This is a genomic window from Pseudomonas sp. GM79 (genome assembly GCF_000282495.1).
Taxonomy (GTDB): Bacteria; Pseudomonadota; Gammaproteobacteria; order Pseudomonadales; family Pseudomonadaceae; genus Aquipseudomonas.
The window spans coordinates 1-51938 of the sequence record NZ_AKJE01000116.1; the positions used below are offsets into that span (position 1 = coordinate 1).

The window sequence follows — 51938 nt, forward strand, 5'->3', positions numbered from 1 at the left end:
GTTCCTGCGACGAGAAAGAAAAGGATTTCGGCGGCTGCCGCTGTCAGGCATACATGCTCACGGGTGACGCGAGTAACGCCGACCCGGTGTGCAGCAAGTCGGAACATCACGGCGTGATTCTCAAGGCCCGCGAAGAAGCCGAACACGCGACCCAGACCATTGAACAACTGGCCTTTCGCAATGAACGAAACTCACGCCTCATCGCCAAAAGCTGAACCCTTGAGCGCCGCCAGGGCTGTCGCGGCGGGCATCGACTTCGCCGAGTTACAGGTGGGGCAACATGGCCTGTTCTGGAACGAATACCGCCCCGAGGACGCCGCCTGCCGGATCTGGCAGTGGCGCGACGGCCAGGCTCGTTGCCTGACGCCGCCCACCTTCAGTGTGCGCAGCCGGGTGTACGAATATGGCGGCGGCGCGTTTTGTCTGACCGATGACGGGCTGGTTTTCGTCAACGAGGCCGATCAGCAGCTGTATCGGCAATCGCTGACCGGTGAGACACCTGAGGCCCTGACTTCAAATGAATGTCGCTACGGCGATCTGCAATTCGCCGACGGGCAGGTGCTGGCGGTGGAAGAGAACCGTGATCGACATCGCCTGGTGGCGATCGATCTGGTTGACGGCCAACGTCATCTGCTGGCCGAAGGTGCCGATTTCTACTCGGCACCGACCTTGAGTCCTGACGGTCAGCGTCTGGCCTGGATCGAGTGGAATCGCCCGGATCAACCCTGGACCGTTACCCGCCTGATGGTTGCCGAACGCCAGAGCGATCGCAGTTTTGCGCAACCTCGATGTGTGGCCGGCGATAGTGACCAGGAGTCACTGCAACAACCTCGATTCGATGACAGCGGTCGTCTGTTTTGTCTGACGGATCGCGGCGGTTTCTGGCAGCCGTGGGTGGAGTCGGGCAACGGCCTGAGTCCACTTCCAAGCGCTGCCGCCGACCATGGACCCGCGCCTTGGCAACTGGGTGGTTGCACCTGGTTACCGTTGGGCGAAGACACTTATCTGGCGAGTTGGACCGAAGGTGGTTTTGGTCGACTGGGGCTTTGTCATGGCGATGGTTCCTGTGACGATTTCACTGGCGACTACAGCCGCTTCCGCCATCTCGCACAGGATGAGCAGTTCATCTACTGCATCGCCGCTTCACCGGTCAGTTCATCGGCAATCATTGCCATCGACCGTGAAACACACCATGTCAACGTTCTGGCCGGCGGTATTGCACCGCTGCCCGCCGAACAGATCAGCCGCCCGCAAACCCTGCGCTATCCCAGCGGTTCGGGCGAGGCCCACGGTTTCTTCTACCCGGCGATGACCGGCGACACGAAACCGCCGTTGGTGGTGTTCATTCACGGCGGCCCGACTTCAGCCTGCTACCCGATGTTCGACCCGCGGATCCAGTATTGGGCGCAACGCGGCTTCGCCGTGGCCGACCTCAATTACCGAGGCAGCAGCGGCTATGGCCGGGCTTATCGCCAGGCGTTGCATTTGAGTTGGGGCGATGTGGATGTGGAAGATGCCTGTGCAGTGGTGGCCTATCTCGCCGAACGCGGACTGATCGACGGCGACAGGGCGTTTATCCGCGGCGGCAGCGCCGGCGGGTACACCACGTTGTGCGCACTGGCCTTTCACAAGGTCTTTCGTGCGGGCGCCAGTCTTTATGGCGTCAGCGATCCTGTTGAGCTAGGCCGTGCTACGCACAAGTTCGAAGGTGATTATCTGGATTGGTTGATCGGCGACCCTGAACAAGACGCCGAACGCTACGCCGCACGCACGCCATTGCTGCACGCGAATGACATCAGCGTTCCGGTGATTTTCTTTCAGGGCGAACTGGACGCCGTGGTGGTGCCGCAACAGACCCGCGACATGGTCACTGCGCTACAGGACAACGGCCTTCTGGTCGAAGCGCATTACTACGCCGACGAGCGCCATGGCTTTCGCAAGGCCGGCAATCAGGCCCATGCGCTGGAGCAGGAGTGGTTGTTTTATCAAAGGGTGATGGAGTTCGCGGGCTGAAGTCTTCGCTCAGTGCAGGTATTTGCGGTGCCCCCCATTCGCGAGCAAGCCCGCTCCCACACTGGACCTTCTGTGAACACATTATGTGTGAACACCAGAGATCAAATGTGGGAGCGGGCTTGCTCGCGAATGCGATCTAATCGGCGCGGCCAAACTCAGCGCTTGGCGATGATATACACCGCATGCACGATCCCCGGAATGTAACCGCACAACGTCAGCAGAATGTTCAGCCAGAATGCCCCGGCGAAACCGACTTGCAGAAACACACCCAGTGGCGGCAACAGAATGGCGATGATGATGCGAATAAAATCCATGGGGAAGCTCCTGATTGATGTTGGCTCTATGGGCCATACAGTTTATCGACACTGCGGTGTTCTTCAGGGTTCAGTGTGGATTCGGATTACAGCCCTTAGTGCGGACTTTGCAGGAGGAAATAGAAGTCTGGAGGAATACCCGGGCAGGCCGGGGATACTGGACGGGGTGAGCTGAGCACTTTTTTCCAGGCAAAAGAAAACCCCGCCGAAGCGGGGCTTTGCAGACTGTTTCCCTGACATCCATTTCACTCCGCCGTCCTGGCAGAATCCTACGTGTCCGTGTTGTTGCTTTGCGCTTCCTGCGCGACGTCCATGTGAAGTAGATTAGCTCTGGATCCAATCTTCGCCTATGGGAAAACAGCAGCACGTTATGTAAGAGAATGCTTACATAACGTTAAAGGGTCAGAATTGTCCTGCGTCCAGCAGAAACAGCGATTCGCTGCCCGCCTTTACCGACGCGCTCAACGAGTGAATACGCGGCAGCAGACGTGCGAAATAGAACCGCGCCGTACCGAGTTTGCTCGCGTAGAAATCGTCCTGCGCTTCCTTACCGAAAGCTGCCTTGGCCATCAGTGCCCACATGTAGGCGTAGGCCATGTAGCCGAATGCCTGCAGATACTCGACGGACGCCGCGCCGATCTCGTTCGGGTTGTTTTTCGCCCGGTCCAGCAACCACGCGGTCAGTTCGTCGAGGGTGTCCACTGCATCATTCAGCGGCTGGGTGAACTCCGCCAGGTCAGCATTGGCTGTCGCGGTGAAATGACGAATCTCGTCGGCGAACAGTGTGTAGAACGCCCCACCGCTGCCAACGATCTTGCGTCCTACAAGGTCCAGCGCCTGAATGCCGTTGGTGCCTTCGTAGATCTGAGTGATGCGTACATCACGAACCAGTTGCTCCTGGCCCCACTCACGAATGTAGCCGTGACCGCCAAAAACCTGCTGGCCGTGAACCGTGGTTTCCAGACCCAGGTCGGTCAGGAATGCCTTGGCCACCGGCGTCAGCAATGCAACCAGGTCTTCTGCGCGCTTGCGGGTGGTGGCGTCTTCACTGAACTTGGCGGTGTCCAGCTGCATCGCCACGTAAGTGGAGAAGGCACGGCCGCCTTCGTTCGAGGCTTTCATGGTCAGCAGCATGCGACGCACGTCCGGGTGGACGATGATCGGGTCAGCGACCTTGTCTTTGTTTTGCGCGCCGGTCGGCGAGCGGCTTTGCAGACGGTCGCGAGCATACTCGATAGCGTTCTGGTACGAACGCTCGCCAGTGGCCAGGCCCTGGATGCCGACGCCCAGACGCTCGTAGTTCATCATGGTGAACATCGCCGCCAGGCCTTTGTTCGGCTCGCCGACCAGGTAACCCACGGCTTCGTCGAAGTTCATCACGCAGGTCGCGGACGCCTGGATGCCCATCTTGTGTTCGATCGAACCACAATTCGCCGGGTTGCGCGCGCCCAGGCTGCCATCGGCATTGACCATGAACTTCGGCACCAGGAACAGCGAAATGCCTTTCGGCCCCGCCGGTGCGTCCGGCAGTTTGGCCAGTACCAGATGGATGATGTTCTCGGTCAGGTCGTGTTCGCCGCCGGTGATGAAGATTTTGGTGCCGCTGACTTTGTAGGAACCGTCGGCCTGAGGCTCGGCCTTGGTACGGATGATACCCAGGTCAGTACCGGCGTGCGGCTCGGTCAGGCACATGGAACCGGCCCATACACCGGCGTACATGTTCGGCAGGTACGCCGCTTTCAGCTCTTCGCTGGCGTGGGCGTTGATCGACAGGCAAGCGCCGGCGGTCAGCATCGGGTACAGACCGAACGACAGGCTCGCAGAGTTGACCATTTCTTCAACCTGCGCCGAAACCGCCTTGGGCATGCCCATGCCGCCGTAGGTCGGATCACCACCGACACCAACCCAACCGCCTTCAGCGTAAGTCTGATAAGCCTGTGGAAAACCGGCCGGGGTGGTGACGGCACCGTCCGCCCAATGGCAACCTTCTTCGTCAGCCGCACGGCTCAGGGGCGCGATGCTTTTGCTGGTGACCTTGCCGGCTTCTTCGAGAATGGCTTCGACCGTTTCCGCATCGACGGTCTCGGCCAGCGCAGGCAGTTCGGCCCAGAGTTTGGCGACCTCGAAAACTTCATTGAGGACGAAGCGCATATCGCGCAGGGGCGCTTTGTAGTCAGCCATGGCAAACCTCGCAAGATCTAAACAGGTGGTTCGTAGAATAGTGATTTCGTTGTGTCCGAGTGTACCTCAACAACTTTTACGACACATAGGGTCGACTAGTGACTGTTTTGTTATTTTTAGTCACCAGCATTTCAGCTGAGATCGTTCTCGCCTGTCAGAACACATTCGCGGGCAAGCCTCGCTCCTACAGGTCGTGTCGCACGCATTTCACATGGACGACATAAAACCGTAGGAGCGAGGCTTGCCCGCGAAGCTTTTCAAGCCTGATCGTCAGAGCGCAAACAACTCCGCCGGCAGCTTCATCAGGCAATCACTGCCCGCCTCGATGGCTGCCCGATGTGCGGCGGTACGTGGCAGCAAACGCTTGAAGTAAAACTCGCTGGTCGCCAGTTTGCCTTTGCAGTAATCGGCATCGCCGCCGCTCGCATCCAACTGCGCCTGAGCCACCAACGCCATGCGTAGCCACAGGTAGCCGAGGATGATGTAGCCGCTGTACATCAGGTAATCCACCGAGGCAGCGCCGACTTCATCCGGATTTTTCATCGCCGCCATGCCGACCTTGGTGGTCAACTCGCCCCACTGCTGATTCAGACCATTGAGCTGCGCCACATAGCTGCCGAGTTGCGGATGCTCAGCGTTTGCTGCACAGAACTTGTGGACGATTTTAGTGAAGCCGCGCAGCAGTTTTCCCTGACTGCCAAGGACTTTGCGCCCAAGCAAGTCCAGCGCCTGAATGCCGTTGGTGCCTTCGTAGATCGGCGCGATCCGGCAGTCGCGAACCAGCTGCTCCATGCCCCACTCACGAATGAAACCGTGGCCGCCAAACACCTGCATGCCGAGGTTGGTCACCTCCAGCCCGGTGTCGGTCATGAAGGCTTTGCAGATCGGCGTCAGGAATGCCAACAGGTCTTCGGCGTCCTGACGCGCCGTTTCATCCGGGCTCAGATGTGCAGTATCCAACAACTGTGCGGTGAAGTAAGTCAGCGCCCGGTTGCCTTCATTGAAGGCCTTCATGGTCAGCAACATCCTGCGCACATCGGGATGAACGATGATCGGGTCGGCGACTTTTTCCGGTGCTTTCGGGCCGGTCAGCGAGCGCATTTGCAGGCGGTCGTTGGCGTATTTGATCGCGCCCTGGAAGCTCGCCTCACCCAGACACAGACCTTGCATGCCGGTGCCGAGCCGCGCGTGGTTCATCATGGTGAACATGCAGTTCAGGCCCTTGTTCGGCTCACCGATCAAGAATCCCTTCGCGTCGTCGAAATTCAGCACACAGGTGGCCGAGGCCTTGATGCCCATTTTGTGTTCGATCGAGCCGCAGGAAACACCATTGCGCTCACCCGCCTCGCCCTCGGCATCGGGTAGGTATTTAGGAACGATAAACAGCGAAATGCCCTTGGTACCGGCAGGAGCGTCCGGCAGTTTGGCCAGCACCAGGTGAATGATGTTGTCACTCATGTCGTGCTCGCCAGCGGAAATGAAAATCTTGCTGCCGGAGATCGCGTAACTGCCATCGGCCTGAGGCACGGCGCGGGTCTTGATGATGCCCAGATCGGTGCCGCAATGGGCTTCGGTCAGGCACATGGTGCCGGTCCATTGGCCTGCGGTGAGCTTGCTCAGATAGGTTTGTTTCTGTTCTTCGGTGCCATGGGCGTGAATCGCCGACATCGCACCGTGAGTCAGGCCGGGGTACATGCCCCAGGAGGTATTGCTGGAACCGACCATTTCACTGATGACCAGCCCCAAAGAACTGGGTAAACCCTGGCCGCCGTAAGCCGGATCCGCCGCCAGACCATGCCAGCCGCCTTCCACGTACTGCGCGAAAGCCTGCTTGAAACCTGTAGGCGTTGTGACCACGCCGTTGTCGAAATGGCAGCCTTCCTCGTCGCCGCTTCGGTTCAGCGGTGCGAGAACGTTCTCACAGAATTTCGCGCTTTCTTCAAGGATCGCATTGATCATGTCCGGGCTGGCATCGGTGGCGCCCAGCGCGGCGTAGTTGCTGTGAAAATCGAAGACGTGGTCGATCAGAAAGCGCATATCGCGCAGGGGAGCTTTGTACTCGGGCATGGTCATTTCTCCGGCAGCAGATTGCTCAAACCTACTGCCGCGCACCACGCCTCACAATCACAGTCCAGACGCTGAATGCGCCATCATCACTCAACCCGCAGCGGCGTCCATGCGCACCGCGCCACGGCGGTTCTGACCGAAAGCCATCACACAGTTTCGCCCCGCGCCTTTGGCGCTGTAGAGCGCCTGGTCAGCGGATTTGAGCACTTCTTCCGGCGTGCGCTGCTCCAACCGCTCGGCGACACCAATGCTGACGGTGACCGATACACTCGAGGCGCCTGAACCGGCGCGGCGCTGGCGGCCCTGCTGGTCATCCTGGGGACGGTTGTCCTGATTGCGCAGCTGGATGTTGTAGGTGGCGATGGATTCGCGGATGACTTCCAGGTGCGGCATGCACTCTTCGAGGGTTTTGCCTGCGAACACCAGAGCAAATTCTTCACCGCCGTAGCGATATGCCCTACCGCCCCCGCTGATTTTCGACAGCTTGCTGGCGACCAGGCGCAACACTTGGTCGCCGACATCGTGACCGTGGGTGTCGTTAAATTTCTTGAAGTGGTCGACGTCGCCCATGGCCAGCACGTAATTGCGCCCCAGCCGTTGCATGCGTTCGTTCAGGGCGCGGCGACCCGGCAGGCCGGTGAGCTCATCGCGGAACGCCATCTGATAGGCTTCATGGGCAACTGCAGCGGCAATCATCAACATCACCTGGCTGCACATGATGTTCAGGGTAAACGGCAGGATGAAGGTCTTCGGCAACATCCAGAACAACCCCAACAGACCCACCAATTGCGCAGCATGCAAGGGCCTTGGGTTGCGCCAGTATTGCCAGGCCAGTAACAGGAACGAGGCGATGAATACCGGGTAGGACAACTGGATCAGGCTCATCCAGGCGCCATGCAGGGCTGGCCAGCGGATCTCCGAGAGCCACATCAACAACGCCTGGGGGTAACTCTGTTCCAGCCCCAGCGCCACGCTGCCGAACGCCAGCAACACAGCGAAACGCGCCACCATGTCCTGAAACAGATGGGTGCGTTCCTGCCAGGCGGCGAACAAGCCGAAGAGTAATGGCAGCAACAGACAGCACAGATGGAAGACCACGGCGGCATCGTCGCGGACTTTACCGTTGTCGCGGTAGTAGTCGGTCTGGGTGTCGAGCAGGAAGTAGGCGATGTACACCGTGACCATCAGAAACAGTTCACGCTGACGTCGGTAAACCGCGCAATACGCCCCGCCGAGCAACAGCACCAATGTAGGCAGCACGTTAAACAGCGAAGTGAAGAAGACGTTGAGATCCTTGACGTAGGCAGCCGCAAGCCCCGCAAGCAACAACAGCAGTGATGGCAAAAAATGACTGAAACGTAAAGCAGAAGAACGCGGCAAGGGTAAAACTCCGACCCGGCAAACAAAGATGGCGTTGTGCCTGCAACTTGAGCAGCTAAGCACATGCAATGTGACATATGTCACATCGCCATCCTCTTTAACGGCAGCAACGGCGTTCTTCTTAGCGTTTTAGTCAGGAATTTTTACAGGCGCAGCCCGTTTGCCTCAGGCATAAAAAAACCGCTGCTCCCGAGGAAGCAGCGGCTTTGTGAAGAGACTGCGTAGGGCTTAGTAACCCAGCGCGAAGTCTTCTTCTTTCATCTCCATCAGGTTGTTGGCGCCCGACAGCATGGTGACAACATGAGTGCGAGTACGCGGCAGGATGCGCTGGAAGTAGAAGCGCGCAGTCTGCAGCTTGGCGGTGTAGAACGCCTCTTCGGTGGTGCCGGCAGCCAGTTTCTCGGCAGCCAGACGCGCCATGTCAGCCCAGAAGTAGGCAAGGCAGGCGTAACCGGAGTACATCAGGTAGTCCACCGACGCGGCGCCAACTTCTTCGCGGTCTTTCATGGCAGCCATACCGACCTTCATGGTCAGCTCGCCCCACTCTTTGTTCAGCGCAGCCAATGGCTCGACGAACTCTTTGACCGCGTCGTTGCCTTCGTTGGTCTGGCAAAACTTGTGGACGATCTTGGTGAAGCCTTTGAGCGCTTCGCCTTGAGTCATCAGCACTTTACGGCCCAGCAGGTCGAGTGCCTGGATACCGGTGGTGCCTTCGTACAGCATCGAAATGCGGCTGTCGCGAACGTTCTGCTCCATGCCCCACTCGGCGATGAAGCCGTGGCCGCCGTAGATTTGTACGCCGTGGTTAGCGGATTCAAAACCGACTTCAGTCATGAAGGCTTTGGCGATCGGAGTCATGAAGGCCAGCAGTGCGTCGGCTTTCTTCTTCTCTTCTTCATCGACGCCGTACTTGACGATGTCGACTTGCTTGGCGGTGAAGTAAACCATCGCACGGTTGCCTTCGGCGAACGCCTTCATGGTCAACAGCATACGACGTACGTCAGGATGAACGATGATCGGGTCAGCGGCTTTGTCCGGTGCTTTCGGGCCGGTCAGGGAGCGCATTTGCAGACGATCGCGAGCGTATTTCAGGCCGCCCTGGAAACCGATTTCGGCGTGAGCCAGACCTTGCAGCGCGGTACCCAGACGTGCGGTGTTCATGAAGGTGAACATGCAGTTCAGGCCTTTGTTCGCCGGGCCGATCAGGTAACCGGTGGCCGCGTCGAAGTTCATCACGCAAGTGGCGTTACCGTGGATGCCCATCTTGTGTTCCAGGGAACCGCAGGTCACAGCGTTGCGTGCGCCAATCGAGCCGTCTGCGTTCGGCAGGAATTTCGGAACGATGAACAGGGAAATGCCTTTGGTACCGGCCGGTGCATCTGGCAGACGTGCCAGAACGATGTGGACGATGTTGTCGGCCATGTCGTGTTCACCGGCCGAGATGAAGATCTTGGTGCCGGAGACTTTGTAGGAACCGTCAGCCTGAGGCTCGGCCTTGGTGCGCAGCATGCCCAGGTCGGTGCCGCAGTGCGGTTCGGTCAGGCACATGGTGCCGGTCCATTCGCCGGAAACCAATTTGGTCAGGTAAGCCTCTTGTTGCTCAGGCGTGCCGTGCTCGGAAATGGTGTTCATCGCGCCATGGGACAGGCCCGGGTACATGCCCCACGACCAGTTGGCTTCGCCAACCATTTCGCTGACGGCCAGACCCAGAGACTCCGGCAGGCCTTGGCCGCCATGCTCTACGTCGTGAGCCAGGCTTGGCCAGCCACCTTCGACGAATTGCTTGTAGGCTTCTTTGAAACCGGTCGGGGTTTTAACGCCGGACTCGCTCCAGGTGCAGCCTTCGGTGTCACCCACGCGGTTCAGCGGAGCCAGCACCTGCTCACAAAACTTGGCGCCTTCTTCGAGAATGGCGTCAACCATGTCCGGAGTTGCGTCTGCACAAGCCGGAAGGCTCTGATAGTGCGCTTCGTAGCCGAGCAGTTCGTCACGAACGAAGCGAATATCACGCAAGGGGGCCTTGTAGTCAGGCATAGCGATAAACCTCTGCTGATGTAACCGGGAATGAACGACCGCGTTGATTTGTTGTGGCGGTCAAACAGTTGTTTGAAACATACGTTTACGCCCAATTCTTGTCAAGCGCCGATCTTTTGCCGTTCGTCATCGCACCATGAAAACCTCGGACACGCCGCTGCCCACCGCCGTTGACTGAGCAACACGCCATGTAGGAGAGATTAGTTGAGGCAGAAGGACTTACGCAGAAAAACGCCGCGAACAGGCGCGGCGTTGGAGTAGCGGATTCAGCGAAGGGTTCAGGCAAATGTATCGATCAGCGTACCCAGCATTTCATCGGATGCCTTGGCGACTTTGACACCCAGTTCCACCTGGAACTTGCCTTGAGACATCTCGACCATATTGCTGGCCAGATCCGATTGCTGGCTGCGGTCTACCGAACGCAGGCGATCAACCTGAACCTCGGAGGATTGACTGGTGACCGAACGCTCGATGGTGTTGTTGGCGATCTGACCCGAAGCCTGATCGACACGGTTCTGCCCGGTCTGAATAGTGCTCAGACCGGCATAAAAAGCGGTGTTTCCTGAGATTTCCATGGGGGAACTCGTCCGACAAAGGATCAACAGCGGCCATTGAACCAGACACGCCGACAAAAGGCCCGACAAAAACACTAATGGCACAGTGCCTTGTCATAGGCAAAGCCAAGCCAACAATCTCAGTCCAGCAAATCCAGCTGCAGATGCGCGGCCACCGCCTCGGCTGTCACTGACTTGAGTTTCGGCACCCGCCCCAGGCACGGCGCGGGGATGCGCTCGGCCAGCGTCGCAAGGTTCTCTTCCAGACGCGAGGTCTTCGGATCGATGATATTCGCCACCCATCCTGCCAACTGCAAACCATCCCGGGCGATCGCCTCGGCTGTCAGCAGCGCGTGATTGATGCAACCCAACCGTACACCAACCACCAGGATCACCGGCAGACCCAGCGCCATCGCCAGGTCCGACAGATTGTCCTGATCCGCCAACGGCACTCGCCAGCCGCCAGCACCTTCGATCAAGGTGAAGTCCGCCTGCATATCGAGAATCTGCCGCATCGGTGTCAACAGTGATTGCACGGTCAACGCCACGCCAGCTTCGCGCGCTGCCAGATGCGGTGCAATCGCCGGTTCGAACGCGACCGGATTGACCTGATCGTAGGTCAACGGTATCGAGCACTCGGCAAACAGTGCCAGCGCATCGGCGTTGCGCAACCCCTTGGGCGTCAGCTCGCAACCGGAGGCCACCGGTTTGCCCGCTGCCGTGCTCAAGCCCGCCAATCGCGCGGCATGCAGCAAGCCTGCGGCGACGGTGGTCTTGCCGACATCGGTGTCAGTACCGGTGATGAAATAGGCTGCACTCATAAGGGTTTCTCCAACACGGCGTAAACCACTTGATAAGTCGCCGGCAGTCCCTGTGCCTGACGATACTGCTCGTAAGCCTCGATCAGGCCGAGGATCCGCGCCCTGCCGGTCAAACCGCCTGGCCGACCGGGGTTCAGGTTATGCGCCCCAAGAGCCTTGAGCTCATGGGTCAGGCTGCGGACATCGGGGTAATGCAACACATGCGGCTGCGTTTCGAGGCTGACGACCTTCAAGCCGCTGCCCGCGCAAAGCTGTTGGTAAACACCGAACTCGCGGAAGCGGTTGACGTGCACCATGCCATCCACCTGACGCCAGCTGTCGCGCAACTCGTACAGCGTGCCTACACACAGACTAGCAAACGAAAAAATTCCGCCCGGTTTCAGTACCCGATACGCTTCATCGAGCACCGAGGCGAAATTCGCGCACCATTGCACCGCCAGGCTGGAGAAGACCAGGTCGCAGGTCGAGTCCTGCAACGGCAAGCGCTCAGCATCGCCCGCGATGAAATGAGTCGCGCCGCCCAAGGGACGAGCGTGATTGAGCATGCCTTCTGCGATGTCCAGCGCCACTCCGGCGCTCGCAGGAAACTTCTGCGCCAAGGCTCGGCTGAAATACCCTGTGCCGCAGCCCATATCCAGCCAACGAGCAGGGAAAAAATCTTCCGGTAACCGACGTAACAACTCGCTGCCCACGTCACGCTGCAATTCGGCCACGCTGTCGTAGCTCGCCGCCGCACGGGAAAAGGATGCCGCCACCTGGCGTTTGTCGGGCAAGCCGCCGGGCAGGTTGTGAAGGGATAAATCAGTCATCACCTAACTCATGCAAAAAGGCCTGAATCGCCCCCGCCACACCGTGAGGGTCTTCCAGAAGAAACGCGTGGCTGGCCTGTTCAATCAGGCCGATTTCGACATCCGGCAGCAGCGCCAGCAAATCCCCCGCCGCTTCGGCCGGGACCAGCCCGTCGAGGCCGGCGAACAAGTGCAGTTGCGGGCCGCGAAACGCTTGCAACGCTTGCCGGGTATCCAATTGTGCGAGCAACTCCAGGCCGCTCATCAGCACCGGCGAAGACGTATGCGGTGCGCCAGCGAGCAACAGTCGCGACATCCCGCGCGGGTCTTCGGCACCTTGGGCGCACAGCAGCGAAAAACGTTTCAACGTCATGCGCGAGTCAGCCTTGCAGCCGGCCAGAAACGCATCGAAGGTTTCGCCGGGCATCGCGCTCGACCATCGTTCATGGGCGACAAAAGAAGGATTGCTCGCCAGGGTCACCAAGCCGCAGCAGCGGTCACCGCGTCGTGCCGCCAATTCGGACGCCAGCATGCCGCCCAATGACCAGCCACCGAGCCAGGCATCCTGTGGCAATGTCGAGTCCAACTCATCGAGCCATTCTTCAAGGTCGCTCGATTCCAGTTCCGGCAACGGCTCGATCTCGACACGCAGGTGTTCGTCCAAACCCTGCAAAGCCGCCGCCAAGGGTTCCAGCGGCGAAATACCGAGCCCCCAGCCCGGCAGCAGAATCAGACGATCACGCATGGCTTGGCTCCGGTCCCAGTTGTTGAAAACAATCGGCCAGTCCATTTAACAATAGCTGTACCTGCGCCTCACTGTGAGCGGCGGTGAGGGTTACGCGCAAACGTGCGCTGCCCGCGGGCACAGTTGGTGGACGAATCGCGGTCACCATCAGCCCGCGTTCGCGCAGCATCTGCGACAGTCGAACTGCGCGCCCGGCATCGCCAATCATGATCGGCTGGATCGGCGTGAAGCTGTCCATCAACTCCAGCCCAATCTGTTCGGCGCCTTGGCGGAACTGACGAATCAGCGTCTGCAGATGCTCACGTCGCCAGTGTTCACTGCGCAACAGCTCCAGGCTTTTCAGCGTCGCGCAGGCCAGCGCCGGCGGTTGGCTGGTGGTGTAGATGTAAGGGCGAGCGAACTGGATCAGGCTTTCGATCAGCTCTTCACTGCCAGCCACAAATGCACCGGCCGTACCGAAAGCCTTGCCGAGGGTGCCGACCAGTACCGGCACATCTTCCTGACTCAGACCGAAATGCTCGACGATCCCGCCGCCATTGGCGCCCAGAGGACCAAAACCGTGCGCGTCATCGACCATCAGCCACGCGCCTTTGGCCTTGGCTTCCCGCGCCAGCGCCGGCAAGTCGGCGACGTCACCGTCCATGCTGAACACACCGTCGGTGACCACCAGCGTATTGCCGGTGGCCTTCTCAAGGCGCTTGGCCAGACTGGCCGCGTCGTTATGCAGATAGCGATTGAAACGAGCACCGGACAACAACCCCGCGTCCAGCAACGACGCGTGATTGAGCCGGTCTTCGAGCACCGTATCGCCCTGCCCGACCAACGCGGTGACCGCGCCGAGGTTGGCCATGTAACCGGTGGTGAACAGCAGAGCTCGCGGGCGGCCGATGAACTCGGCGAGGGCTTCTTCCAGTGCGTGATGCGGGCCGCTGTGGCCGATCACCAGATGCGAAGCACCACCACCCACGCCCCAACGCGACGCGCCGGCGCGCCAGGCTTCGATCACCTGCGGGTGATTGGCCAAGCCCAGGTAATCGTTGTTACAGAACGCCAGCAACGGCTGACCATCGACCACCACTTCCGGGCCTTGGGGGCTTTCGAGCAATGGGCGCTGGCGATAAAGGTTTTCGGCACGACGGGCAGCAAGGCGTGCGGCGAGATCGAAAGACATGCAGGCCTCGAAGATCAGATGTGGGGAACTGTCCTGACTTGTCTGGAGACCGAGTCACGGCCATCGCGGGCAAGCCACGCTCCCACAGGTTGGGCGCGGTTAATGTGGGAGCGGGCTTGCTCGCGAAAGCAGTGTGACATTCAACATTGATGTCGGCTGTACTGACGCCTTCGCGAGCAAGCCGAATCGTCGCACCGCCGCTCCCACATTCGATTTGTGCTGGATCAGACAGCCGCGTTATAGAACATCTCGCTGCTCTTCTGCTCCACCAGCGCTTGTTCGATGGCGGCCTGATGCACTTCGTCGGCGTGCTCTTCGCGGGCTTCTGGCAGGATGCCCAGACGCGAGAACAGTTGCATGTCCTTGTCCGCCTGCGGGTTGGCGGTGGTCAGCAGTTTTTCGCCGTAGAAAATCGAGTTGGCGCCGGCAAAGAACGCCAGGGCTTGCATCTGCTCGTTCATCGCTTCACGGCCGGCGGACAGACGCACATGGGATTTTGGCATCAGGATGCGAGCGACCGCGAGCATGCGGATGAAGTCGAACGGGTCGACGTCGTCAGCATTTTCCAGCGGCGTACCGGCAACTTTCACCAGCATGTTGATCGGCACCGACTCTGGATGCTCAGGCAGGTTGGCCAGCTGAATCAGCAGGTTGGCGCGGTCATCGAGGGACTCGCCCATGCCGAGAATGCCGCCGGAACAGATCTTCATCCCCGAATCACGCACGTAAGCCAGGGTTTGCAGGCGCTCGCTGTACGTACGGGTGGTGATGATGCTGCCGTAGAACTCAGGCGAGGTATCGAGGTTGTGGTTGTAGTAATCCAGGCCGGCTTCGGCCAGGGCGACGGTCTGGTCCTGATCGAGACGGCCTAGGGTCATGCAGGTTTCCAGGCCCATGGCTTTCACGCCTTTGACCATTTCCAACACGTACGGCATGTCTTTGGCCGACGGGTGTTTCCACGCCGCGCCCATGCAGAAACGGGTCGAACCGATGGCCTTGGCACGAGCAGCCTCTTCGAGGACCTTCTGCACTTCCATCAGTTTTTCTTTTTCCAGGCCGGTGTTGTAGTGACCGGACTGCGGACAATATTTGCAATCTTCCGGGCAAGCACCGGTCTTGATCGACAGCAGCGTCGAAACCTGGACACGGTTAGCGTCGAAATGCGCGCGGTGCACCGTCTGCGCCTGGAACAACAGGTCGTTGAATGGCTGAACGAAGAGTGCTTTGACTTCGGCCAAAGACCAGTCATGACGCAGGGTTGCAGTGGTGCTGGCGCTCATGGGCGTTTCCTTGTTTATGCTTGGCAAGCGGCTGGGGAATGGAATACCCACAGACGCGACACGGATGTTCGGCATATTTAAGGAAGAGCGATGCGCTGTCAACCACGATACGTAGGACCGGTTTACATCTGGTTAAACAATAACCAACACTGCTTACTCTGCAGCGAAGCGACAGAAGATATCCGGCCAATCTGTATGGCCTGCGAAACCGACCTGCCCTGGCTGGGCGAGCACTGCCAAACCTGCGCCCTGCCCTTGCCTGCCACGGGCCTGACCTGCGGCCAATGCTTGAAACAACCGCCGGCCTTCGAACGAGTCGCAGCGCCCTGGACTTACAGCTTTCCGGTCGACAGTTTGATCACCCGCTTCAAGCACAGCGCAAAGTGGCCGTTAGGCCGCCTGCTCGCCGAACTTCTCGCTCAGTTCCTGCAGCATCGCTTCGATGAAGACCTGGATCGGCCCGACGCGCTGATACCCGTACCGCTGGCCGCCAAACGTCTGCGCCAGCGGGGTTTCAACCAGGCGGCAATGCTCGCCCGCTGGCTCAGCGTCAGCCTCGACATTCCTTGCGATGAAACGCTGTTGCTGAGGATTCAGGACACCAGCGCACAACAAGAGCTGAATGCCGATGCCCGAAAAAAGAATCTTCGGAACGCCTTTGCCCTGGCGCCCAGGGCCTTGATCAAGGGTCGCCACTTCGCATTGGTCGACGATGTGCTGACTACCGGCGCCACCGCCCAGGCCCTGGCTCGCTTGCTGATGGATGCGGGCGCCGCGCGAGTCGATGTCTACTGCCTGGCCCGTACCCCAAAACCTGGCGAGGTGACCTGACTTGACTCTCGTGCGCCAAGCCGCCAACGTCCTCCCCATCGCCACAGCCCAAAGCGTCTAGCCATGTCCTTGCCTACGTTGTTGTCCCAGCACATTGCCCGTCGCCCGCAGCGCATCGCGTTGCTGCAACACATCGCCGAACAAGGCTCGATCACCCGCGCCGCGAAAAGCGCCGGCCTGAGTTACAAGGCGGCGTGGGACGCCATCGACGAGCTGAACAACCTCGCGCAGAAACCGCTGGTCGAGCGTAGCGTCGGCGGCAAGGGCGGTGGCGGCGCAAAACTGTCCAGCGAAGGTGAGCGCGTGTTGCGCCTGTATCAAAAGTTGCAAGCCTTGCAGGCTCAGGTGCTGGAAGCCGCCGAGGATGCCAGCGACCTGGACCTGCTCGGTCGACTGATGCTCAGAACCAGTGCGCGCAATCAACTGCACGGCAAGGTCGTGGCGATCGATGCGCAAGGACGCAACGACCGCATCCGTCTTGAACTGGCCGAAGGCTTGCGTATCGATGCGCAGATCACTCACGACAGCACTCTGCGCCTGGAACTGCAAACCGGCACCGAAGTAGTGGCGCTGATCAAGGCCGGTTGGCTGGAACTGCTGGGCATCGACCAAACCGCAACGCCCGGCAACAATTGCCTGAAGGGCATGATCGAAGAAATCCTCGACGCCGACGACGGCCCCAGCGAAGTGCGCATCGGCCTGCCCAATGGCCAGACACTTTGCGCCCTGGCCGAGCCGCTGCACCTGAAAAGCCTCGAGCTCACCGCCGGAAAACCGGTGCTGGTGCAATTCGCGCCATCCAACATTCTGCTGGGCACACCGCTCTAGCCCAAGTGCATCGCAACCTCTGTAGGAGCTGCCGAAGGCTGCGATCTTTTGATTCTGATTTTAAGAGACTGCAACAAAAGCTTCATCGACCACCATTAAGGTGGCTGCAAAAACCCGCAGGGAGCCTGATGTGAGCTTATTAGAAGACAACCAACCCACCGACCTCGAAAAAATGGTCGGCCTCAGCCGTCGTGGCTTCATCAGCGCAGGTGCCCTCTGCGGTGCGGCGATGTTTCTCGGTGGCAACCTGCTGAGTCGCAGCGTGCTGGCCGCCAGCGTCAGCGCCGGCTCCAGCAAACTGTTGGGTTTCGACAGCATTGCCGCCGCCACGACCGATACCATCACCCTGCCGCCGGGCTACAAATCCTCGGTACTGATCAGCTGGGGCCAGCCGCTGCAAAAGAATGGCCCGGCGTTCGACCCGAGCGGCAACGGCACGGCCCAGGCGCAGGAAGTCCAGTTCGGCGACAACAACGACGGCATGAGCCTGTTCGAATTCCCCGGTGAAAAAGACCGGGCGCTGATGGCGATCAACAACGAATACACCAACTACCGCTACCTCTACCCTCACGGCGGCATGCCGCAATCGGCGGAAGATGTGCGCAAGGCCCTGGCCTGCGAAGGTGTGTCGGTGATCGAAGTGCAGCGCAAGAATGGCCAGTGGCAGTTCGTCCAGGGCTCGCGCTACAACCGCCGCATTCACGGCAACGCGCCGATCAGCCTGAGCGGTCCGGCGGCCGGTCACGAGCTGATGAAAACCAGCGCCGACAAACACGGCAAGAACGTCCTCGGCACCTTCCAGAACTGCGCCAACGGCAAGACGCCGTGGGGCACTTATCTGACCTGCGAAGAGAACTTCACCGACTGCTTCGGCAGTAGCAATGCCGAGCAGAAATTCGATGCCGCGCAGAAACGCTACGGCGCGGTGGCGGCCAGTAAAGAAATCAACTGGCATCAACACGATCCGCGCTTCGACCTGGCGAAAAACCCCAACGAACTCAATCGTCATGGCTGGGTGGTGGAAATCGACCCGTTCGATCCGCAGTCCACGCCGGTCAAACGCACCGCGCTGGGCCGCTTCAAACATGAAAACGCCGCACTGGCCGAAACCAATGACGGTCGCGCCGTGGTGTACATGGGCGACGACGAACGTGGCGAGTTCATCTATAAATTCGTCAGCCGCGACAAGATCAACCACAAAAATCCCAAAGCCAACCGCGACCTGCTGGATCACGGCACCTTATACGTGGCGCGTTTCGACGCGGGCGACGGCAATGCCGATCACCCGAAAGGCCAGGGTCAGTGGATCGAACTGACCCACGGCAAAAACGGCATCGACACCAGCAGCGGTTTCGCCGATCAAGCCGAAGTGTTGATTCACGCCCGCCTCGCGGCCAGCGTGGTGAAAGCTACGCGCATGGACCGCCCGGAATGGATCGTCGTCAGCCCCAAGGATGGCCAGGTCTATTGCACGCTGACCAACAACGCCAAGCGTGGCGAGGACGGGCAACCGGTGGGCGGGCCGAACCCACGCGAGAAGAACGTCTACGGGCAGATTTTGCGCTGGCGGACCGACCGCGACGATCACGGTTCGAAAAGCTTTGCCTGGGACCTGTTTGTGGTTGCCGGCAACCCGGGCGTCCACGCCGGCACGCCGAAGGGCGGTTCGTCGAACATCACTCCGCAGAACATGTTCAACAGTCCGGACGGTCTGGGCTTCGACGAGGCCGGTCGCCTGTGGATCCTCACGGATGGCGATTCGAGCAACGCAGGCGACTTCGCGGGCATGGGCAATAACCAGATGCTCTGTGCCGACCCCGTGACGGGCGAGATCCGTCGTTTCATGGTCGGCCCGGTGGGCTGCGAGGTGACGGGGATCAGCTTCTCGCCGGATCAGAAAACCTTGTTTGTCGGGATTCAGCATCCGGGGGAAAACGGCGGGTCGACGTTCCCTGAGCACCTGCCCAACGGCAAGCCGCGGTCTTCGGTGATGGCGATTTCCCGTGAGGATGGCGGGATCGTCGGCGCCTGATCGGGCCTCTTCGCGAGCAAGCCCGCTCCCACATTAGATCTAAGGTGTGCCGCAAATTGCATTCACACTGAAGACCACTGTGGGAGCGGGCTTGCTCGCGAAGGCGTCAACCCAGACAACACTTACCTCAACCCCACCCCCTAAAGAAGCCCCGTCTGCGCTACCATGTTTGGCCCGACGCGGCAGCCTGCTGCGCGCAGGAGTCAGCATGGCCCACCCGTTTGCAACGCTCACCCCAGACCTCGTGCTCGATGCCGTCGAAAGCATCGGCTTTCTCAGCGACGCCCGCATTCTGGCGCTCAACAGCTACGAGAACCGTGTCTATCAGGTCGGCATCGAAGACTCCGAACCGCTGATCGCCAAGTTCTACCGCCCGCAGCGCTGGACCAACGAAGCGATTCTCGAAGAGCACCAATTCACCTTTGAACTCGCCGAATGCGATGTACCGGTGGTCGCACCGATGATTCACAACGGTGCCAGCCTGCACGAACACAACGGTTTCCGTTTCACCCTGTTTCCCCGTCGCGGCGGCCGTGCGCCGGAGCCGGGCAATCTCGATCAGCTGTATCGCCTGGGGCAACTGCTGGGTCGGTTGCACGCGGTCGGCTCTACCAAACCGTTCGAACACCGTGAAGCGCTGGGAGTAAAGAACTTCGGTCAGGACTCGCTGACGACATTGCTCGAAGGCAATTTCGTACCCAAAAGCTTGCTGCCGGCCTACGAGTCCGTGGCCCGCGACCTGCTCAAGCGGGTCGAAGAGGTCTACATGGCCACGCCGCACCAGAACATCCGCATGCACGGCGATTGCCACCCCGGCAACATGATGTGCCGCGACGAGATGTTCCACATCGTCGACCTCGACGACTGCCGCATGGGCCCGGCGGTGCAGGATATCTGGATGATGTTGGCGGGTGATCGTCAGGAATGTCTGGGGCAGTTGTCGGAATTGATGGACGGCTACAACGAATTCCACGACTTCGACCCGCGGGAACTGGCGCTGATCGAACCGCTACGCGCTTTGCGCCTGATGCACTACAGCGCCTGGCTCGCCCGTCGCTGGGACGACCCGGCCTTCCCTCGCAGCTTTCCGTGGTTCGGCACCGAGCGCTATTGGGGCGATCAGGTATTGGCGTTGCGTGAGCAACTCGCCGCACTGAACGAAGAACCACTGAAGTTGTTCTGACGAACACAAATCCAATGTGGGAGCGGGCTTGCTCGCGAATACGGTTTCACATTCAACAGAGATGCTGACTGAACTACCGCTTTCGCGAGCAAGCCCGCTCCCACAAGGTCCGCGACATGTCCCGGCAAATCTCCTTACAATCCCCTCTTTGTTAGCTGCCTAAGCAAGGATTCTCATGCAAGCCGCCAACCCGCGTCGCGGGTACATCCTGGGCCTGAGTGCCTACATCATCTGGGGCCTGTTCCCGCTCTACTTCAAAGCCATTGCCAGCGTACCCGCCGTGGAGATCATCATCCACCGAGTACTTTGGTCCGCGCTGTTTGGTGCTTTGCTGCTGCTCGTCTGGAAGCATCCCGGCTGGTGGCGCGAGCTGCGTGAGAACCCCCGACGGCTGGCAATCCTGGCCCTGAGCGGCACGTTGATCGCCGCCAACTGGCTGACCTACGTCTGGTCGGTGAACAACGGGCGCATGCTCGAAGCCAGCCTCGGTTACTACATCAACCCGCTGGTAAACGTGTTGTTGGGGATGCTGATCCTCGGCGAACGACTGCGACGCATGCAATGGCTGGCGGTTGGCCTGGCAGCGATCGGTGTCGCGCAGCAAGTGTGGCAAGTCGGCAGTTTGCCCTGGGTGTCGCTGGTGCTGGCATTGACCTTCGGCTTCTACGGACTGATCCGCAAGCAGGCCCCGGTCAAGGCGCTGCCGGGACTGGTGGTGGAAACCTGGATGCTGGTGCCGATTGCTGTCGCCTGGTTGCTGTTCAATCCAACGGCGACCAGCGCGCAAGCCGAATTCTGGACCACCTCTGAAGCCTGGTGGCTGGTGGCTGCAGGTCCGGTGACGCTGGTGCCGCTGGTGTGTTTCAACGCCGCCGCCCGGCACTTGCCCTACACCACCCTCGGATTTCTCCAGTACCTGGCGCCGACGCTGGTGTTGCTGCAAGCCGTTCTGCTGTTTGGCGAGCACTTGTCGTCCAGCACGCTGGTGGCGTTCATCTTTATCTGGGCCGGTCTGGCGGTTTACAGCATCGACGCGTGGATAAGTCTGCGCCGTCGCAGCTGATCAGAAAACGTACAAACCTCTACAGGCCACGTCTCCCGTGGCCTGCATCCATCCTTCCCAAGGTTATCCACAGCGTGATCCCCGGCGTTTGTGCGCAAGTCACTGAAACTGCTGGTTTTTTGATCAGATCCTGAAGAGTCACGGACGACGTGGCCTGACGAGGTGTCTCTACAGGTTATCCACAGGCAGGTGCACGTATAACTTGGATAACCTTTCAGGGTTCGCTACGCAGCACCAATTCGACCATCAGATCGTCCGCCAGGGTTTCCAGGCGCGATTGCAGCACCTCCAGCGACAAGGTCAGTGGCACCGCGAGAATCGCTTCAGCGTGGAACAAAGGCTCGCTGCTCATCGGCGCCGGGCGTACTTCGGTCACCAGACTTTCCAGGTTCACGCCCTGTTCGCTCAGCAGGCGCGTAATGTCTCGCACGATGCCCGGACGATCATTGCCCACCAGTTCCATGGCAATCGGCTTCCAGGTGCAGGATTGTTCGATGCCGCTTTCGGCGATCATCACGCGAATCCCCTGGACCGACAGTCCCTGTAGGGCGTCTACCAGTTCATCGTAAGCCTCGGCCGGTACACCCACCCGAAGAATCCCGGCGAACTGCCCGGCCATCCGCGACATGCGGCTCTCCAGCCAGTTGCCACCATGCTCGGCAATGCATTGGGCAATGCGCTCGACCTGCCCGGGCTTGTCCAGAGCGAATACCGTGAGTACGAGGTGGTTCATGGCGCAGCCCTCTTGTCATGACTTTTGTTATAGAAAAGCAAGTATAGGCAAGGGGCTGGTTGTGGCGAGGGGGCTTGCCCCCGTTCGGCTGCGCAGCAGTCGCCAAATTGCCAAAATGCGGACTGTTCGGATAGATGCAGAGGGCCGCTTCGCGCCCCAGCGGGAGCAAGCTCCCTCGCCACAAAGAGCAGTGCCCCATAGCAGGGCTTCGAAGATTATGTGTACAAGTTTTTATATTTAACTGGAACAATCCAATAGTTTTTTGAGAACATCCCGTTCCTCGCCATGACCGCAATGCGTCATGGGGTCGCAGAACGACGTATTTAGTCTAATTTTCACAACCGCAATTCATCATGTAGTATGCCGCAGCGCGCACTACATAACGCTGGATCGATGTCTGCCGCAGGTGCCGTCGCAACCCCTGAAAGCCCTGTCAGCAAGGCCGCAAAGCCGTTGATCGGATCGAACCCAGCCGCCAGCAATGGCATGTACTGGTAGATGGGTTTGTGGTTTAAATGGCCAGAGGCTTCATTGTTAAATTGAAGAGCTGAAAAGCGAAATAGCTGAGCAGAGTGAGGCAAGCAATGACTGAACACGTTCAAGTCGGTGGCCTGCAGGTCGCCAAAGTCCTGTTCGACTTCGTGAACAACGAAGCCATTCCCGGTACCGGCCTCACCGCCGACACGTTCTGGGCCGGTGCCGACAAGGTCATCCATGACCTGGCGCCGAAGAACAAAGCCCTACTCGCCAAACGCGATGATTTCCAGGCACGTATCGATGCCTGGCACCAGGCTCGTGCAGGTGTTGCGCACGATGCGGTGGCCTACAAAGCCTTCCTGCAAGACATCGGTTATCTGCTGCCAGAAGCGGCTGATTTCCAGGCAACGACACAAAACGTCGATGACGAAATCGCCCGCATGGCCGGTCCACAGTTGGTGGTGCCGGTGATGAACGCGCGCTTCGCGCTCAACGCCTCGAATGCCCGCTGGGGTTCGCTGTATGACGCGCTCTATGGCACCGACGCCATCAGCGAAGCGGACGGCGCGGAAAAAGGCAAAGGCTACAACAAGGTTCGCGGCGACAAGGTCATCGCCTTCGCCCGCGCCTTCCTCGACGAAGCCGCGCCATTGGCTGCCGGCTCCCACGTCGATTCCACAGGCTACAAGATCATTGACGGCAAACTGGTGGTCGCCCTCAAAGGCGGCAGCAACACCGGCCTGCGCGACGATGCGCAACTGATCGGTTTCCACGGCGATACTGCGGCTCCAACTGCGATACTGCTGAAAAACAACGGCCTGCACTTCGAAATCCAGATCGACGCCAGCACCCCCGTCGGCCAGACCGACGCGGCCGGCGTCAAAGACATCCTGATGGAAGCCGCGCTGACCACCATCATGGACTGCGAAGACTCGGTCGCCGCGGTCGATGCCGATGACAAAGTGGTGATCTACCGCAACTGGCTCGGCTTGATGAAGGGCGATCTGTCGGAAGAAGTCTCCAAGGGCGGTCAGACCTTTACCCGCACCATGAACGCCGACCGCACCTATACCGCCCTCGATGGCAGCGAACTGAGCCTGCACGGTCGCTCCCTGCTGTTCGTACGCAATGTCGGTCACCTGATGACCATCGACGCGATCCTCGATAAAGACGGCAACGAAGTACCGGAAGGTATTCTCGACGGTCTGGTGACTTGCCTCGCGGCGATTCATAGCCTCAACGGCAACAGCTCGCGCAAGAACAGCCGTACCGGTTCGGTCTATATCGTGAAACCGAAGATGCACGGCCCGGAAGAAGCGGCGTTCACCAACGAGCTGTTCGGTCGCATCGAAGACGTGCTGGGCTTGCCACGCAATACCCTCAAAGTCGGGATCATGGACGAGGAACGCCGTACCACGGTCAACCTCAAGGCCTGCATCAAGGCTGCCGCCGAGCGCGTGGTGTTCATCAACACGGGCTTCCTCGACCGCACGGGTGATGAAATCCATACCTCCATGGAAGCCGGCCCGATGGTGCGCAAGGCCGACATGAAGGCTGAGAAGTGGATCAGCGCCTACGAGAACTGGAACGTCGACATCGGCCTGAGCACCGGCCTGCAAGGTCGCGCCCAGATCGGTAAAGGCATGTGGGCCATGCCGGACCTGATGGCAGCGATGCTCGAACAGAAAATCGCTCACCCGATGGCGGGTGCCAACACCGCCTGGGTTCCATCGCCGACTGCCGCCGCGTTGCACGCGCTGCATTACCACAAGGTCGACGTGTTCGCCCGTCAGGCCGAACTGGCCAAACGCGCACGCGCTTCGGTGGACGACATCCTGACCATCCCGCTGGCCGTCAACCCAGACTGGACCGCGGAGCAGATCAAGAACGAACTGGACAACAACGCCCAGGGCATTCTCGGTTACGTGGTGCGCTGGATCGACCAGGGAGTGGGTTGTTCGAAAGTGCCGGACATCAATGACGTCGGCCTGATGGAAGACCGTGCGACGCTGCGTATTTCCAGCCAGCACATCGCCAACTGGCTGCGTCACGGCATTGTCACTGAAGATCAGGTGATGGAAAGCCTCAAGCGCATGGCGCCGGTGGTTGACCGTCAGAACGCCAGCGACCCGCTGTACCGTCCGCTGGCACCGAACTTCGACAGCAACATCGCCTTCCAGGCGGCGGTCGAACTGGTGGTCGAAGGTACCAAACAGCCGAACGGCTACACCGAGCCGGTTCTGCACCGTCGTCGTCGCGAGTTCAAGGCTGCCAATGGCCTTTGAGTAAACGCTGATGTCGGACATGAAAAAGCCCTGATCGAAAGATCAGGGCTTTTTCATTTGAAAAGCAGAATCAAAAGATCGCAGCCTTCGGCAGCTCCTACAGGTAGATCACATCCCCATGTAGGAGCTGCCGAAGGCTGCGATCTTTTGGCGGTTCACACATCCATCCCCAGCTCATGCTTGACCAATTCAAGCAGTTTGCCGCTGTCGATGGGCTTGAGCAGAAAGTCCACTACGTGCAAGTGCATGGCTTCGATCGCATCCTTCACGTCGGCGTCGCCGGAGACGATGATGATCGGCAATGCCGCACGCGCCGACTCCCGCACCTGACGGATCAAATCGAGACCATCGACGTGCCCCATTCGCAGGTCGGTAATCACCAGCCCGATCGATGACTTCGTCTCCAGTAACTTGAGCGCCGCTTCGCCACTGGCCGCCGTCATGCAGTGAATGCCGTCCAGTCTCAGAATTTCCGACAGCAACTCCCTGGAGTCTTTATCGTCATCGACGATCAGCACCCGTTGCGGCGGCAAGTCTGGTTCCAACATGACGGCACTGAGCGCTTCGCGCTCGGCATCACTCAAAATATCGTGGTCGGACATGGCTTTCTCAACGTTTTCGATTCAATCCCTGACACAGTGTGTCTGACACCGCTCAGCAGAGCTTCAATGTGCACTTCGTCGGAAATTATTCCAATAGACAATGTAGGGGGTTTTTCCCACATTCGTGTCAGATCTTTCCGATATTCAGGCCGCTGCACTGCCTACCTAGACTTACGTCCAATGGGCACCCTGCCCGTAGGGGCCGACCATGCCTGTAACGATCTGACACAACGATCCGACACAACAATCAGAAAAAGACTGCGGTAATGGTTATGAGTAAAGCGGACGCCTTCACCCAGGCAGGGAAAACCGCGGTGTTGCAGAACATCCAGGGCACTTTGCAATTCCTACAGCGCTTCCCGCCGTTCAATCAGATGGAAAACGCCCACCTGGCCTATCTGGTCGAGCAATGTCAGCTGCGTTTTTATGCCCCCGGCGAAAGCATCATCAAACCTGCCGATGGCCCGGTTGAGCATTTCTACATCGTCAAACAGGGCCGGGTCGTGGGCGAACGTCCGCACACGGCCAAGGGGGGGACCGAAACCACCTTCGAAATCACCACCGGCGAGTGCTTCCCCCTCGCCGCGCTACTGGGGGAACGGGCGACTCGCACCGAACACCTGGCGGCCGAAGATACCTTTTGCCTACAGCTGAATAAGCTGGCGTTCATCAAACTGTTCGCACTTTCCAGCCCGTTTCGCGACTTTGCCCTACGCGGGGTCAGCAGTTTGCTGGATCAGGTCAACCAGCAAGTCCAGCAAAAAGCCGTGGAAACCCTCGGCACCCAGTACTCGCTCAATACCCGACTGGGTGAACTGGCCATGCGTCACCCGGTGACCTGCAGTCCGAGCACTGCGCTACGTGAAGCCGTAACGCTGATGCACAATCAACAAGTCGGCAGCATCGTGGTGGTCGATGAGCAAAAGGCGCCCCTGGGCATTTTCACCCTGCGCGACTTGCGCCATGTGGTTGCCAGCGGCACCAATGATTTCAATGAAGCCATCGAAGGGCACATGACCCGGGCGCCGTTTTACCTGACGCCGGACCACAGCGCCTTCGATGCCGCGATTGCAATGACCGAACGGCACATCGCCCACGTCTGCCTGGTCAAGGACCAGCGCCTGTGCGGCGTGGTCTCGGAACGCGACCTGTTTTCCCTGCAACGGGTCGATCTGGTGCATCTGGCGCGGACTATTCGCAGCGCCCAGAAGCTGGAAAACCTGGTGGCGATGCGCGGCGAGATCGGCCAATTGGTGGAGCGGATGCTCGCGCACGGAGCATCCTCGACCCAGATCACCCACATCATCACCCTGCTCAACGACCACACCGTGTGCCGGGTAATCGAACTGGTACTCGCCGAGAAAGGCGACCCCGGCGTGCCGTTCAGTTGGCTGTGCTTCGGCAGCGAAGGCCGCCGCGAGCAGACGCTGCACACCGATCAGGACAACGGCATTCTGTTCGAGGCCCGCGACGCGGCCCACGCCGCCGAGATTCGCGGCAAGTTGCTGCCCATCGCCCAGCAGATCAATCAGAACCTGGCGCTGTGCGGCTTCACCCTGTGCAAAGGCAACATCATGGCCGGCAACCCCGAACTGTGTTTGTCTCGGGCCGAATGGGCGCGACGTTTTGCGGCGTTTATCCGCGAGGCGACTCCGGAAAACCTGCTGGGGTCGAGCATCTATTTCGACCTGCGCGTAGTCTGGGGCGACGAGCGAGGCTGCGAGCAACTGCGCCAGGGTATTCTCGATCAGGTCGGCGACAACCGCTTGTTCCAACGGATGATGGCCGAAAACGCCCTGCGTAACCGTCCACCCGTAGGACGTTTCCGCGAATTCGTGCTGGCTCGCAAGAATGGCGAGAAAGCCACCCTCGACCTGAAACTCCAGGGCTTGACCCCTTTCGTCGATGGCGCTCGAGTGCTGGCCCTGGCTCACGGCATCGACGCCAACAATACCCTGGAGCGCTTTCGCCAATTGGTGGACAAAGAAGTCATCGAACGGCTGGACGGCGCGGCGTATGAAGAGGCGTATCACTTCATCCAGCAAACCCGCATGCAGCAACATCAGCTACAGACCCGGGAGAATTTCCCCTACTCCAACCGCGTCGATCCTGACAGCCTCAATCATCTGGACCGCCGCATCCTGCGTGAATCCCTGCGCCAGGCCCAACGCCTGCAAAGCAGCCTGACCCTGCGGTATCAGTTATGAGCCTGTTTTCATGGCTGCGGCCGGTAAGCCCCATTTTGCCCGGCGAACTGCAACAACGTCTGGAGCGCTTGCCTGCCGTGGCCGAGCTGGGCGATTACAGCCTGCGCGAACAACGCTGGGTAGTACTCGACCTGGAAACCACCGGGCTGAACCTGAATAAGGATCGGCTGTTGTCCATCGGCGCGGTGGTGATCGAGGACGGGGCGATCGATTTCAGCCAGCAATTTGAACGCACGCTGCAATGCACCGAACTCAAACTCGGCCCCAGCGTGTTGATTCACGGTCTGGGCCCGAGCGCCATTGCCGCCGGCAGCGACCCCGCGCAAGCCTTGCTCGAATTCATGGAGTTCGTCGGCGACAGTCCGGTGTTGGCGTTTCATGCGCCGTTCGACCAGCACATGCTGGGGCGCGCGCTGAAAGAACATCTGGGCTACAAGTTGCAGCATCCGTTTCTGGACGTGGCCGACATCGCGCCGCTGCTTTGTCCACAGGCCCACATTCGCGAGGCCGGGCTGGACGAGTGGATCGACTGGTTCAAGCTGGAGGTTTTCGAGCGGCATAACGCCAGTGCCGATGCCTTGGCGACGGCGGAGCTGGTGCTGATTCTGTTCAGCCGGGCGCGACAGCAGCAGATTCATAGCCCGTTGAATTTGCAGCAGCGACTGAGTCAGTGGAAGCGGCGGCGCCAGGCTCCGTCTTTCTAGATCTTCGGTGACTGTTCGGGCCCCATCGCGGGCAAGCCACGCTCCCACAGGTTTTGTGCCGTTTGCGAAATCGGCGGACGACGAAAAACCTGTGGGAGCGTGGCTTGCCCGCGATGAACGATAACTTGGTCTGACTGGATATTTCCCCCGCCAAAACCACCCGACCAGCGCCAATTGCTTACCTCCCCCGCCTCTGCCACAATCGCGAACAATTCTCGTTACTTAACACTTCCCCTTCGGTGATGTTGCGTGTCGTCAGTCCAAAGCCCCCAGAGTGAGCTCGTTGGTGCGTTGTATCGCGACCATCGCGGTTGGCTATTAGCCTGGCTACGGCGCAACGTGGCCTGCCCGCAACGGGCCGAAGACCTTAGCCAGGACACCTTCGTGCGCTTGCTGGGCCGTGACGAACTGAAGGCACCTCGCGAACCTCGGGCATTTCTGGTGGCGATCGCCAAGGGTCTGCTGTTCGACTATTTCCGCCGTGCCGCACTGGAACAGGCCTACCTCACCGAATTGATGCTGGTTCCCGAAGGCGAACAACCCTCGGTGGAAGAACAGCAACTGATCCTCGAAGACCTCAAAGCCATCGATCGCCTGCTGGGCAAGCTCTCGAGCAAGGCCCGGGCAGCGTTTCTCTATAACCGTCTCGATGGCCTCGGCCACGCCGAAATCGCTCAGCGTCTGGGGGTGTCGGTGCCGCGGGTTCGTCAATATTTGGCGCAGGGCATTCGCCAGTGCTACATCGCGTTGTACGGTGAACCGGTATGAGCCCGGTCAATTCCAAGCCCGTGTCGGCTCAGGTGCTGGATGCCGCGATTGCCTGGCAACTGTCGCTGGATTCCGGCAACGCGGTCGAGCGCGAAGAGTTTGCCAAATGGCACGCCGCCCACGAAGAACATGCTCGGGCGTGGCGTCAGTTAGGCATGCTCGACCAGCGTTTCAGCGTTGCCAGCGGCCCGGCCCGCACTGCCCTGCTGCAATCGCGCGAAAGCATCCGGCGCCGGGTGCGCAAGCTCGGCAGTGGTCTGGCCAGCGTCGTCGCGGTGATCGGCCTGGCGCTGTTCGCCGGTGATCGTTATCTACCCATCGACTATTGGCTGGCCGACCAGCGCACTGCCACCGGCGAGCAACGCACCCTGCGCCTGACCGATGGCACGCTGATCAACCTCAACACCCACAGTGCCGTGGATGTGCGTTTCGATGAGAAGCAGCGGCTGATCGTCCTACAGGAAGGAGAAATCCTCGTCGAAACCGGCCATGGCGATGCCCGGCCGTTTATCGTCGAAACTCGCGAAGGCAGCATGCGAGCACTGGGGACACGGTTCCTGGTCAAGCGTGAAGAAGAAGGCACGCGCCTGAGCGTGTTGCAATCAGCGGTAGCCGCCCATCCCGAATCGAGCCCCGAGGAACAGATCCTGCGCGAAGGCCAGCAAGTGCTGATACGCAGCAATGGCTTGGGCCTGATCATCGCCCTCAACCTCGGCGCCGATGCCTGGACCCGCGGCATGCTGGTGGTGGACAACGCGCGGCTAGAGGATCTGATCCAGGAACTCGCTCGCTATCGTCGCGGGCATCTTGGCGTCACGCCAGAGGTCGCCGACCTGCGCATCACCGGCAGCTTCCCGCTGAACGATACCGACAAGGCGTTGAGTGCGCTTTTACCGACCCTGCCGGTGCAGATCGAACAGCACACGCCATGGTGGGTAACGGTCGCGAAGGCTGACGCCAAGCCCTGAATTCAGCGCAGATCCTGTGGGAGCGGGCTTGCTCGCGAAAGCGGTGTCCTAGGCAACATTAATGTCGACTGACACGCCCTCTTCGCGAGCAAGCCCGCTCCCACAGGGATTGTGCATAACTGACTGGCATTAGGGCAGCTCCCCTCCCCACATTAGAAATGGCTGAATATAAATTATTTTCATCTCGCCCTATCACTTTTGAATTCTCGTCCGGCACCTAGGCAATTGAGAAACATTTCCATTCAGGAGCCGCTGTATGTCCCGTTCGCTAGACACCGTGTTGCGCCCCCATTTGCTGGCGGTCGCCATTGCCCTTTGCGCCCCTTTGGCCAGCGGCCCACTGATTGCCGCCGAACAGGCGTCCAGCGTTCGCGCCTACAACCTGCCGGCTGCGCCATTGGCCAGCACCCTGAACCAGATCGCCAGCCAGGCCGGCCTGGCGCTGTCGTTGAATCCATCGCTGGCGGCGGGCAAGACCTCGGCCCCGGTGAAGGGCCAGTTCGACGCCACGGGCGCCCTGCGTGAAGCCCTGCGCGGCACCGGCCTGCAACTGGAACAGAGCAGCGCCGGTACCTACAGCCTGGTGGCCGTGCCCGAGGGCGTGATGGCCTTGCCGGAAACCGCGATCATCGGCGCGGGAAACACTGAAAACGCCTGGGGCCCGACCGAAGGTTACCTGGCCACCCGCACCGCGGCAGGCACCAAGACCGACGCCGCGATTGCCGAACTCCCTCGCTCAGTCTCGGTAGTCACCCGCGAGCAAATGGATGATCGCTCCGTGCTCAGCCTCAACGATGCCCTGCGCTATACCGCGGGCGTACAGAGCAGCGGTTATGGCTCGGATTCGCGCAGTGACTGGCTGCTGGTGCGCGGTTTTATACCCACTCAGTTCCTCGATGGTTTGCCGCTGCCAAAAGGCAACTACGCCACGCCGAAAATCGAACCGTGGAACCTTGAGCGCATCGCCGTCCTGCGTGGCCCGGCGTCCTCGGTCTACGGCCAGACGCCGCCTGGCGGTCTGCTGGACATGGTCAGCCGTCGACCCGAGGCACAAAGCAGCCATGAAGTGGAACTGCAGGCCGGGAGCAACGAACACAAGCAGATCAACTTCGACAGCACCGGCAAGATCGACGACGAAGGCCAGTTTCTCTATCGCGTCAGCGGTGTGGTTCGGGACAGCAATGCGCCGGTCGATCACATTCCCGACAAACGCTACAACCTGGCACCCAGCCTGACCTGGAACATCAACGACGACACCCGACTGACCTTGCTGTCCCAATACACCCGCGACGACACCGGTATCACCGGACAGTTTCTGCCACTGCAAGGCACAAAACTGAGTACCCCCGCCGGCAAGATTTCCCATCACAAGAACCTTGGCGATCCGGACTGGGAATTCTACGACCGCACCTATTACGCCCTGGGTTATGCCTTCGAACACCGCTTCAACGACACCTGGCAGTTCCGCCAGAACTTGCGCTACACCAAGAATGACCTGGAATTTCAGGGCATCACCGCCGGCGGGCAGATCTGGCCGGCCGGCCCGGATGAAGCGGTCAGCGACGACGGCACCATCCAGCGCACCGCCGGCAAGGTCGATGAGGACATCAGCCAGTTCGCCGTGGATAACAACTTCCAGGCCGACTTCCAGACCGGGGCCCTGAGCCACACTTTGCTGCTGGGCCTGGACCACCAGCGTTCCAACAGTAATTCCCGCTGGTTGTGGGGTTCGGCGGGCGTGCCGTCCAGCAACATCAACCGGCCGGTGTACGGACAGGACTTTTCCAACGTCACTTACTTCACGATGTACGACTACAACCAAAAGACCCAGCAGACGGGCCTCTACGCTCAGGACCAGATCGCTCTGGACAACTGGCGCCTGACGCTCGGCGGGCGTGAAGACTGGGTCCATACCGGCACGATATTCCACAATCAGAACGATGCGACCAACACTCAGCGCGACAAGAAATTCAGCGGCAACGCAGCGCTCAGCTACGTCTTCGACAATGGCGTAACGCCCTACCTGTCGTATGCGGAGTCTTTCCAGCCAGCATCCGGTGCCACGGTCAACAGCACCGATTCGTTCAAGCCGACTGAAGGCAAGCAATACGAAGCCGGGATCAAGTACCAGCCACCCGGTACCAAAACGCTGCTCACCGCTGCCGTGTTCGACCTGACTCAGGAAAACCTCTCGGTCACCGAAAACAACATCACCCGTCAGGTGGGTGAAGTCCGGGTACGCGGTCTGGAACTGGAGGCCAGCGGCGACGTTACCGACAATCTCAAACTGGTCGGTTCGTACACCTACAACGACAGCGAAATCACCAAAGGCGCCAGCGCCGAAAAAGGCAAGCGCATGGCGCAGGTTCCGCGCCAGCAGGCCACTGCATGGGCCGACTACACCTGGCACAACGGCCTGCTCGATGGCTTCGGCGTGGGCGCCGGTGTGCGTTATGTCGGCGACACCTACGGCAATACCACCAACACCGATTGGGGCCACGTCGGCTCCTACACCGTGTATGACGCCTCGGCGCATTACGATCTCGGTCGCCTGAACAGTTCGCTCAAGGGTGTATCGGTTGCAGTGGACGCCAAGAACCTGTTCAACAAGGACTACCTGTCCACCTGCGACGGTTTCTACTGCTACTACGGCGACGAACGCAACGTGGTCGCCAGCGTGAATTACAAGTGGTAACGGGTTGACCCCATCGCGATAAAACAAGGGTCACGGCACAGCCGTGACCCTTTTGCATTTGGATGAATCATGAAAAGCAAAACCATCCGCCGCTGGTCATTCGTTCACACCTGGACCAGCCTGATCTGCACGGTATTCCTGCTGATGCTGGCGCTGACTGGCCTGCCGCTGATCTTCCACCACGAGATCGACCATCTGCTGGGCGATGCCGCCGAGTTGAAATCCATGCCGGCCGATACCCCGCAGCTGGATTTGCAGCAGTTGGTGCAAGCGGCTGAAAAGCATCGTCCTGGCGACGTCGTGCAGTATTTCGGCTACGACGATGAAGACCCCAACGGCGTGATCGCCATCATGGCGCCCACCGCCGGCACCGAGCCGAACTCGTCCCACACCTTCCTGCTCGACGCTCGCACCGGCGAAGCATTGGAAATGCCGTCGGCCAATGGCGGGCTGATGATGGTCATGCTGCGCCTGCACGTGGACATGTTCGCTGGCCTGCCGGGCAAGTTGCTGCTGGCGTTCATGGGGATTCTGTTTGTGCTGGCGATCGTCTCCGGAACGGTGCTGTACCTGCCGTTCATGCGGCGTTTGAAGTTCGCCACCGTGCGCCACGACAAATCCACCCGCCTGCGTTGGCTCGATCTGCATAACCTGATCGGCGTGGTGACGCTGACCTGGGCCTTGGTGGTCGGCGTGACTGGCGTGATCAGTGCCTGCGCCGACTTACTGATCGCCGCGTGGCGCAGCGACAGCCTGAGCGCGATGATCGCGCCTTACCGCGATGCGCCGCCGCTGACTCAATTGGCGCCTGCGACCCGTCTGCTCGACATCGCCAAAGAAGTCGCGCCGGGCATGCAGCCCGATTTCATCGCCTTCCCCGGCACGCGGTTTTCCAGCGAACACCATTACGCCGTGTTCATGAAAGGCAGCACTCACCTGACCTCGCACCTGCTGACACCGGTGTTGATCGACGCCAGCACCCTGCAAGTTACCGCCGTGGCTGAACGCCCTTGGTACATGGACGCCATGGGCATGTCGCAGCCGCTGCACTTCGGGGATTACGGCGGCATGCCGATGAAGATTCTCTGGGCGGCGCTGGATGGGCTGACGATAATTGTGCTCGGCAGCGGCGTTTACCTGTGGGTCGTGCGGCGCAAGGTCGCGAAACCTGTACTCGAAAACGTGGAGAACCCGGCATGAGACCGAGACAGTCGAACTTCTGGAAGGTCTTTGCCACGCCCACCGTCATTGCCCTGCTCAGCGCCGCGGGGCTGTTTGCCGCGTTGCTGGGCGATGGCGTGTGGGATGCATTGAGCTGGCTCGGGCTGGGCATCCCCGCCGCCCTCGCCATGCGCGGGCTGCTGCAACGCCATTGAACAGCACAAAACCTGTGGGAGCGGGCTTGCTCGCGAAAACGGAGTGTCAGGCGAAATAAATGCCAACTGATACACCGCTTTCGCGAGCAAGCCCGCTCCCACATTTCGTTCCGTGCTCAGCCGTGAGCTCGTGCTTGAGCTCAAGCACTAAAGCGCTATGCTGCCGACACTGCCCATGATCGAGATCGTTGCCATGTCCGCTCCCAGCATGACCTTATTCCACAACCCTGCCTCGCCTTTCGTTCGCAAAGTCATGGTGCTGCTGCACGAAACCGGTCAAATGAACCGTGTGGCGCTGCAAGCCAGCCAGCTCACGCCTGTCAGCCCGGATCTGGCCCTCAACGAAGACAACCCGCTGGGCAAGATTCCGGCGCTGCGCCTGGCCGACGGCAATGTGTTGTACGACAGCCGGGTGATCCTCGATTACCTCGACTATCAGCACGTCGGCAATCCGCTGATTCCTCGTGAAGGCTCGGCGCGCTGGCGGCGCATGACACTGGCTTCTCTGGCAGACGGGATCATGGATGCCGCGGTGATGATTCGCTATGAAGTAGCCCTGCGCGCGCCGGAAAAACACTGGGACGAATGGCTTGACGGTCAGCGCGACAAGATTCGTCGCGCCCTGGCCCTGCTGGAAGCCGACGCGATTGCCGAGCTGACCAGCCATTTCGATGTGGCGGCGATCAGTGTGGCCTGCGCCTTGGGTTACCTGGATCTGCGCCATCCAGATCTGGAATGGCGCAAAGAGAATCCGAAGCTGGCAGAGTGGTATTTTGAGGTGAGTCAGCGGCCTTCGATGATTGCGACGATGCCCAAGGTTTAGATATTCGCTGGCTGTACCGGCCTCTTCGCGAGCAAGCCCGCTCCCACAGGGGATTTGTGTTGTTCATTCCATATTTGTAACAACACAGAGCCAATGTGGGAGCGGGCTTGCTCGCGAATGCACCACACCGGATCTAACGGAAACAACCCGGTAATCCGCGTCGCCAACACCTCGCCTACCCGCTGATCTTCGCGCAACCCCAACGACCGGCTCATTCCACGGCTCCAATATCAAACGCCAGCGGCTTGGCCGGTTTCTGCCCGATCCCGTACCAGTCCAGCTTGCGGGTCAGCACCATGAACACGCCCAGCAGCCCGAACAACAGCAACGAGCCCATCAACAGCGCGTAATCCTCGGCACTCAGCAAGCCATAGAGCAAGCCATACAACGCCGCCAACCCCGCCGAAAAACTCAAGCCGTGACGCACGCTGCGCAGCACATGGCAGACATAGAACCCGATCAACAACACACAACCACTCGCCGACAGCAGATACGCCAGGGCAAAGCCGATGTGTTCGGACAGCGACAGCAATAACAGGTAGAAGAACGCCAGCGCCACGCCCACCAGCGCGTATTGCACCGGGTGTACCGCCAGGCTTTTCAGCACTTCGAAGAGGAAGAAACCAGCGAAGGTCAGGACGATGAACAGCAACGCGTATTTGATTGCCCGGTCACTTTTCAGGTACTGGTCCACCGGGTCGATGAAACTCACGCCGAAGCTGCGACCGCTGAATCCCTCGCACTGGCCGCCAGACACACAACTGTTCAACGCCTCTTGCAGGTTGGTGGAGAAAAACGAGGTCTGCCAATGGGCGGTGAAACCCTGATCGGTGATTTCACGCTGGGCCGGTAGGTAGTTACCGATGAAGCTGGGATGCGGCCAATTGGCGGCCAGTGAAACCTTGCTGGTCTTGCCCACCGGAAGAACCTGCAACTGGCCGGTGCCTTGCAGACGCAAGCTGAAACCGAATGCCAGTTCCGTGGCCTGTTTGGTGTCCAGCGCCGGCAACGTCACATGTACCCCCTCGCCCAACCACCCCACCTGACTACCCGGTACAAAGTCCAGGCTCTGGCCATTGAGTTCGAGCTTCAGCGCATTCTCGATGCCGCGAATGTCGCTGATGCCGACGGCCAGGAACGGTTGGTCAAACCGGTAATCGGCGAAGTCCTCCTTGATACCCAGTTGCGCCGGGACCGAGAAATGCCCGCTGATGCGGTTGTCGGCATGAAACAGCCGAGCCTCGTAGATACCCCGGGCGCGCAGTTCGGTCTGGACCTGGCCGTCCAGTTCGAAGCGCTCCGGCAGGAAATACAAACGGCCGCGTTCCTCGCGAACGTCCTGGTAACGCTGGTTGGTTTTTTCGTTGGTTTTCCAGGTGCGCACCGTTTTGCGATAGGGCACCACCATCAGCGGGCCGCTCAGTTGCTGGCTGTAACTGGAACTGCGGGCGATGTCTTCGAGCACACCGTCGCGCAGTTGTTGCCGCTCCTGGATCACGCCGTTGATCATCAGCAACGGGATCAGCAGCAATAGAATCAAAAGGGCAATCGCCCCCAGTTTTAGGGTCAGGCTACGGTTCATGGGACTCTCCCTGTTTGGATGGGGAAAGTCTGGGTCAGTTGTGTGGGGGTTTCGTGGAGGATCTGTGGGGATTGTGTGTAAATACCTGTAAAAGCCTTTTGGGTCTTGGCACATTGCGCTACCTTCAGGCCCCCTGCGGGTATCTGCACCCATTCCGGATACATTTTACTGCCAGCTACAGTTCAGATTTTCGCCCCTTTGTTTGATATAGAGGAGGCCAGACAAGGAGCGCCTCTTTGCGAAACAACTCATTTGACCTGATCAGACACCTCGCTGCCCTCATGGTCCTGGTCAGCCATCACTTTGTGCTGTCGGGCATGAGCGAGCCGGGGATAACTGGTTACAACTCGTTGGGCGGTATAGCGGTCATTTGCTTCTTCGCTATTTCCGGGTTGTTGATCACCCTCAGTTATTTGAACGCCGCTAGCTTTCAAGACTACCTGGCAAAGCGTGTCGCTCGAATCTTTCCGGCGCTTATCGCTTGCTCATTTTTGATGACCTACGTGGCCGGAGCGTTCTTTGCCAGCGACTATGTCTTGGGAAAAGAGGCTTTGGTCGACTTTCTGCGCATTTCAGCCTTTGGACGTGCCTCCATTGATGAAGTAACCAGCGACTTCATCTTCAGCGAATCCTTTAACGGAAGCCTGTGGACGTTAAAGATCGAGTTCGTTTTTTACATTCTGCTGGCGGTGGTACTGACTTTGTATCGCAGCCCCTTGATGCCTCTGGCTTTGTTACTGCTGTTTGGCCTCGCAACCCTTGTCCTGAGCAACTACATCACGGGCGCACTGGCGCAGAAATTTCTGGTCTACTGCGCCGCGGGCATAGCGTTTTTCTCGGGATCATTGGTCGCCTTTCATCAACATCACTTCAACAGCCCTCGCACAAAAGCAATCGTACTGGCCGCCTCCATCCTACTGATAGTAGTTTCCTTGGGAACTTCGTCGGTGTGGGTCACCGCCACTCTAGGGGTTAGTCTGGCAACCATCAGCCTGGGCCTGTTGTACGTAGATAAAACCATCAGAGGCCGGTTTGATATCTCGTATGGCATCTATCTGTATGCCTTTCCCGTACAACAACTGGTCATCAATAAAACCCCACTGGCCTTTGTACCGTCCATTGTTGTCACGACTTTTATTGTCATCGGCCTGGCAACACTTTCATGGTTGTTCATCGAGCAGCCGGCACTCAAGTTCGTGCATAGAAACAAGGCCCGAAAATCAGTGCCTGGCTGGGTAGCTCCTTGAGTCAATGACGAGTCGCCTCAGGCAAATGCAACTTGGCCTCTACACCGCCAGCAACGTTGCCTACCCACAGTTGGCCGTTGTGCAGTTTGACCACTTCTTCAACGAAGTTAAGCCCCAACCCGGTACTCTTACGCCCACTGTCCGGACGCGGCAGCGAGTAAAAACGCTCGCTCAAGCGCGGCAATGCATAGTCAGGAATCGCCTCGGCCTGGTTGAACAGCCTGAACTCAATCTGCTCACCGACTCGCTCGGCGCGCAAGCGCAGCACGCCATGAGGCGAGGTGAAGTCCAAGGCATTCTCCAGCAGATTACCCAGCGCCTGGCGCAACAGAAACGGCTCGCCGAGCAGATTCAGATCCGCTGCAATCTGCTGTTCCACACACAACTGCTTGCCTTCGATTCGCGCAGCCTGCGCGCTCAATAGCTCATCCACCAAACCCGCCAACGGCACCGCCACCCGCTCTTCCAGCCCTTGGCGCTGTTCCACCTGCGCCAGGTTCAACAGCCGTTCGATCAACTGCTGCATGCGCGCACTTTCGCTGTCGATGTTGCTGACGAAACGCTGCTGCTGAGCCAGCGGCATCTGGCCTTGCAGCAACTCCGCAGCACCACGGATCGCCGCCAGCGGGCTTTTCAATTCATGGGTCAGGGTGTGTACATAACGCTCGACGTAGGCTTTGCCTTCGAGCTGCGTGCGCATCTGCTCCAGCGCCGTGGCCAGTTGTTCCAGCTCGCCGCCACGATAATGCGGCACCTCGACCCGACGACCTTCGCTGACGGCCTGGGCATACGCCGTCAACCGCCGCAGCGCCGCGCTCAGCCACCACGACAACAGCGCACCGAACAGCAAACCGAGGCCAATCAGCGCGGCGCCATAAATCAGCAATCGCCGCTCGGTGCGATCAACGTAAGGCTGCAGCGAGCTGTTGGGTTTGGCCACCGTCACCACGCCGATGATCTGGCCGTTGTCGCGAATCGGTGCCCCGACATGCATCACCGACGAATTCGAATCATCCGGGTTGCTGCGCGTCGAACGCGCGCCGTACTCCCCGCGCAGGGTCAGGTAGACGTCGTTCCAGCGCGAGTAGTCCTGGCCTACCGCGATGCCGCTGGAATCCAGCACCACGATGCCCTTGGCATCGGTCACGTAAATACGGTGGTTGACCTGATTCTTCGGCATTCCCCAGATATTCGCCTTCGGCTGCCGTTCGCCATAAGCCTTGAGCAACTCAGGCCAGCGGTTCTGGCTGAGGGTGCCGGCCTTGAAGTCATCGCGCAGGATCTCGGCCATCAGGTTGGCCGTGTCCACCAGGGTTTCTTCGGTGGACTGACGCACGCCGGGGCGGATTTCTTCCATCACGGTGTTGAGCACGAAGTAGCCGGTCAGGCCGATGAACAGCACGTAGACCAGAAAAATCCGGATCCCCAGTGGCATCAGCTGTGCCCCGGGCTGTAGCTGTAACCGAGGCCGCGATGAGTTTGGATCGGCTCGGCGTCGGCCTTCACCTGGCGCAATTTGGCGCGCACGCTCTTGATGTGGCTGTCGATGCTGCGCTCATAGCCGGCGTCGGCGGACACGCCCAGTGCATCGAGCAATTGCTCGCGGCTAAAGACTCGCTCGGGTTGTTCCAGCAGGCATTGCAGCAAACGAAACTCATGGCGAGTCAGGCTCAGGGGCTGACTGCGATAGCTGATCTGCACTCTTTCGCTGTCGATGCGAAACAGTGCTGAAGCCACCTCCGCCACCGGTCGTAGCGCCATGCGCTTGAGAATCGCCCGGACCCGCGCCGCCACTTCCCGGGGGCTGAACGGTTTGACCACGTAGTCGTCGGCGCCGATCTCCAGACCCACCACGCGGTCGATCTCTGCATCACGGGCGCTGAGGAACATCACCGGCACTTCGCTGAAACGCCGCAATTGCTTGCAGGTCTCAAAGCCGCTGATATCAGGCAGGCCGATGTCGAGAATGATCAAGTCAGCCGGCGTGGCGCGCTGATGCTCGAGCGCCGCTGCGCCAAGGCTCAACCACGTGGTGGTAAAGCCCTCGCCCTGCAAGGCGAAAATCAGGGTGTCGGCAATCGCCGCTTCGTCTTCGACAATCAGGATATGAGGCATGGCGTCCGAGCCCGTTAGTTAGGTGGGCGAACGGTGCCCCAAGGCTGATTCGCCGTCAATCAGCAGTCGGGTTTGTCTGCCGTGAAACGCCGTGCCGGGTTCACCGCCGCACCGAATTCACGCAGTGCTTTGGCGCCGATCAACAGCGGGTAATTGAAGCTGCTGCGGTCGGTCAGGTTAACCTCGACAGTACGCTTGACGTTGCCCAGGCACAGTTCCAGATCAACCACTGGCCGTTTGGTGGGTTCGATCGCTTCTTTGTCATCGTCGTCTTCTTCGGAGCGAGTCTTGATCTTGCTGATCCGCGCGACCTTGTGTTCGTAGACCTTGTTGCTCGCGCCTTTGGTGGCGAGGCGAAAACGCACCCACTCATCGCCGTCGCGGGTGAAGGTTTCGATGTCTTTGGCCGACAGCGACGCGGTCAGGGCGCCGGTGTCCATTTTGGCCTTGAGGACTTCGCCGCCGATTTCCGGCAGCGCGATGTATTCGTAACGCCCGTACAGGGTTGGCTCAGCAGCCAGGACCGGCAGGGCCACGAGGGAAAGCAGTGCAAGGAGAGATTTCACGTAGGGGGGTTCCTTGAAGAGTGGGCAGCGGGATTTTAGACCGCTGTGTGGATGATCGTTCCCATGCTCCGCGTGGGAATGCCTCATGTGACGCTCTGCGTCACGCTTTGGGGACGCGGAGCGTCCCGGGCTGCATTCCCACGCGGAGCGTGGGAACGATCGCTATGTCAGCCCAACATACCGCCGCAAACGTGAAACATTCGTCACCACCGATTTGGCCTGTCGCCTGAAGCTGCTTATCATGGCGCGCCCAAACGCTTTCAAGAGTGACTTATGCGCCGCCTGCTCACCGGCTGTTTCGTTACCCTGCTGCTATTGCTCAACACCTTGGTCCTGTTCGGGCCTTTGATGGTGTTCGCATTGCTCAAACTGATCCTGCCCGGGCGTTTTCGCGATTACGCTTCGGCGGCGGTGATGTGGATTGCCGAAACCTGGGCCGAGATCGACAAGCTGATCTTTCGTCTGTGCATCCCCACCCGATGGGACATCCGCGGTGGTGATGATTTGCGCCGCGACACCTCATATCTGGTGATCGGTAACCATCAATCCTGGGTCGACATCCCGGCGCTGATCCAGACGCTTAACCGGCGCACGCCGTTCTTCAAATTCTTCCTCAAGAAAGAACTGATCTGGGTGCCGTTCCTGGGCCTGGCCTGGTGGGCGTTGGACTATCCGTTCATGAAGCGCTACACCAAGGCGTTTCTGGCGAAGAACCCGGAGCTGGCTGGCAAGGACCTGGAGATAACCAAACAAGCCTGCGAGTTGTACAAGCGCCAACCGGTGACAGTGGTCAATTATCTGGAAGGCACTCGATACACCACAACGAAAAGCGCCCAGCAGCAGTCACCCTTCACCCACCTGCTCAAGCCCAAGGCTGGCGGCGTGGCTTTCGTGTTGGCGGCGATGGGCGAGCAGCTGGATGCCGTTCTCGATGTGACAGTGGTGTACCCGCAGCAGAAGATTCCGGGGTTCTGGGATTTGATCAGCGGCAACGTGCCCAGGATCATCATCGATATCCAGACGCGCGAACTGGACCCGGCGCTGTGGCAAGGCGATTACGAAAACGATCCGGCGTTTCGCGAACACGTCCAGAACTGGGTGAACCAGCTCTGGATCGAGAAGGACCGGCGCATCAAGGCCCTGCGCGCCGAGGGCTGACTCAGCTACCTATGCCGGTGCCGATGCCGGTGCCCCAGATTCCGCCAAGGTTTTGCAGCAGCGAACCGGCGACGCCTTGCTGACCGAGGTATTGCAGAATCACCGGGGCAAACAGGCCGATCATGCCGGTGTCCATGCCCAGGGCACTGAACGCGTTGTTCAGGTCCTTGGTGTCCTTGACGTTACCCAGCAAACCATTGAGCAAAGGGTTCTTGTCGACACCACCGCCGAGCAGCCCGCCCAGCCCACCCAGCCCGCTCAAGCCACTGAGGGCACTGTTGCCGGCGATCTGATCGAGGCCCGGCACATTCTTGCTCAGTTCGGTGAAGTCCTGGCCGCTGAGTTGGTTCCTGGCCAACCCCAGCATCGCACCGGCACCACCCAGGGCCTGTTCCGGCGTGACATTGAGCTGAGACCCCAGGGAAGTGAGCAAACCGGCAGCCTTGGGTAGCGCCGCCACGGCATCTTCGCTCTCGTCGCTCTCGTCGCTCTCATCGTCCTCGTTACCCTGCATCGCCGTAACCGCATTGGCCGCATCGCTGAGGCTGAACTGTGCAAAGGCCGGGCTCGCGGCCAGCGTCGTCAACGAAGCAACAGCCATGAGCGATGCCAGCGCAAAACCGCGTGAAACGTTCATCCAGACATCCTCTTGTGCCATGAGAACCACCCGGCAGGGCAGCAAAACTGCCGATTTGACCGGGCATCTGCTGGCATGTTCCCCCCCAGTCGTGGAACCCCGAATCCATACGATGAATGGCACGCCTGCTCCCGCCAAACAGGCCTGTGAACAACCCGGCAGAACCTGAAAGCGCAGGCTGCGATGCTCCATAAAAAAGGGCGACATCACTGTCGCCCTTTTCCCGTCTTGCTCCCAGCCTTACGCCGCGCTGAACATCTTGTGCGGATCGATCACAAACTTCTTCGGCACGCCCGCATCGAACTCGCCATAACCACGTGGCGCGTCATCCAGGCTGATGACTTCAACACCCACGATGTCAGCAATCTTGATGCGGTCCCACATGATCGCCTGCATCAGTTGGCGGTTGTACTTCATCACTGGCGTCTGGCCGGTGTGGAAGCTGTGGGATTTGGCCCAGCCCAGGCCGAAGCGAATGCTCAGGCTGCCCATTTTCGCGGCCGCATCCACAGCACCTGGATCTTCGGTCACGTACAGGCCAGGGATACCGATTTTGCCCGCCACGCGAACCACGCCCATCAGCGAGTTGAGCACGGTGGCCGGAGCCTCGTGCTTCACGCCGGCATGGCCGTGACCGCGAGCTTCGAAGCCTACGGCATCGACGGCGCAGTCCACTTCCGGTTCGCCCAACAGTGCAGCGATTTGTTCGTGCAGTGGGGTGTCTGTCGACAGGTCGGCGATTTCGAAACCCTGAGCCTTGGCATGGGCCAGGCGGATCGGGTTGACGTCACCGATGATCACCACCGCAGCCCCCAGCAGACGAGCGGAAGCGGCAGCTGCCAGGCCAACCGGGCCGGCGCCGGCGATGTACACGGTGCTGCCAGGGCCAACGCCGGCAGTCACTGCGCCGTGGTAACCAGTGGGCAGGATGTCGGAGAGACAGGTCAGGTCACGGATTTTTTCCATGGCCCGGTCGCGATCTGGAAGTTTCAGCAGGTTGAAGTCGGCATACGGCACAAACGCGTATTCGGCTTGGCCACCGGTCCAGTCACCCATGTCGACGTAACCATAGGCACCGCCCGGACGCGCCGGGTTAACGCTCAGGCAGACGCCAGTATGTTGCTCTTTGCACGAACGGCAACGGCCACAGGCAACGTTGAAAGGAACCGACACCAAGTCGCCGATCTGCAGGTTTTCGACACCGCTGCCCTTCTCGATCACTTCACCCGTGATCTCGTGGCCCAGCACCAGACCGGTCTGAGCGGTGGTACGCCCGCGCACCATGTGCTGATCGGAACCACAGATGTTGGTGGACACTACGCGCAGGATGACGCCGTGCTCGATCTTCCTGCCGCGCGGGTCCTGCATTTTGGGATAGTCGATTTTCTGTACTTCGACCTTGCCAGCGCCGAGATACACCACACCACGATTACCAGACATGCTTTCACCTCGCTGTTGTTTTTATGTAGCGGTCGCGTCGCCATGGATCGGCGGCGCGTTGATTGCTCGGGTTATTGCCTGTGTCTTTTTGCGTTGTTTGTCAGGGCCTCTTCGCGAGCAAGCCCGCTCCCACCCTTGATCGTGTGCGTAAGCAGAATTTGTGAACGGCACAAATCCAATGTGGGAGCGGGCTTGCCCGCGAAGGCGATCTAAAGAACGACCGTGCGATTGGCGTTCAAAAACACCCGTCGTTCAATGTGATAACCAACCGCCCGGGCCAGGGTCAGCCCTTCGATATCCCGCCCCTTGGCGATCAAATCTTCCGGGTAATGACTATGATCCACAGCCTCCACGCCCTGGGCGATGATCGGGCCTTCGTCCAGGTCGTTGTTGATGTAATGCGCCGTGGCGCCGACCAGTTTCACGCCCTTGTTGTAGGCCTGGTGATAGGGCTTGGCACCCTTGAAACCCGGCAGCAGGGAGTGATGAATGTTGATCGCCTTGCCGTCGAGTTTGCGGCACAGCTCTGGCGACAGAACCTGCATGTAGCGCGCAAGAATCACCAACTCGGCGCCAGACTCTTCGACCACCTGCCAGACCTGACGCTCCTGGGACGGCTTGTCGTTCGGGTCCAGGGGAAAGTGGTAGTACGGAATCTGATGCCAGTCGGCCAACGGCTTGAGGTCCGGGTGGTTGGAAACCACGGCGACCACGTCCATCGACAACTGGCCGATGCGCTGACGATAGAGCAAGTCATTGAGGCAGTGATCGGCCTTGGACACCATGATCACCACTTTCGGCCGGTGATGCGGCGGGGTCAGTTCGAAGACCATCCCGAAGGCGTCACCACGTTCCGCCAGACCTGCGCGAAAGGCTTGTTCGTCGAAGCCGTCGGGCTGACGGAATTCCACGCGAATGAAGAAACGGCCCGAGAGCCGGTCATCGAAGGAATGGTGTTCGGTGACGTAGCAGCCCTGCTCGAACAGAAAGCGGGTCACCGCATCCACGGTGCCGAGGACGCTAGGGCAATCGGCGGTCAGAATCCATGTGTCTGGTGCGCGGCTCATAGTGCGGTGACTCCTGTTCGAAAATACCTACGCGACTGCGAAGACCTGTGGCGAGGGAGCTTGCTCCCGCTGGGTTGCGAAGCGACCCCAAAATCAGCAACCGCATTCCTTCAGAAGGAACGCGGATTCAGGTTTCACGACTGCTTCGCAGCCGAGCGGGAGCAAGCTCCCTCGCCACAAAAGCAGTCATGACCACAACGCTGTGTTACGCCTGGACGCTAAGCCCGTACTCAGCCGCCGCATCCTGCAACCACAACCACCAGTAATCCGAGAAGCTGCGACGAATCAGCAGTTCCCAGGTGTCTTCGGCGGTGTGGCGGATCATCAATTGCGACTTGGCGAACACCGTGCCGACAGCCTTGCCCACTGGGAAGCTGTTGGGGTGCACGTCATAGCTGGTGGATTTCATCAGCACCTGGCGTACGTTCGGGCCGCTGAGTTCGAGGATCTGCTGGCCGCCGCTGACGTTGACGATCTGGATGTGCAGGTCGCCCAGTGCTTCACGGAGTTTTTTCTCGGCAGCGAATTCTTCACCGGTCGGCACGATCAGCAGCCATTCATCCGGCCCCATCCATTGCAAGCTGGTTTCGCCTTTGATCACCACGGTCAGTGCGGCTGGCAGTTCCAGGCCGAGGGCCTTGTGCACGCCGGCGGCGAACGCGGCATCGTGACCATCGCCACGGATGGTCAGGTGACCGAGGAGTTTTTTCTCACGCACGATCACGCCGGCGTTCTTGCGACCCTTGCCCACCAGGCTGGCGAGGTCGGCATGATGCAGCGACGACTCGGCCTTGGCCCCGGTGGTTGGGCGTTGTTGGTAAACATTGGCTGCGGTCATAAAGCACCTGTCTTGAATTCTGTTGGTTCCGGCCCTTGTGGTGGCTGTGCCGCCGCCTTCGCGAGCAAGCCCGCTCCCACATTCGACCGCGTCCCCCTGTGGGAGCGGGCTTGCTCGCGAATCAGACGACTCGGTGCAACTGCCCGCCCACAGGCCCCGAGGCCATTAAACGTTCTGGCGATCGCCTTTCGGATCGAAGAACACCGAAGAAACGATTTCCGCCTCGATCACGCTGCCGTCGGCCAGCGGTGCGAACACCCGCTCACCCATGCGCTTCAAGCCGCCCTTGACCACACCCATGGCAAACGAATAGCCCAGGGAGTTGTGCAGGTAACTGGAAGTCACGTGACCGACCATGGTCATCGGGATGGTTTGCTTGGTGTTGAACACCAGTTGCGCCCCTTCCGGCAGCCACTTGGTCGGATCGATCGGCTTCAGACCGACCAATTGTTTGCGCTGATCACGCACGCAGTCTTCGCGGTTCATGCCACGCCAGCCGATCCACGAGAACGGTTTGGTGCGACCGACACACCAGCCCATGTTCAGGTCGTCCGGGGTCATCGAGCTGTCAGTGTCCTGACCGACGATGATGAAGCCCTTCTCTGCCCGCAGAACGTGCATGGTTTCGGTGCCGTACGGGGTCAGGTTGTACTGCTTGCCGGCCTCGACGATTTTTTCCAGCACGCCCATGGCGTAGTCGGCCTGCACGTTGACTTCGTACGACAGCTCCCCGGTAAACGAAATCCGGAACACCCGCGCCGGCACACCACCGACCAGACCTTCTTTCCAGGTCATGAACGGGAAGGCTTCGTTGCTCAAGTCGATGTCGGTGACTTCGCTGAGCAGCTTGCGGCTGTTCGGCCCCGACAGGGTCATGGTCGCCCAGTGATCCGTCACGGAAGTGAAGTACACCTTCAGCTCTGGCCATTCGGTCTGGTGGTAGATTTCCAGCCATTGCAGCACGCGTGCAGCGCCGCCGGTGGTGGTGGTCATCACGAAATGGTTGTCGGCCAGGCATGCAGTCACGCCGTCGTCGAACACCATGCCGTCTTCTTTACACATCAGGCCGTAACGGGCCTTGCCCACGTCGAGTTTGGTCCAGGCGTTGGTGTAGATGCGGTTGAGGAACTCGCGCGAATCCGGGCCCTGGATGTCGATCTTGCCCAGGGTCGAAGCGTCCAGCAGACCGACGCTGTCGCGCACGGCTTTGCATTCGCGTTTTACCGCGGCGTGCAGGTCTTCACCGTTTTTCGGGAAGTACCAAGGACGTTTCCACTGACCGACGTCTTCGAATTCGGCACCGTTCTTCACGTGCCAGTGATGCAGTGCGGTGAAACGCACCGGCTCGAAGATGTGCCCACAGTGACGGCCGGCCACGGCGCCGAAAGTCACCGGCGTGTAGTTCGGGCGGAACATGGTGGTGCCCATCTGCGGGATGGTCACGTTCAGCGAACGGGCGGCGATGGCCAGACCGTTGACGTTGCCGAGCTTGCCCTGGTCAGTACCAAAACCCAGCGCGGTGTAGCGTTTGACGTGCTCGACCGACTCGAAGCCTTCGCGGGTCGCCAGTTCGATGGCGGCAGCGGTGACGTCGTTCTGCAGGTCGACGAATTGCTTCGGCGCACGGGCAGTGGCTTTTTCGTGCGGCACCTGGAACAGCGCCAAAGTTGGCTCTTCCAGACGGCTCAGGGCTTTGGGCAGTACGCCTTCGACCTTGCCGAAACCGGCTTCGCTGGCGGCGCGAGCACCACCTTCAAAACCATCGACCAGCGAATCGCCGAGACCGTAAACACCGTTGATGCCACCCACGCACACGCGTTTCTGCGGTGCTTCACCCGGTACGAAACCAAGGATATCTTCTCGCCAGATCGGCTTGCCGCCCAAGTGCGACGCCAGGTGAACCACCGGGCTATAACCGCCGGAACTGGCGACCAGGTCGCATTCGAGCCACTCGCCCGGGCTGGTCACGGTGTGTGCTTTTACGTCAATCGCGGCAACGCGAGCGGCAGTGACGTGCTTGCTGCCACGGGCCTCGATCACGGCGCTGCCGGTCAGGATGCGGATGCCTTTGGCGCGTGCCTCTTCCACCAGTGCACCACGCGGGTTGCTGCGGGCGTCGGCGATCGCGACCACTTGCAGGCTGGCATCGAGCCAATCCAGCGCTACGCGGTAGGCGTGGTCGTTGTTGGTCGACAGCACCAGTTTTTTGCCCGGAGCTACGCCGTAACGACGAACATAAGTCGACACAGCACCAGCGAGCATGTTGCCCGGCACGTCGTTGTTGCCGTAAACCAGTGGACGTTCGTGAGTACCGGTCGCCAGCACTACACGCTTGGCGCGAACCCGGTGGATGCGCTGACGCACCTGGCCAATCGGGGCACGGTCACCGAGGTGATCGGTGAGGCGCTCGTGAATGGTCAGGAAGTTATGGTCGTGGTAACCGTTGACCGTGGCGCGCGGCAACAGCAGCACGTCCGGGGTGTTTTTCAGCTCGGCGATGACGCTGGCGACCCATTCGGTGGCAGGCTTGCCGTCGAGGCTTTCGCGGGAATCGAGCAGGCTGCCGCCGAACTCTTCCTGCTCATCGGCCAGAATCACACGCGCACCGCTACGGGCAGCCGCCAGCGCAGCCGCCAGACCCGCAGGGCCAGCGCCGACGATCAGTACGTCGCAGTGCTGGTTCATGTAGTCGTAGGTGTCCGGATCGTTCTCGGTCGGCGAGCGGCCAAGGCCGGCAGCCTTACGAATGTACTTCTCGTAGGTCATCCAGAACGATTGCGGGTACATGAAGGTTTTGTAGTAGAAGCCCGGCGGCATCAGCTTGCCGCCGACCTTGCCGAGAATCCCCATCATGTCGTTGTTCACGCTTGGCCAGCCGTTGGTGCTGGTGGCGACCAGGCCTTGATACAGCGCTTGTTGCGTGGCGCGTACGTTCGGGATCTGCGTGGCTTCGGTCGCACCGATCTGCAGCACAGCGTTCGGCTCTTCGGCACCGGCGGCGAAGATGCCGCGCGGACGCGAGTACTTGAAGCTGCGGCCGATGATGTCGACACCGTTGGCCAGCAGGGCTGCAGCCAGGGAGTCGCCTTCAAAGCCTTTGTAGACCTGGCCGTTGAAGGTGAAGCTCAGCACTTTGTTGCGGTCGATGCGTCCGCCGTTGGACAGGCGATTGATCTGGCTCATACCTTCTCTCCCAGAGCCGTGGCGGCCGCTTTCGGGCTGTCGGTCTTGTCGGTGAACTGCGGCTTGGTGCCGATCTTGTAGGTTTCGAGAATCTCGTAGGTCACGGTGTCACGGGTGACGTTGAAGTACTGACGGCAACCGGCGACGTGATCCCACAGTTCGTGGTGCAGACCGCGAGGGTTGTCGCGGAAGAACATGTAGTCGCCCCACTCCTCGTCGGTGCAGCTGTTCGGGTCCAGTGGACGCGGGATGTGCGCCTGGCCGGATGCATGGAATTCCTCTTCGGAGCGCAGTTCGCCACAGTGAGGACAGAAGATATGCAACATAGGGATTTCTCCTGTTAGTGGGCGACTGCTGCAGCGCCGTGTTCGTCGATCAACGCACCGCTATGGAAACGGTCGATGGAGAAAGGTGCAGCCAATGGGTGCATTTCACCCTTGGCCAGACTCGCGGCAAACACGTTGCCTGAGCCAGGTGTTGCCTTGAAGCCACCGGTGCCCCAACCGCAGTTGAAGAACATGTTAGGTACCGGGGTTTTCGAGATGATCGGGCATGCGTCCGGCGTGGTGTCGACGATGCCGCCCCACTGACGGTTCATGCGTACGCGCGACAGCACCGGGAACATCTCGACGATGGCCTGGATGGTGTGCTCGATCACCGGGTACGAACCACGCTGGCCGTAGCCGTTGTAGCCGTCGATACCGGCGCCGATCACCAGGTCGCCCTTGTCGGACTGGCTGATGTAACCGTGTACGGCGTTGGACATGATCACGCTGTCGATAATCGGCTTGATCGGCTCGGACACCAGCGCTTGCAGCGGGTGCGACTCGATCGGCAGACGGAAACCGGCGAGTTTGGCCATGTGCCCGGAGTTACCGGCAGTGACCACACCGACGCGCTTGGCGCCGATGAAGCCCTTGTTGGTTTCAACACCGATGCACACGCCGTTTTCCTTGCGGAAACCGATCACTTCGGTTTGTTGAATCAGGTCCACGCCCAAGGCGTCGGCGGCACGGGCAAAGCCCCACGCCACGGCATCGTGACGGGCCACGCCGCCGCGACGCTGGACGGTTGCGCCCATCACCGGGTAGCGAGTGTTCTTGGAGCAGTCGAGGTACGGAATCTCGTCGGCTACCTGTTTGGCATCGAGCAGTTCGCCGTCCACGCCATTGAGGCGGTTGGCGCTGACCCGACGCTCGGAATCACGAATGTCTTGAAGCGTGTGGCACAGGTTGTAAACGCCACGCTGGGAGAACATCACGTTGTAGTTCAGGTCCTGGGACAGGCCTTCCCACAATTTCATCGCGTGTTCGTACAGGTGCGCCGACTCGTCCCACAGGTAGTTGGAGCGAACGATGGTGGTGTTGCGCGCGGTGTTACCGCCGCCCAGCCAGCCTTTCTCGACCACGGCCACGTTGGTGATGCCGTGTTCCTTGGCCAGGTAGTAGGCGGTCGCCAGACCATGCCCGCCACCGCCGACGATGACCACGTCATAGACCTTTTTCGGGGTCGGCGTGCGCCACATCTTCTGCCAGTTTTCATGATGGCTGAGGGAGTGTTTGAAGAGGCCGAAGCCCGAATAGCGTTGCATAGTCATTTACTCCAAAACCGCGCTCAGCGATAAACCGGGAAGTCCGCGCACAGGGCTGCCACTTGCTGCGCAACATTGGCCTCGACATCGGCGTCGCCGAGGTTGTCGAGGATGTCGCAGATCCAGCCGGCCAGTTCAACGCACTGGGTAACCTTGAAGCCGCGAGTGGTCACCGCCGGGGTGCCGATACGCAGGCCGGAGGTCACGAACGGCGACTGTGGATCATTCGGGACAGCGTTCTTGTTCACGGTGATGTGGGCGCGACCGAGTGCTGCGTCCGCCTCTTTACCGGTGAGGCCCTGACGAATCAGGCTGACCAGGAACAGGTGGTTATCGGTACCGCCGGACACTACATCGTAGCCGCGTTTGATAAATACGCCGGCCATGGCCTGGGCGTTGTCGATCACTTGTTGCTGGTAAGCCTTGAAGCCAGGCTCCAGCGCTTCCTTGAAGCACACGGCTTTACCGGCGATGACGTGCATCAGCGGGCCGCCCTGAGCGCCGGGGAACACGGCAGCGTTGAGCTTCTTCTCGATTTCTTCGTTGGCCTTGGCCAGGATCAGGCCACCACGCGGACCGCGCAGGGTCTTGTGGGTGGTGGTGGTGACCACGTCGGCGTAAGGCAGAGGGTTGGGGTACAGGCCGGCAGCGACCAGACCGGCCACGTGGGCCATGTCGACGAACAGCAGCGCACCGACCTTGTCGGCGATCTGACGGAAGCGTGGGAAGTCCAGGGTCTTGGAGTAGGCAGAGAAGCCGGCGACGATCATCTTCGGCTTGCACTCGACGGCCAGGCGCTCGACTTCGTCGTAATCGATCAGGCCGGTCTTGGTGTCGATGCCGTACTGCACGGCGTTGTACAGCTTGCCCGAGGACGACACTTTGGCGCCGTGAGTCAGGTGGCCGCCGTGGGCCAGGCTCATGCCCAGGATGGTGTCGCCGGCTTGCAGCAGGGCCAGGTACACGGCGCTGTTGGCCGAAGAGCCGGAGTGCGGCTGAACGTTGGCATAGTCGGCACCAAACAATTGCTTGGCGCGCTCGATGGCCAAGGCTTCGACCTTGTCGACGTGCTCGCAGCCACCGTAGTAGCGCTTGCCCGGATAGCCTTCAGCGTATTTGTTGGTCAGGCCGCTGCCTTGCGCTTCCATCACGCGCTTGCTGGTGTAGTTCTCGGACGCGATCAGCTCGATGTGATCTTCCTGGCGTTGCTCCTCGGCATTCATCGCCGCCAGCAGTGCATCGTCGTAACCTTTGATCTGGTCTTGCTTGCTGAACATCGCGTCTCTCCCAGCGGCATCTATGCGCCATTCGTCTCGGTAAGGCACTGGCGTTACGGCAGTGCCCTTTGGAAGCGATGGTATGACCGGCGCAGACAGGTCAAATGCCTATGGACGCCACGCAAAGGTGCGTTTACGACATGGCGAGAAATGGCATGCCGAACACAATCCTTGAAGCAGCCAGGATCCCCTGTGGGAGCGGGCTTGCTCGCGAATGCGGTTTGTCATCCGACACTGATGTTGACTGGCCCGGCGCATTCGCGAGCAAGCCCGCTCCCACAAGGTTTTGCGCGCCCCTGTAGGAGCTGCCGAAG

At 60.0% G+C, this 51938-nt stretch carries 43 protein-coding genes and 2 pseudogenes; 18 read left to right on the forward strand and 27 right to left on the reverse strand.

Going from position 1 to position 51938, the window contains the following annotated elements:
• Positions 1 to 215 (forward strand): annotated as a pseudogene (locus tag PMI36_RS00910) (pyrroloquinoline quinone biosynthesis protein PqqE); the annotation flags it as partial.
• Positions 181 to 2013: a S9 family peptidase gene (locus PMI36_RS00905; RefSeq protein WP_008076385.1), complete on the forward strand. Its 1833-nt coding sequence runs from the start codon at positions 181 to 183 to the stop codon at positions 2011 to 2013. The pseudogene PMI36_RS00910 and the gene PMI36_RS00905, both read left to right, overlap by 35 nt.
• 155 nt (positions 2014 to 2168) lie before the next feature.
• Here the strand turns inward: PMI36_RS00905 and PMI36_RS31155 are convergent, their stop codons facing one another.
• From PMI36_RS31155 to bioB, 11 genes are all read right to left on the reverse strand, one after another.
• Positions 2169 to 2327, reverse strand: a complete 159-nt coding sequence (locus tag PMI36_RS31155; RefSeq protein WP_007904205.1) for a YqaE/Pmp3 family membrane protein — start codon at positions 2325 to 2327, stop codon at positions 2169 to 2171.
• A gap of 402 nt (positions 2328 to 2729) precedes the next feature.
• Positions 2730 to 4508: an acyl-CoA dehydrogenase C-terminal domain-containing protein gene (locus PMI36_RS00895; RefSeq protein ID WP_008076387.1), complete on the reverse strand. Its 1779-nt coding sequence runs from the start codon at positions 4506 to 4508 to the stop codon at positions 2730 to 2732.
• 270 nt (positions 4509 to 4778) lie between these two features.
• Positions 4779 to 6575, reverse strand: coding sequence for an acyl-CoA dehydrogenase C-terminal domain-containing protein (locus PMI36_RS00890; protein ID WP_008076389.1), 1797 nt, complete (start codon positions 6573 to 6575; stop codon positions 4779 to 4781).
• A gap of 90 nt (positions 6576 to 6665) precedes the next feature.
• Complete coding sequence (locus tag PMI36_RS00885; protein ID WP_008076390.1) at positions 6666 to 7955, reverse strand: GGDEF domain-containing protein; 1290 nt, start codon at positions 7953 to 7955, stop codon at positions 6666 to 6668.
• 228 nt (positions 7956 to 8183) lie between these two features.
• The gene (locus tag PMI36_RS00880; RefSeq protein WP_008076391.1) at positions 8184 to 9989 is read right to left on the reverse strand and encodes a phenylacyl-CoA dehydrogenase; all 1806 of its coding nucleotides are present in this window, start codon (positions 9987 to 9989) and stop codon (positions 8184 to 8186) included.
• 278 nt (positions 9990 to 10267) lie between these two features.
• On the reverse strand, positions 10268 to 10564 hold the full coding sequence (locus tag PMI36_RS00875) for a hypothetical protein (RefSeq protein WP_008076394.1): 297 nt from the start codon (positions 10562 to 10564) through the stop codon (positions 10268 to 10270).
• Positions 10565 to 10683: 119 nt separating this feature from the next.
• Positions 10684 to 11364: a dethiobiotin synthase gene (gene bioD, locus PMI36_RS00870; protein ID WP_008076396.1), complete on the reverse strand. Its 681-nt coding sequence runs from the start codon at positions 11362 to 11364 to the stop codon at positions 10684 to 10686.
• Positions 11361 to 12173: a malonyl-ACP O-methyltransferase BioC gene (bioC, locus tag PMI36_RS00865; RefSeq protein ID WP_008076397.1), complete on the reverse strand. Its 813-nt coding sequence runs from the start codon at positions 12171 to 12173 to the stop codon at positions 11361 to 11363. The genes bioD and bioC overlap by 4 nt, the downstream gene beginning before the upstream one ends.
• Positions 12166 to 12897, reverse strand: coding sequence for an alpha/beta fold hydrolase (locus PMI36_RS00860; protein WP_008076399.1), 732 nt, complete (start codon positions 12895 to 12897; stop codon positions 12166 to 12168). The genes bioC and PMI36_RS00860 overlap by 8 nt, the downstream gene beginning before the upstream one ends.
• The gene (gene bioF, locus PMI36_RS00855; RefSeq protein WP_008076408.1) at positions 12890 to 14068 is read right to left on the reverse strand and encodes an 8-amino-7-oxononanoate synthase; all 1179 of its coding nucleotides are present in this window, start codon (positions 14066 to 14068) and stop codon (positions 12890 to 12892) included. Before bioF ends, PMI36_RS00860 begins: the two co-directional genes overlap by 8 nt.
• Positions 14069 to 14292: 224 nt before the next feature.
• On the reverse strand, positions 14293 to 15348 hold the full coding sequence (bioB, locus tag PMI36_RS00850) for a biotin synthase BioB (protein WP_007904183.1): 1056 nt from the start codon (positions 15346 to 15348) through the stop codon (positions 14293 to 14295).
• Positions 15349 to 15438: 90 nt separating this feature from the next.
• On the opposite strand from bioB, the gene PMI36_RS00845 reads away from it, so the two are divergent.
• The 5 genes from PMI36_RS00845 to rarD all read left to right on the forward strand — a co-directional run bounded on the left by PMI36_RS00845 (position 15439) and on the right by rarD (position 21285).
• Complete coding sequence (locus PMI36_RS00845; RefSeq protein WP_008076411.1) at positions 15439 to 16179, forward strand: ComF family protein; 741 nt, start codon at positions 15439 to 15441, stop codon at positions 16177 to 16179.
• A 63-nt stretch (positions 16180 to 16242) separates the two neighbouring features.
• Positions 16243 to 17007 carry a TOBE domain-containing protein gene (locus PMI36_RS00840; protein WP_008076412.1) on the forward strand — a complete coding sequence of 255 codons (765 nt, stop codon included), beginning with the start codon at positions 16243 to 16245 and terminating at the stop codon, positions 17005 to 17007.
• A 130-nt stretch (positions 17008 to 17137) separates the two neighbouring features.
• Complete coding sequence (locus PMI36_RS00835) at positions 17138 to 19039, forward strand: PhoX family protein (RefSeq protein ID WP_008076415.1); 1902 nt, start codon at positions 17138 to 17140, stop codon at positions 19037 to 19039.
• A 208-nt stretch (positions 19040 to 19247) separates the two neighbouring features.
• Complete coding sequence (locus PMI36_RS00830) at positions 19248 to 20222, forward strand: serine/threonine protein kinase (protein WP_008076417.1); 975 nt, start codon at positions 19248 to 19250, stop codon at positions 20220 to 20222.
• A 175-nt stretch (positions 20223 to 20397) separates the two neighbouring features.
• Positions 20398 to 21285 (forward strand): EamA family transporter RarD, encoded by an 888-nt coding sequence (rarD, locus tag PMI36_RS00825; RefSeq protein ID WP_008076419.1) that lies wholly within the window; start codon positions 20398 to 20400, stop codon positions 21283 to 21285.
• Positions 21286 to 21499: 214 nt separating this feature from the next.
• Here the strand turns inward: rarD and PMI36_RS00820 are convergent, their stop codons facing one another.
• Both PMI36_RS00820 and PMI36_RS31600 read right to left on the reverse strand, forming a co-directional pair.
• Positions 21500 to 22018, reverse strand: a complete 519-nt coding sequence (locus PMI36_RS00820; RefSeq protein ID WP_008076421.1) for a glycine cleavage system protein R — start codon at positions 22016 to 22018, stop codon at positions 21500 to 21502.
• A 335-nt stretch (positions 22019 to 22353) separates the two neighbouring features.
• Positions 22354 to 22620 (reverse strand): hypothetical protein, encoded by a 267-nt coding sequence (locus tag PMI36_RS31600; protein WP_131816009.1) that lies wholly within the window; start codon positions 22618 to 22620, stop codon positions 22354 to 22356.
• Here PMI36_RS31600 and PMI36_RS00815 point away from each other — a divergent pair.
• On the forward strand, positions 22603 to 24780 hold the full coding sequence (locus PMI36_RS00815) for a malate synthase G (RefSeq protein WP_008076423.1): 2178 nt from the start codon (positions 22603 to 22605) through the stop codon (positions 24778 to 24780). The two genes, PMI36_RS31600 and PMI36_RS00815, sit on opposite strands and share 18 nt — an antisense overlap.
• Before the next feature lie 155 nt (positions 24781 to 24935).
• Here PMI36_RS00815 and PMI36_RS00810 read toward each other — a convergent pair whose 3' ends face one another.
• Positions 24936 to 25382 carry a response regulator gene (locus PMI36_RS00810; protein ID WP_008076424.1) on the reverse strand — a complete coding sequence of 149 codons (447 nt, stop codon included), beginning with the start codon at positions 25380 to 25382 and terminating at the stop codon, positions 24936 to 24938.
• A 266-nt stretch (positions 25383 to 25648) separates the two neighbouring features.
• Between PMI36_RS00810 and PMI36_RS00805 the strand changes: the two genes are divergently transcribed.
• From PMI36_RS00805 to PMI36_RS00775, 8 genes are all read left to right on the forward strand, one after another.
• A complete protein-coding gene (locus PMI36_RS00805; protein WP_008076426.1) occupies positions 25649 to 27589 on the forward strand; it encodes a putative nucleotidyltransferase substrate binding domain-containing protein in 1941 nt (646 codons plus the stop codon).
• Positions 27586 to 28293 carry a 3'-5' exonuclease gene (locus PMI36_RS00800; protein WP_008076428.1) on the forward strand — a complete coding sequence of 236 codons (708 nt, stop codon included), beginning with the start codon at positions 27586 to 27588 and terminating at the stop codon, positions 28291 to 28293. The genes PMI36_RS00805 and PMI36_RS00800 overlap by 4 nt, the downstream gene beginning before the upstream one ends.
• Positions 28294 to 28542: 249 nt before the next feature.
• Complete coding sequence (locus PMI36_RS0130025; RefSeq protein ID WP_032830771.1) at positions 28543 to 29061, forward strand: RNA polymerase sigma factor; 519 nt, start codon at positions 28543 to 28545, stop codon at positions 29059 to 29061.
• Positions 29058 to 30029: a FecR domain-containing protein gene (locus PMI36_RS00795; RefSeq protein WP_008076431.1), complete on the forward strand. Its 972-nt coding sequence runs from the start codon at positions 29058 to 29060 to the stop codon at positions 30027 to 30029. Before PMI36_RS0130025 ends, PMI36_RS00795 begins: the two co-directional genes overlap by 4 nt.
• Before the next feature lie 256 nt (positions 30030 to 30285).
• Positions 30286 to 32724 (forward strand): TonB-dependent siderophore receptor, encoded by a 2439-nt coding sequence (locus PMI36_RS00790; protein WP_008076432.1) that lies wholly within the window; start codon positions 30286 to 30288, stop codon positions 32722 to 32724.
• Positions 32725 to 32793: 69 nt separating this feature from the next.
• Positions 32794 to 33924 carry a PepSY-associated TM helix domain-containing protein gene (locus PMI36_RS00785; protein ID WP_008076433.1) on the forward strand — a complete coding sequence of 377 codons (1131 nt, stop codon included), beginning with the start codon at positions 32794 to 32796 and terminating at the stop codon, positions 33922 to 33924.
• On the forward strand, positions 33921 to 34100 hold the full coding sequence (locus PMI36_RS00780) for a hypothetical protein (RefSeq protein WP_008076434.1): 180 nt from the start codon (positions 33921 to 33923) through the stop codon (positions 34098 to 34100). The genes PMI36_RS00785 and PMI36_RS00780 overlap by 4 nt, the downstream gene beginning before the upstream one ends.
• A gap of 193 nt (positions 34101 to 34293) precedes the next feature.
• On the forward strand, positions 34294 to 34923 hold the full coding sequence (locus tag PMI36_RS00775; RefSeq protein WP_032830772.1) for a glutathione S-transferase: 630 nt from the start codon (positions 34294 to 34296) through the stop codon (positions 34921 to 34923).
• A gap of 211 nt (positions 34924 to 35134) precedes the next feature.
• On the opposite strand, the gene creD is transcribed toward PMI36_RS00775, so the two are convergent.
• Positions 35135 to 36505 (reverse strand): cell envelope integrity protein CreD, encoded by a 1371-nt coding sequence (gene creD / locus PMI36_RS00765; RefSeq protein WP_008076449.1) that lies wholly within the window; start codon positions 36503 to 36505, stop codon positions 35135 to 35137.
• A gap of 236 nt (positions 36506 to 36741) precedes the next feature.
• Between creD and PMI36_RS00760 the strand changes: the two genes are divergently transcribed.
• Complete coding sequence (locus PMI36_RS00760; RefSeq protein ID WP_008076451.1) at positions 36742 to 37752, forward strand: acyltransferase family protein; 1011 nt, start codon at positions 36742 to 36744, stop codon at positions 37750 to 37752.
• Position 37753: 1 nt separating this feature from the next.
• On the opposite strand, the gene creC is transcribed toward PMI36_RS00760, so the two are convergent.
• The 3 genes from creC to rloA2 are packed head-to-tail and all read right to left on the reverse strand — an operon-like array spanning position 37754 to position 40433.
• A complete protein-coding gene (creC, locus tag PMI36_RS00755) occupies positions 37754 to 39187 on the reverse strand; it encodes a two-component system sensor histidine kinase CreC (protein ID WP_008076454.1) in 1434 nt (477 codons plus the stop codon).
• Positions 39187 to 39867, reverse strand: a complete 681-nt coding sequence (creB, locus tag PMI36_RS00750) for a two-component system response regulator CreB (RefSeq protein WP_008076455.1) — start codon at positions 39865 to 39867, stop codon at positions 39187 to 39189. The genes creC and creB overlap by 1 nt, the downstream gene beginning before the upstream one ends.
• Before the next feature lie 59 nt (positions 39868 to 39926).
• Positions 39927 to 40433, reverse strand: a complete 507-nt coding sequence (gene rloA2 / locus PMI36_RS00745) for a retropepsin-like aspartic peptidase RloA2 (RefSeq protein WP_007904116.1) — start codon at positions 40431 to 40433, stop codon at positions 39927 to 39929.
• Positions 40434 to 40706: 273 nt separating this feature from the next.
• On the opposite strand from rloA2, the gene PMI36_RS00740 reads away from it, so the two are divergent.
• Positions 40707 to 41591 carry an acyltransferase gene (locus PMI36_RS00740; protein ID WP_008076458.1) on the forward strand — a complete coding sequence of 295 codons (885 nt, stop codon included), beginning with the start codon at positions 40707 to 40709 and terminating at the stop codon, positions 41589 to 41591.
• A 1-nt stretch (position 41592) separates the two neighbouring features.
• Here PMI36_RS00740 and PMI36_RS00735 read toward each other — a convergent pair whose 3' ends face one another.
• The 9 genes and pseudogenes from PMI36_RS00735 to PMI36_RS32200 all read right to left on the reverse strand — a co-directional run.
• Positions 41593 to 42228, reverse strand: a complete 636-nt coding sequence (locus PMI36_RS00735) for a DUF2780 domain-containing protein (protein WP_008076460.1) — start codon at positions 42226 to 42228, stop codon at positions 41593 to 41595.
• Positions 42229 to 42468: 240 nt separating this feature from the next.
• Entirely contained in the window at positions 42469 to 43668 is a 1200-nt protein-coding gene (gene fdhA, locus PMI36_RS00730; protein WP_007907573.1) for a formaldehyde dehydrogenase, glutathione-independent, read from the reverse strand.
• Between the two features lie 209 nt (positions 43669 to 43877).
• Complete coding sequence (gene purU / locus PMI36_RS00725; RefSeq protein ID WP_007907570.1) at positions 43878 to 44735, reverse strand: formyltetrahydrofolate deformylase; 858 nt, start codon at positions 44733 to 44735, stop codon at positions 43878 to 43880.
• A 205-nt stretch (positions 44736 to 44940) separates the two neighbouring features.
• Positions 44941 to 45573: a sarcosine oxidase subunit gamma gene (locus tag PMI36_RS00720; RefSeq protein ID WP_007907568.1), complete on the reverse strand. Its 633-nt coding sequence runs from the start codon at positions 45571 to 45573 to the stop codon at positions 44941 to 44943.
• Positions 45574 to 45738: 165 nt separating this feature from the next.
• Positions 45739 to 48756 carry a sarcosine oxidase subunit alpha gene (locus PMI36_RS00715; RefSeq protein WP_008076463.1) on the reverse strand — a complete coding sequence of 1006 codons (3018 nt, stop codon included), beginning with the start codon at positions 48754 to 48756 and terminating at the stop codon, positions 45739 to 45741.
• On the reverse strand, positions 48753 to 49082 hold the full coding sequence (locus PMI36_RS00710; protein ID WP_007907563.1) for a sarcosine oxidase subunit delta: 330 nt from the start codon (positions 49080 to 49082) through the stop codon (positions 48753 to 48755). Before PMI36_RS00710 ends, PMI36_RS00715 begins: the two co-directional genes overlap by 4 nt.
• Before the next feature lie 14 nt (positions 49083 to 49096).
• Entirely contained in the window at positions 49097 to 50347 is a 1251-nt protein-coding gene (locus PMI36_RS00705) for a sarcosine oxidase subunit beta (RefSeq protein WP_007907561.1), read from the reverse strand.
• Positions 50348 to 50370: 23 nt separating this feature from the next.
• Entirely contained in the window at positions 50371 to 51624 is a 1254-nt protein-coding gene (glyA, locus tag PMI36_RS00700) for a serine hydroxymethyltransferase (RefSeq protein WP_008076466.1), read from the reverse strand.
• 133 nt (positions 51625 to 51757) lie between these two features.
• Positions 51758 to 51938 (reverse strand): annotated as a pseudogene (locus tag PMI36_RS32200) (hypothetical protein); the annotation flags it as partial.

Coding starts and splice junctions, on each gene's coding strand:
- PMI36_RS00775 (WP_032830772.1), top strand. CDS start 34,294: ATGTCCGCTCCCAGCATGACCTTATTCCACAACCCTGCCTCGCCTTTC.
- PMI36_RS00895 (WP_008076387.1), bottom strand. CDS start 4,508: ATGGCTGACTACAAAGCGCCCCTGCGCGATATGCGCTTCGTCCTCAAT.
- PMI36_RS00705 (WP_007907561.1), bottom strand. CDS start 50,347: ATGCAACGCTATTCGGGCTTCGGCCTCTTCAAACACTCCCTCAGCCAT.
- PMI36_RS00820 (WP_008076421.1), bottom strand. CDS start 22,018: ATGAACCACCTCGTACTCACGGTATTCGCTCTGGACAAGCCCGGGCAG.
- bioC (WP_008076397.1), bottom strand. CDS start 12,173: ATGACTGATTTATCCCTTCACAACCTGCCCGGCGGCTTGCCCGACAAA.
- creD (WP_008076449.1), bottom strand. CDS start 36,505: ATGAACCGTAGCCTGACCCTAAAACTGGGGGCGATTGCCCTTTTGATT.
- PMI36_RS31155 (WP_007904205.1), bottom strand. CDS start 2,327: ATGGATTTTATTCGCATCATCATCGCCATTCTGTTGCCGCCACTGGGT.
- PMI36_RS00890 (WP_008076389.1), bottom strand. CDS start 6,575: ATGCCCGAGTACAAAGCTCCCCTGCGCGATATGCGCTTTCTGATCGAC.
- rarD (WP_008076419.1), top strand. CDS start 20,398: ATGCAAGCCGCCAACCCGCGTCGCGGGTACATCCTGGGCCTGAGTGCC.
- glyA (WP_008076466.1), bottom strand. CDS start 51,624: ATGTTCAGCAAGCAAGACCAGATCAAAGGTTACGACGATGCACTGCTG.
- purU (WP_007907570.1), bottom strand. CDS start 44,735: ATGAGCCGCGCACCAGACACATGGATTCTGACCGCCGATTGCCCTAGC.
- PMI36_RS00840 (WP_008076412.1), top strand. CDS start 16,243: ATGTCCTTGCCTACGTTGTTGTCCCAGCACATTGCCCGTCGCCCGCAG.
- bioF (WP_008076408.1), bottom strand. CDS start 14,068: ATGTCTTTCGATCTCGCCGCACGCCTTGCTGCCCGTCGTGCCGAAAAC.
- PMI36_RS00860 (WP_008076399.1), bottom strand. CDS start 12,897: ATGCGTGATCGTCTGATTCTGCTGCCGGGCTGGGGGCTCGGTATTTCG.
- PMI36_RS00845 (WP_008076411.1), top strand. CDS start 15,439: ATGCGCTGTCAACCACGATACGTAGGACCGGTTTACATCTGGTTAAAC.
- PMI36_RS00785 (WP_008076433.1), top strand. CDS start 32,794: ATGAAAAGCAAAACCATCCGCCGCTGGTCATTCGTTCACACCTGGACC.
- PMI36_RS00905 (WP_008076385.1), top strand. CDS start 181: ATGAACGAAACTCACGCCTCATCGCCAAAAGCTGAACCCTTGAGCGCC.
- PMI36_RS00805 (WP_008076426.1), top strand. CDS start 25,649: ATGGTTATGAGTAAAGCGGACGCCTTCACCCAGGCAGGGAAAACCGCG.
- creC (WP_008076454.1), bottom strand. CDS start 39,187: ATGCCACTGGGGATCCGGATTTTTCTGGTCTACGTGCTGTTCATCGGC.
- PMI36_RS00875 (WP_008076394.1), bottom strand. CDS start 10,564: ATGGAAATCTCAGGAAACACCGCTTTTTATGCCGGTCTGAGCACTATT.
- PMI36_RS00715 (WP_008076463.1), bottom strand. CDS start 48,756: ATGAGCCAGATCAATCGCCTGTCCAACGGCGGACGCATCGACCGCAAC.
- creB (WP_008076455.1), bottom strand. CDS start 39,867: ATGCCTCATATCCTGATTGTCGAAGACGAAGCGGCGATTGCCGACACC.
- PMI36_RS00710 (WP_007907563.1), bottom strand. CDS start 49,082: ATGTTGCATATCTTCTGTCCTCACTGTGGCGAACTGCGCTCCGAAGAG.
- PMI36_RS00800 (WP_008076428.1), top strand. CDS start 27,586: ATGAGCCTGTTTTCATGGCTGCGGCCGGTAAGCCCCATTTTGCCCGGC.
- PMI36_RS00790 (WP_008076432.1), top strand. CDS start 30,286: ATGTCCCGTTCGCTAGACACCGTGTTGCGCCCCCATTTGCTGGCGGTC.
- PMI36_RS00735 (WP_008076460.1), bottom strand. CDS start 42,228: ATGAACGTTTCACGCGGTTTTGCGCTGGCATCGCTCATGGCTGTTGCT.
- PMI36_RS00720 (WP_007907568.1), bottom strand. CDS start 45,573: ATGACCGCAGCCAATGTTTACCAACAACGCCCAACCACCGGGGCCAAG.
- PMI36_RS00810 (WP_008076424.1), bottom strand. CDS start 25,382: ATGTCCGACCACGATATTTTGAGTGATGCCGAGCGCGAAGCGCTCAGT.
- fdhA (WP_007907573.1), bottom strand. CDS start 43,668: ATGTCTGGTAATCGTGGTGTGGTGTATCTCGGCGCTGGCAAGGTCGAA.
- PMI36_RS00795 (WP_008076431.1), top strand. CDS start 29,058: ATGAGCCCGGTCAATTCCAAGCCCGTGTCGGCTCAGGTGCTGGATGCC.
- bioD (WP_008076396.1), bottom strand. CDS start 11,364: ATGAGTGCAGCCTATTTCATCACCGGTACTGACACCGATGTCGGCAAG.
- bioB (WP_007904183.1), bottom strand. CDS start 15,348: ATGAGCGCCAGCACCACTGCAACCCTGCGTCATGACTGGTCTTTGGCC.
- PMI36_RS00815 (WP_008076423.1), top strand. CDS start 22,603: ATGACTGAACACGTTCAAGTCGGTGGCCTGCAGGTCGCCAAAGTCCTG.
- PMI36_RS00880 (WP_008076391.1), bottom strand. CDS start 9,989: ATGCCTGACTACAAGGCCCCCTTGCGTGATATTCGCTTCGTTCGTGAC.
- PMI36_RS00740 (WP_008076458.1), top strand. CDS start 40,707: ATGCGCCGCCTGCTCACCGGCTGTTTCGTTACCCTGCTGCTATTGCTC.
- PMI36_RS00830 (WP_008076417.1), top strand. CDS start 19,248: ATGGCCCACCCGTTTGCAACGCTCACCCCAGACCTCGTGCTCGATGCC.
- PMI36_RS00780 (WP_008076434.1), top strand. CDS start 33,921: ATGAGACCGAGACAGTCGAACTTCTGGAAGGTCTTTGCCACGCCCACC.